The following is a 57,671-nucleotide window of genomic DNA, read 5'->3' on the forward strand; positions in this document are numbered from 1 at the left end:
TGTCATGGTTTGTGATTCACTGACCGGAAATCTGCTCATAAAGATTTTTGCAGCCTATACTACCGGAGGAAATTATGAGACTCTGGGATATGGATACGGTCCGGGAATAGGGGAAAATTATGATAAGCTGATAAATATAGTATCCAGGGCTTCTGGAGCACCTCTTATCTGTGAAGCACTTAAATACTGTGCTGTGTGTGCTGAAGGAAAAGTACTGAGGACGGCGAAGAATGAATTTCAAAAGGCAGAGGCTGCAGGGCTGGAGGAAATATTGGAAAAGGATAGGCCGTCGAAAGCTGAAGAGGTGGATGTAAAGGTGCCTCCCAGGGAAGTTGTGACCTATGCAATACCGGGGATAGATATACTGGAACTGGACAATGCCTGCAGGGTATTATGGGGAAAAGGTATATATTCTGAAAGCGGAATGGGCTGCACAGGGCCTGTGATTCTGGTAAATTCTCAAAAGGGTGAAAAGGCCGTAAAAATTTTAAAGGAAGCAGGATATAAATAAGAGGGATAAAACAACCCTCTTATTTATTTTCGAAGGTTCCGTATGCAGTTGGTTTGTAGTTTTGAACCATAATTTTTCCTCTGCTTATAACGGTGTGAATATTTAATTTATCATCTAATAAAACCAAGTCTGCATCATAGCCCTCTGCTATTTTACCTTTGCAGGGAAATTTAAGAAATCTGGCAGGTGAAAGAGTAAGAGGGATAAGGGCCAACTCCATGGAGAGACCTCTTTCAATGGATTCCCTTATGGAGTCAATGTCAGTAGAAGGCATGCCTATGGTTAATTTGGTCAGTTTTCCACTGCTGTCAAAAAAAGGCATACTTCCTCCTGCGTCAGAGCTCATGGTCACATGGTATGGAGAAATATTTTCCTTTAATATCGTTTGATACAGTTGAGATGAACTGATGGCATCATCATTTTCATTTTTAATCCCTGTTGTTATGTCAGTGAAGCCGCCCATTTTTAAATATTCCATGCACTGTCTGGATAATAGACTGTTTCTATTGAGATGTGTAGGGAGCAGATTTTCAAAAGGTATATCTGAATTTTCTATTACATCAAATATAGGAGTCAACCCTCTTTTGCCATCTCCAAGATGCATATGAAGAACTCCGCATTTACCTGAAATAAGTCCGCCTACCCGGGTTTCACAGGCCAAATGTATCAGATCTTCATCGGAAGGATGACTTCCCCTATGATCGGAAACAGCTATTTCGCCAGCCCCTATTATTTTATCCACAGTGATAATATCGCCTCGGACACTGTCTGTAAGGGTCCTAGTTGGTACATCGTAACATCCTGTCCAGCAGTATGTGCTTATTCCCTCGGACTGAAGGGCTTGTGCCTTTGCCAGCAGACCTTCCATATTTCTTGTAATTCCATCTGTACCTAAAAGACCCACGCAGGTTGTAACACCATTTAATGTGAATTTTGTAAGTCCTAATTCCGGGGTTCTGTTGTAAAAGCCCCCTTCTCCTCCACCGCCGTTTATATGTATATGAAGATCGATTAGTCCTGGAATAGCTTTTAATCCAGTTCCGTCTAGTATTTCTACCTGGGGGAAATTTTTATCCGGAATGTTTATTCTTTGAGAGATATATGCTATTTTATCAAAGCATATGAATATATTTTTTTTACCTATAGATCTGGGATCAAATATTTCTACGTTTTTTATTAAAAGCATAATTTACACATCCTTCAATGTATTTGATATTATAATTTGCTTTTCTACTATAATTTAAACGCAGAAATGAAGATCATTTATAAGTTATTTATACTTAAAGTGTTTTTGGGATCTGCTGGATAAAAATATAATAAAAAGTCCTGTTATAAAGAATATAGATAATATTAAATTTACTGTAGAAAAGCTTAAGCTGCTGTAATGTATTCCTTCTCTTATTATAGAAGCTGGCAGAATCTGAAATCTGTCTGTACCGATTATTAAAATCGTTATTAAAACACATGATATCAGATTAAATATGCTGAATTTAAAGCCAATTTTATATAATGGATGTTTTTTTGCTGACTTAATGAAATATACAATAAAACATAATGCCATTGTAATTGGAATTATTATACCCGTATTGATCCTCATCTCCAGCCATTCATTTTGGAAAGCTATAATGGAGAGCAGCATCCCCCATATAAACCCGTTGTATATTAAGCTGAAAAATTTCATTTTTAACCTCCTGAAATGTATGAAATAAATAGAGTACGATGTATAAACATCGTACCCCAAAAAACTATTTATTCTGCTAATCTGAATATAACGGTAACATCTGTGCCGTCCTTTGGAAGGACATCCTTTTTACCGTGGAATTTAACTGTATCGGATTCTCCAAATGCATAAGCAGAATTACTGGTAATACCTACTGGACAACTATCTAAGCATAATATGCAGCCCGTATTCATCTTTTTAGCATGGGCCAGGTTACCGCCGAATCTTATGTCCATTGGTCTGGGATCACTTGAATATATAATATCTGAGAAAGGTATTTCCTTTCCAAGGCCATTCCAAGTAATGTATACGTTTAATTTTGATCCCTCTACCTTTTTGCCCTTGCCTTTATCACCTGCCTCTAGATTATTTCCAGGTTTTGCACCAATGGAGATCAGAGCATTATAAAAATCCTCTGGTTTTACAAAACCTCTCAATACAGATTTTTCGCCATTCTTACCATCCTTAAAAACTACACCATGTCTGGTATTTTCAGTAAAATATTTTCCATTTACCTGTGCCGATATTTTGACCTCTTTTTTATTTTTATCCACAGTAAGAGTTTTTTGTTCCTTATTTTCAGTAGATTGTTTTTGTGTATTGGAGGATTGTTCACCTGAGGAACATCCAACAGCTAGTACACCAATAAATAATATAGAAAATATGATGGATAAAATTCTTTTCATAACATAAAACCTCCCTTAACAAATTATTTTATCCTTAGATTTAATTCATGATAATTATACATGACAGTATATTTTATAACAAATATCTATATGTTATGATTTGAGTTTTGTCTATAATAAAATTTTATAGTATACTTAAATGTAAAATATAAATCAAAATTTAAATATATTGATTTAGCCCTCTTATAGAGATTTCACCGGATACAAGTTTTTCCAGAGAGCCATCCTTGTATTGAACCACCAATCTCCCATCTCCATCCAGATCAAGTGCCTTTGCACATTTTTCATTGTTATTTCTAACTACCTTTATATTCTTACCGATAACAGCAGAATTATTTTTACATATTTTTATGGAAAGTTCGATTTGTTTCTTTTCCTGAAATTCAGCATATAAAAATTCAAATTTATTTAAAAGCATGCCTACTAGTGATTTCCTATTTATACTGGTATTTGTCTCTATTTTAAGGGAAGTGGCCCTATCCAGCAGATCTTCTGAAAAATCATCTTTATCCAGGTTGGCGTTTATACCTATGCCTACAATTATGTAGTTTACTCTATTTAATTCACCGCTCATTTCTGTCAAAATTCCACAGACTTTTTTGCCTCTAATTATTATATCATTAGGCCATTTTACTTTAGCATTTATATTAAATTCCCTTAAACTCTCTATCATGGCAGCAGCAGCTATTTGAGTTATCTTGGGAGCCTCCATAGGATTTATATTTGGCTTCAGTATTATAGACAGACTTATTCCCTTATATTTTGGGGAGCACCAGGAACGACCCAATCTGCCTTTGCCGCCTACCTGTTCTTCGGATATTACCACAGTTCCATGATCTTCGCCCTTTTCAGATAATTCCTTTGCTTTGTTGTTTGTTGAATTTATACTTTCAAAGTGCAGGATTTTTTTACCCATATGGTTTGTTTTTAAATATGGATTGACTTCTTCAAAAGTCAGTATATCCGGGGAACTTATTAATCTATAGCCTTTTTTTGAGGAAGAATCTATTATATATCCATCCTCCTTTAAAGATTTTATGTATTTCCATATAGATGTGCGGCTCACTCCTAGCTTTTCACTTATCAACTGCCCAGATAAGAATGTTGTGCTGCTTTTTTTCAGTAAATGGAGAACTTCATATTTCATGTAAAACCCACCTTTTATATTGTTTAATAACATTATAACATAAGTGCATAACTTGATAGAAATATTGTTGGCAGTTTCATTTATCATATAAACAATGTGAACCATTCATCAGATTTATTATAGAATAGAATCTTTATACAATCTTTATACATACGGATAAATCTTAATCTAAAATTTATCTAATTGATGGTATAATAACACATCATATCAGAAAACAATAAGTTGAGAGATAAATTTACTTTTAGAGGTGTTAAGGATGGGCTTTAAATTGGGAAATTTTTTAAATGGATTAACAGGAAAGAGTTTAAAAACTCAAGAATTAAAAAAGGAAAAATTCAGTGTATTCTGGGGACTCCCCATAATGTCCAGCGATGCTATTTCATCTGTGGCCTATGCAGGGGAGGAAATACTTTGGATACTGGTTCCCGCAATAGGAGTGTTGTCTTATAAATATATGATGTACGCCTCAATGCTCATTGTATTTTTAATGTTTAGTTTATGCTTACTTTTTCCTATAGACAAACTATAGATGCCTACCCTTCAGGAGGAGGCTCCTATGTTGTAGCCAAGGACAATCTTGGGACTACCGCAGGGCTTATAGCAGGTGCCTCCCTCACCATAGACTATATACTGACTGTGGCGGTAAGTGCTTCTGCCGGGACTGCAGCTATTACCTCGGCAGCACCTTTTTTACTTCCTCATAGAGTTGGAATAACATTGGGACTTATAATCTTACTTGTCATCGGAAATTTGAGAGGAGTGAGGGAATCCTCCAAATTGTTTGGAGTGCCCACATATCTTTTTATAATTTCTGTATTGTTCATGATCGTGTGGGGAGTAATTAAAATACATTTTATGGGATATACGCCTGTGCCGTTCTATAAGATACCTGAAGCCTCCGAAAATATAACTCTTTTTCTTTTTCTGAAAGCTTTTGCAGGTGGATGTACAGCTTTAACGGGCATAGAAGCAGTGAGCAATGGTGTTCCAAATTTCAAGGAACCTTCACAAAAACATGCCAAAATGGTACTGGGTCTTCTAGCTCTCATTGTGCTGCTGGTATTTGGAGGAATTTCCTATCTGGCTACACTTTATCATGCTGTTCCGAACTCGGAGGTAACTGTGGTGGCACAGATTTCCCAGCAGATATTTGATAAAAATATCATGTTCTATGTAATTCAGGCAACTACTGCCGTCATACTGGTTTTAGCCGGGAATACCGCCTTTGCAGGGCTTCCGCTGCTGCTGGCATTTATGGCTAAAGATGGTTATGCACCAAGACAGTTTGCAAAAAGGGGCAAAAGACTCAATTATTCCAATGGAATAGTTATGCTGGGACTATTGTCCTGTATACTGGTCATAATTTTTAAAGGGGATACACATTATTTACTGCCTCTTTATGCTGTAGGAGTATTTATATCATTTACGTTATCCCAAGCTGGAATGTTCAGAAGGTGGATAAAAAACAAGGGCTCTGCCTGGAGACATAAGGCATTTATAAATGGATTGGGTGCCTTTATGACTCTTATAACTGCAGTTATAATAGGGGTTACCAAGTTTATTCATGGAGCCTGGGTGGTTTTTATACTGATACCTGCTGTAGTCTATGTTATGAGAAAAATAAAACTGCATTATACTGAAGTTGCAAGACAGCTGAGGCTCCCTTTGGATCAGAAACCTAAGAAAATAGATTTTGCCTCACAGAAAAGATATGTGATAGTCCCCATAGATACTCTCAATAAATCTTTTTTAAAGGCTTTGAATTATGCCAGAACCATATCGGACAATATAATAATATTTCATGTTTCAGTGGATGACAGCGCTACAGAGAAACTTTTGAAAAAATGGCATCAGTATGATGTAGATATACCTATAATAGTCAAAAAATCACCCTACAGAAGTATAGTTGGCCCCCTGGTTAAATTCATAGAATCGGAAGAATATGCCGCAGGCTCAAAGGACACTGTAACGGTAGTCATGCCTCAGTTTGTAGTTACAAAATGGTGGGGAAACATACTTCACAACCAGACTTCGCTGTTTATCAAAACCATGCTTCTTAAAAGAAGGAATATAGCCATAGTCACTGTGCCCTATATAATAGATGAAGGATAGGTCAATTGAAAAGAAAATATTAAGAATATACCCTCGTGTCATAAAATTGACGTGAGGGTATAATTTTATAATGCTTTATAGTGATCTCAAAAGATATTTCAGATATTCATGGGCCTGGATTTTGGAGCAGCTGTTCTTTTTCAAAAAGCTCCATTCTAAAATGAGAAGGATGGTATTGCAGTAGTGTTCTGCTACAATCTCATATGGAATCTTATAACGGTCTTTGCATTGACACTGACAAAAAATTTCTCGCATTTGAATATTCATATAGATCCGAAAATGACTGAGCAGTAAATTTTCTCCGGAGTTAAATTTCAAAATATGTTGAATCATATCCTGACGAGCAGTAATCAAATCATACATTCGATCAAAGAATATATATAAACTTTCTTCCGGATCCAAGTTTTTATATTCTTCAAGATGAATCTGTTTGGCAAGGACATACAAACAATAATTTAATAAATCATATTTATCGTCAAAATAGTTGTAGAATGTAGCCCGAGGATAATTACTTTGTTGGCAGAGTTCATTAACGGTGATTTCTTCAAAAGATTTATTGGAAAGCAGTTCAAGCATACTATTAAAAAAAGCATCTAAGGTTCGCCTGGCTCCTTTGGTAATTTTTTTTGTAAGATCGTATTTCAAAGATAATTCCTCCCTTTGCAGATTTATTTTTTTGTCCAAGATTAGACAAAAGCCTTTATTTGATTCTTGATATGCTTTGCACTTAAGTTTATCATAGAATTTGCATATAGGCAAGTGTCTAAAAATTTGCAGATGAAGCAAAAAACAAATTGTGTTTAGTACTATTAATGATTTCTGCAGGATTAAATTTATGGGAAAATAGAGTTAGGAGGACAGGACAATGGCATATAAAAAATTGTTTTCGCCGACGAAAATTGGAAGTATAAAAGTAAAAAACAGAGTTGTCATGACAGCCATGGGAGTGGATGTATCCGACCATGACGGCACCGCCAACGAAAAAACAGTGGCTTATTACAGGGAGCGGGCGAAAGGCGGCGTCGGCCTGATCATAACGGAATATACACGTATCAATGAAAAAGATGGTGTGGTAGCCTCCGGGCAGCTCTCCATGTCTTCGGATAAGTATATCAAACCATTTCAGAAAGTTGCAGTTGCCGTTCACAGAGAAGGTGCGAAAATATTTGTACAACTCCATCATCCGGGTCGCCAAAATGTCGTGCTCTTCCCTACGTTTTGGAGTATTAATGAGAAGCTTGCAAAAATCTTTCCTTTTTATTGGAAAGTGTTCTCTTCTATAGCTGGAAAGGCTGATGCAGAATCTCTAAGTGATCCAAAGATGATTCAGATGATGAATAAATATATGAAGCCATTAAGGGCACCTAGTGATGTACCAGCGGGACTTGGACTTTCTGTTTTCGGGAACCAAAAAATCAAGCCTTTTACTACAGGAGAGATTCATAATTTAATAAGACAGTTTGTAAAAGCTGCTAAAAGAGTACAACAATCCGGTGCAGACGGAGTGGAGCTGCATGCAGGACATGGATATCTTTTAAATCAGTTTTTAAGCCCTTATACAAATATCCGCAGTGATGAATATGGCGGCAGCTTTGAAAATCGGCTGCGGATTATGAAGGAACTGATAGAGGGAATTCACCGGGAATGTGGTGCAGATTTTCCTATCTCAGTACGTCTTACAGTAGATGAATTCTATGAAAAAATCGGTTATCCTGAGCAGGGTCTGCATTTAAAGGATGGCGTCGAGATTGCAAAATCACTGGAAGCATATGGAGCAGATGCCATCAACGTTACAACCGGAAACAGCGATACGCAGTTTATGATCACCGAGCCCATCAGTTTTCAGCCCGGATGGCGAAAATATCTTTCCAAAGCAGTAAAGGATGCTGTGCATATCCCCGTCATTTCGGTTGGCGTAATTCGTACTCCGGAGCAGGCTGAGCAGCTTTTATTGGAAGGAGATCAGGATTTCATTGGACTGGCAAGGCCGCTTCTTGCCGATCCAGATTGGGCTGTAAAAGCCAAAAACGGAGATTCACGGAATATTCAGAGATGTATTGGCTGTCTATATTGTATGGAATCCTATGAGCGTAATATTATAAATGGATTGCCAGTTAATTGTGCTGTTAATCCACGGGCCTGCCAGGAGACAAAATACACGAAAATCGGGGAAAAAAACGGTGATGGAAGACAGATTGTGATTGTTGGTGCCGGACCGGCGGGTCTCACTGCAGCAAGAGAGCTGGCAGCCAGAAAATTCAAGGTCACCCTATTGGAGAAGGAAGCTGCACCTGGCGGGCAGCTGCAGCTTGCAAAGATGCCGCCGTATAAAGAAAAAATGAGCTGGTGTTTTGAAGATCTGGAATATCAAGCTAAGAGAAATGGAGCTGAAATCCTCTATAACAGGATTGCTACAAAGGAACTTGTAGTGTCCTATCACCCATATGCGGTAATCGTCGCCGCAGGGGCTGTGGCATTTAAGCCGGGTATACCGGGTGCCAAAGAAGATTATGTGACGACGGTAACACCGATTTTGAGAGGTGATTTGAAATTTGAAAACAAGTCAATTGCAGTTGTTGGTTCCGGTATGACAGGAATCGAAACAGCGGAGATACTGGTGGAGCAGGGCAACAAGGTAACCATTATAGAGATGGCCGACAAGATTGCTCCTGGTGCCTTTAATATCAGTGTGTGGGATGTCATGAACAGGTTAAAAAAGGCTGACGTAACCTTTATGTCGGGAAGAAAACTTGAAAGCATCGCCAGCCACAAGCTTACACTCGTTCAGAAAAACAGCGTGAGGGAAATCGTATATGCAGATGCAGTTGTTCTCTCATTGGGAGTACGCAGCAATAAGGAAGTTGCAGCAGAATTACAGGGATGCTGCGATAAAATGTATGTGATTGGAGATGCCTATAAATCAGGCAGAATTAAAGATGCAGTTCATCAGGCATATGAACTTTCGCGTGAATTGTCATAAACAAATTCGGAGGTGTGATATGATTTATTATTTTTCAGCAACCGGAAATTCTAAATGGGTCGCTCAACGGCTCGCAGAAAAAACAGATGACATTGCCATGTCTATGACAGACATGGTAAGGACGAAAGAAGCTCCTGCATCTATCGGTGAGCATGATATTCTGGGCATTGTGTTTCCCGTTTATGCATGGTCCACACCGAAGTATGTGACGGATTTTGTAAAACAGATCAGAGTTCACAGAAATGCATTTGTGTATGCAGTTGCCACCTGTGAAAGTGAGACCGGCTTTGCTTTTACATGGTTAAAACGGCACATTCATGTGGATAGCTGTTATTCTGTGAGGATGCCAAACAATTATGTTTTATCAGGTTTCGATACAGAAAATGAAATCTCACAGCACCGCAAAATCGCTGCTGCAAAGATAGAACTGGAAACAATTGGAGACAGTATCCTTAAAAGGCAGAAAGAAAACAGAATACTTCCGGGAGCGCTGCCTTTTCTCAAATCATTTGTAATTGCACCGATTTTTCGACTGTCCCGGTCTGACAAAAGGTTTCATGCCGATAGCAACTGTATTGGCTGTGGCAAATGTTCAGCTGTCTGTCCCATATCTGATATTCGGATGGAGAAGAACAGACCTGCCTGGCAGCACAGAAAATGTATGCAGTGCTGTGCATGTATCAACCGATGTCCGGCAAAAGCCATTCAATATGGCAATGCTACACAGAACAGCGGGAGATATATTTTCCCTGATTAAGTAATTTTATTATCTTTAATACTATATAAAGAGAAAATCAACCAGAGGATTAGTATGGATTAAGATAAGTTGTACGCTTTGTTTTGAATGTTTGCACTGCTAATATCCGAGCGTAAAAGTATAAGGAGGTTTAAAAACATGCGAATAGCGATTGTGACTGGAGCATCTTCCGGTCTTGGAAAAGAATTTACGGGAGAAATTATAGAAAAATATCGGGAACTTGATGAGATATGGCTGATTGCACGAAGAAAAGAAAGATTGGAAGAAATAAGACAAAAGTATTCTGATAAAGAAATAAGGTTAGTGCCTATGGATTTGGGGAAAGAAGAATCATTTGTAGAGTTTGAAAAGATTCTGGATGAAAACAAGCCAGATATCAGAATCCTTGTCAGCAATGCAGGAGTCGGCACGCGTGGAAAATTTGAAGAAAAAGATTTAAAAAGTCAACTTAATATGATTAACCTGAATGTCATGGGATGTACAGCCATAACAAGGCTGTGCCTCCCCTATATGAAAAAAGGAAGTTTTATTGTTGAAACCTGTTCCGTATCATCTTTTGTACCAAACCCGAACATGGCGGTATATAGTGGAACAAAGGCGTTTGTATTATATTTCAGCAGGGCAATCCGTGAAGAGTTGAAATCACGTGGTATTAATGTATGTGCATTATGCCCCGGCAATATGGCCTCAGAAATGGCAATTCTATCAGAAGCGCAGGGAAAGAAGTCTGTTGTAAATAAACTACCGTATCTTGATATGAAAAATGTGGCCAGGGATTCCTTAAAAGCTGCCCAGGGAGGGAAGGCCGTATATACTCCAGGAGCTTTTTATAAATTTTATCGTGTTATAAGTAAACTTTTTCCACATAATTTGGTGGTACCCTTTGCAAAGGTGTAATTGATTGCGGTATTGATACAATGTCGATGCACGAAAAAATTGGTCGTCTTTTTGAGGCGGTCTTTTTTGCTTTTTTGAACCCGCATAAAGTATTAGATTATTGTGATTTACGTTATTGACAAACCATCTATTACGTGATACTATATAGCAGTAATAAGTGTTACTACATATTAGTCATACAAAGTAGCAAAGGAGGAATTATACTGGAAAACCTAACGGAAATGCTCAAAGGTGTGCTTGAAGGCTGCGTCCTTGAAATAATTAGCCGCAAAGAAACCTACGGCTACGAAATCACGCGGCGGTTGAACGCCCTCGGATTCACAGATGTGGTGGATGGAACAGTGTACACCATTTTGATTCGGCTTGAAAGAAACAAGCTGGTAGAGGTCACCAAAAAGCCCTCTGACAAGGGACCGCCGCGAAAATTTTTCCTACTCAACGATGCAGGGCGTGATGAACTGCGGAAGTTCTGGGAAAAATGGGAGTTCGTATCATCAAAAATTAATGAGTTGAAGGAGAAAAAGTAATGAATTTTTGGGAAAAAATCACAGGCAGTGATATAACTAAAGAATTGAAAACTTTTGAAGTGCGAGCCAAAAAGCTGCCGGCAGATTATCAAACGGCATGGGAAAAAATTAAGGCCAATCTTTGGCCGCACTCGGATTTCACCGGTCGCAACCTCATGCCAATTCTTGACGGTGTGCTTGGCCTGCTTGAAGAAGCGGCGGCGGAGGGTGAGAGTGTCCAGGAGGTTTTGAGTGATGATATCAAAGGTTTCTGCTCAGCGCTGGCCGGTGAAGAAGGGGCAAAGTCTTATCGTAACAAGTGGCGCCAGCAGCTCAATAATAATATCGCTAAAAAATTAGGTAATAGGAGGATAAAATGAGAATAAAAGATATCATTGAGGGTAAAAAGGAGTGGCGGGCACACATGGCACGTGTCAGAGCACTGCCAGAAGATTATCAGATTGTTTATAAAGAGATTCAAAAATATCTCTTTAAGGTCGGACCTGTTGAACTGACTGACGGTATAGGTTTGCTCTCGGGAATTGTGGATCTTTTTGAAGAGGGTGCTGCCTTGGGAAAAGGAGTACTCGAAGTGACAGGTAGTGACGTAGCGGTTTTCTGCGACGATCTGATCAAAGATTCAAAAACTTATGCTGACATCTATCAGGAACCTGTTGACCAGAAAGTTTACAATGCCATAAAAAAACACACGGATAAAACAAAGTAAAAGGAGGATATGGGAATGGTAAAAGCAATTCAAGTAAAAGGTCTACAAAAGTCTTTCAAGAAACTTCGTGTCCTCAAAGGCGTGGATTTTGAGGTGAGAAAAGGCAGTATCTATGCTCTGCTTGGCTCTAATGGCGCTGGTAAGACCACTGTAATTAAGATTTTGGCCACTTTATTGACTCCTGACAGGGGAAATGTACAGGTATGTGGTTTTGATGTTGTCAGGCAGCCGGAGCGTGTACGTGAAAAAATCAGTCTTACCGGACAGTTTGCCGCCGTGGATGAGATACTGACCGGACGGGAAAATCTTATTATGATTGCCAAACTACGGCACCTCAAAAATCCGCACCAGGTGGCGGATGATCTGATAAGACGCTTCGGACTGACCGATGCTGTTGACCGAAGAGTTTCTACCTATTCGGGTGGTATGCGCCGCAGACTAGACATCGCCATGAGTCTGATCGGAAAACCGCAGCTTATTTTTCTCGACGAGCCCACCACAGGGCTTGATCCCGAGGCACGCATGGAGGTCTGGAAAATTGTCAAAGAACTTGCAAAGGATGGAACAACGGTGCTCCTGACCACGCAGTATCTGGAGGAAGCCGAGCAGCTTGCGGATCGGATAGCTATTCTGCATGAGGGTAGAATTATCGTGAGCGGCACGTTGGAGGAGCTGAAAAAGCTGTTTCCGCCCGCGAAGGTGGAGTATGTTGAAAAACAGCCGACCCTGGAGGAAATATTCCTCGCAGTCATCGGCAAAAAGGAGGGAAGATAAATGGAAGCGGTAAAGAAACATTTTTTCAGCGACATGGGTGTGATGCTTGGTCGTTCCATGCGCCATATTACCCGCAGCATGGACACTATTATCACGGTAACTATCATGCCCATTGCGTTTATGCTGCTGTTTGTCTATGTGTTCGGCGGTGCCATTAAAACTGGCACGGATAATTATGTGAATTACCTGCTGCCCGGTATATTGCTGATTGCAATTGCAACGGGGATCTCCTATACGGCTTACCGTCTGTTTATGGATATGCAGGGAGGTATCTTCGAGCGGTTCCACTCCATGCCAATAGCGCCTTCGGCCGCGCTGTGGGGGCATGTGCTGACCTCACTGGTATCCAATACGATTTCAGTTGCCATCATTATTCTCGTGGCGCTGATTATGGGCTTTCGCTCATCGGCGGGGGTACTCTCCTGGCTTGCTGTGGCCGGTATACTCGCTCTGTTTACGCTGGCCCTGACCTGGATTGCAGCCATTGCCGGACTGTCCGCAAAATCAGTGGACGGCGCAAGTGCTTTTTCCTATCCTCTTATTTTTCTTCCCTTTATAAGCTCGGCCTTTGTGCCCACTGAATCCATGCCGGGACCTGTTCGCGCCTTTGCCGAAAACCAGCCGGTGACCTCCATTGTGGATGCCATCCGCGCGCTGCTGTCAGGTCAGCCTGTTGAAAATGATATTCGGGTTGCACTTGCATGGTGTCTAGGTATTCTCATTGTTGCATATTTGTTCGCAATAAGGGTTTATAAACGCAAAGCAGCCTAAAGCTGCAGGTATTAAAATAATATTGGTCAATAAGAACATCAAGCAAAGGGATGGTAGAATGTAAAAAAACTGAATATGTCAATTATCGAAGAGCCAGACGCCAAGACGCAGAGTCGATAACAGGTGAGATTGTTCGCGGTTATCGACTTTTTCTTTTATAGTATGCTAGATGCTAAAATTTCACAGCGAATAAAAAATTGTAACAATGTTGAAAATAATAAAAAAAGAATAGGTTTCATTTTGTTCAATCCTTTGCAGGTTGTCTATCTAACTGATATTTGAAAGTTTTGAGCTGAAAGTATGATAAAATTATACTTGCGGGATAACCTGTTTTTTAGTCAGGGCATGATCTAGTACTATATTTTTGAAAGGTGTGGGAATATGAATAGAATTTTACTTATTGAAGACAATGAGCAGCTTCAGAAATATATATCCGAGTATTTGGAGGCCTATAACTTTATAACGAAGGTAGTTGATGACTACGATGCCGTGCTTGAAACCATATCAGCTTATAATCCAAAACTCATTTTGCTTGACATCAACCTTCCCAAATTTGATGGATTTTACTATTTGAAATTGATACGGAGACATTATAAAGTTCCAATTATCATCATTTCAGCCAGGAGCGAAGAAGGGGAGCAGATAAGGGGCATGGAAAACGGTGCAGATGACTATATCACCAAACCTTTTTCAATTGGGGTACTGCTGGCAAAAATAAATGCCATGCTGCGAAGGGAAGAGCAGCAAGAGAGTATTATAACCATACATGGAATATGTTTGAAGGAAGATACTATGAGTGTATTTTATAAAGGGATAAAGACAGAGCTTTCTAAGAATGAATACCGGGTACTCCGGCTGCTCATGAAAAATGCCGGGCAAATTGTCACCCGTGAGCAGCTTTTGGAAGAGCTTTGGGATGATGTAAGTTTTGTGGATGACAACACCTTAACTGTAAATATTACCCGGGTAAAGAAGAAGCTTATAGGACTTGGACTGCAAAACTGTATTGAAACTAAGAGAGGTGTGGGATATGTATTTGATGCGGCTGCTGTGGAAAACCGTTGATAGTGAGAGGATGGCTATTATTTTTTATATTTTAAATACTGCCCTTCTCCTTTTAATTTTTAATCTTGTTTACCCGGGAAGCATGATTGCATATCCTACTTTGATTAGCTTGACTATATTGGCAGCTTATGTAATTGTTAAATCTGTTATTATGTACAGATTTCTGAACAGCTTAGACAAGGCAAAACAGGGCAGAGGTTATAAGCCAAATCCGGACAACTGCAAGGAAGCCCTTGCTTTTGGAGCAATGGAGGATATACATGAACATTACAATAATATCATCATTTCTATAAATGACAAGCTGAGGGACCGCAACTCCATGTTCTCCAGTTTTATACATAACATGAAGACCTCTTTGACCATTATTGAACTTGCCTGTGACAATCCATCCAAAGATTCTCTGGAAGATATTTCCCTGGAAAATGATAAGCTGAAAAGAAATTTGGAGCAGGCTCTGAACATTCTGCGGCTTGACGAGTTCTCCAATGATTACATGCCGGAACGTGTTGATCTTCGCTCGCTCATCAGCAGGGTTATCAATGAAAAGAAACGTGACTTTATCTATGCAGGCGTGTATCCGAAACTTCACGGGGAGTCAGCCTATGTTTACACGGACAAAAAGTGGTGTGCTTACATCCTGGAACAAATCATCGCCAATGCTGTTAAATACACTCCTTCAGGTAAAAATGTCCATATGGAAATAAAACCTGGTGAAAAGCGCACGATACTGACGATCCGGGATGAGGGCATCGGTATCAAAGCAGAAGATGTCCCCAGAGTTTTCGATTTGTTCTTTACAGGCAAAAACGGGAGAAAACATAAAGCCGCTACAGGAATAGGTCTTTTTATGGTTAAATATATTGCAAAACAGCTTGGTATTGAGGTAGATCTGACTTCAGCCCCGGAGAAAGGGACAAGCGTTAGCTTGTCTTTTCTTTCAAGATTGTAATGTTATTGCAAGGTAAATCAATTTTTATTTTATACTCTTTTGACTATACTAATGTTAAAGCAAAGGAGATGAAATTATGAACGACATTATCAATGTAGAAAGCTTAACCAAAGTATATGGATCCTTTAAGGGGGCGAAAGAGGTCCATGCTTTACAAGGTGTGGATCTCACCGTTTCTAGGGGAGAGTTTATTGGCATTATGGGGCCCAGCGGCAGCGGAAAAACTACGCTTTTAAATATATTGTCCGGTATTGATACTGCAACATCAGGCAAAGTAATCATAGACGGAAAAGCCATTGATAGGCTTAAAAAAGACGAGCTGGCGATTTTTCGCCGTAAAAGGATTGGATATATCTTTCAGGACTTCAATCTTCTTGAAAGCCTGACCTTGAAAGAAAATATTGCTTTGCCGCTGATATTGGATAAGATGCCGCCGCAAGAAATTGAAAATCGTGTGAATGAACTGATGAATTTCTTCGGTATCAGCGACCTTGCGGAGAAATATCAATACCATGCTTCAGGAGGTCAAAAACAGCGTGTGGCAGCGGCACGGGCGCTTGTAAGCGATCCGGCGGTATGTTTTGCAGATGAACCCACAGGAAATCTTGACTCAAAGTCATCCGCCAATATTATGGAAATGATGACTCAGATGAATACCGAAAAAAACTGTACCATATTGATGGTTACTCATGATGCCTTTGCCGCATCTTACTGTCAAAAGATTATCTTTATCAAAGACGGCAAAATCAACATTCAAATTCAGAGCTCCGGCGACAGAAAGGCTTTCTTTGATAAGATATTGGAAACCTTGAGTATAGTGGGAGGCGATAAAGAATGACATTTTGGTATATTGTGGCCCAAAACCTGAAATATAATTTTGGGCGTTTTCTTTCCTATTTTTTTGTGAACAGCTTTGTGGTTGCAGTTTTATTTTTGTACGGAAGCCTCAGTCACCGGTTTTTTTCTTATAAAGTAACACTGTATATTGTTTCGCTGTTGATTTTTATTGCTATTTATTTTATGGGTATGGGAATATCCATCTATACTTACAATGATAAAACTATTAGGGAATTTGTTCCGTATGATTTCATGATTGAAACAAATGGCGAAATAAACAGAATCAGCGAAGATAAAATTAAGAAGATTGTAAAAGATGCAGGTGGCATTTTAGATACTTTTTCACCTTTGAAATTTACATATTGCCAAAATTATAGAAATACCAGGGATGGGTTCATTAATTACTATATGGAAAGGCAAAGGGATAGCCTGGTTGTTAGTGAAAGTGAGTTTAACAGGCATATGGGGCTTTCAATTAATGTTAAGCCCGATGAGTTGTTGCTTGTGTATAATTCCAGTGCAAATGCAAAAGAACCTGTTGATTTTGATACCATCATCACAATTGAACCCTGGCGGAAAGGCGTAACCCGTGCAGAAACATTTGAGAAAAATCCTGCAGATATGAATACTTTTGTAGGAAAGTTGGGAAATGTAAAGCATCTGGCATATGACAGAGAAAACACAAGAAGTATGTATGCCCCTTTCATTGATTCTTATGGAAATATTGAATATGCAGGTGTTTTGGCAGATGTAATTGATGATAAAATATATGCAGAACTGAAAGCTAAGGAAGAAAACGCCTATTTGTTTAATCTTAAATCAGGTAACGGCCAGAAAGTATTTGATGCCATACTTGATGGACTGCGCAATATAAATGGAAGTAATGAAAGCTTATGGAAAAGCTCTAGTTTAGTATTCGGCAAAAAAGATGACATAACAAATCTGCGTCCAATTTATAAACAGGAACGTTTTAACATGGCCTTTGGTATTGGTGGTTTTACATTCTTTGCATTTAGCTTCATAGGATTTTTATTCTTACTGTCATCAGGTGTTGTGTTGTATTACAAAATTGTCACTGATATTGATGAAGAAAAAGAACAGATTGTTATACTGAAAAGAATAGGGTTAAATGACAAAGAGTGCAGGAGGTATCTGACAACTCATTTAGCAATTCTCTTTTTTACTCCTTTTGTCATAGGCAGTGTTTTAGGAATGGCATATATGCATGGAGAACTAGTATTTAGCCCTTATGTAGGATATATGATGGAATTCATATGGATAATAATAGGAGTGATTGCGGTTTTGAACGTAATTCTTTACCTGTCCCTTAGAAAAAGATTTTTTAAAGGCGTTGGAGTCTGGACTTAAATGATCATTCAGGCAATTAAAAAATTTTCAAACACAATTGACCAAATCGGTTAATTGTGTTATTTTATTATTAACCGGATCGGTAAATAAAATTGAGAAGGTGAGTTTTTTGGAGAAATTTTTAAGTTTACCCATAGACAAGCAGGATATAATTGTCAATGCTGCTCTTAAATGCTTTGGCACTAACGGTTACAAAAAAACTTCCATTAGCGATATTGCCGCTGCGGCGGGGATTTCAAAAGCGTTGATATTTCATTACTTTGGCACAAAAAAAGCTTTATATTTATATCTGATTGATCTATGCACTCATACTATAATAAATGAAATCCACAGAAAGTTTGATAATGGCGTTACTGATTTTTTTGACAGAATTAAGCTTGTAACCGGCATTGAAATTTCGGTTATGAAAAAACACCCTGCCATCCTTTCTTTTTTAAACAGTGTGTATTTTGAAAATGCTGACGAAGTTAAAGAGGACATAAAGGCTATTTTGGAAAATAGTGAAAGTAAAAGCTTTAGGAGAAAAATTGTTTTTGAAGGCATTGACACCTCAAAATTCAAGGATGATGTTGATCCAAAGCTGGTCATGAAAATACTTACCTTGCTTACAGATGGATATTTAAGTAAAATGCCTAAGTCAGGGATTGATATTGATGTTTTATGTAAAGAATTCGGTGAGTATATAAATCTGTTTAAAAGGAATTTTTACAAGGAGAAATACCTATAACGTGTATTTGATCTACCTGAAACGGTTTATTGATATATGATATGCGTAAAATAGAAGGGAGAATATGTATGAATTCATATGTACTTGGCTTTCAGAAAATCGATAAAACCAGGCCTGCACTGGTAGGAGGCAAAGGTGCCAATCTGGGAGAACTGTCCAAGATTGACGGGATACGAGTGCCGGAGGGATTTTGTGTTACCACTGAAGCCTATAGAGAAATTATTGGGAATAATGTGGAGATTAATTCACTGCTGGATCAGCTGTCCATCCTGAAAGCGGACAACGTGGAAGGTATTGGTAAAATCAGTGCCAAAATCCGCAAGGTCATAGAAGCAATCGCTATTCCTGACGCCATAGATAATGAGATTACCCGACATCTTGTACGACTTGGTGAAAAAAATGCTTATGCCGTGCGATCCAGTGCTACGGCAGAGGATCTGCCTACGGCCTCCTTTGCGGGCCAGCAGGATACGTATTTGAACATTATCGGAAAGGAAGCCATACTCAGACACATCAGCAAGTGCTGGGCATCGCTGTTTACCGAGAGAGCCGTAATCTACCGCATCCAGAACGGTTTTGATCACCGCAAGGTCTACCTGTCCGTTGTTATTCAGAAGATGGTTTTTCCGGAGGCTGCAGGAATCATGTTTACTGCAGATCCTATTACGATGAACAGGAAGGTTATATCTATCGACGCGAGCTTCGGGCTTGGTGAAGCTTTGGTCTCCGGCCTGGTAAACGCAGACAACTACAAGGTGCGTGATGGTGGAATCATTAATAAGAAGATCTCCACAAAGAAGCTGGCGATCCATGGACTAAAAGAAGGCGGTACGGAGGAGAAGAAGATCGATGCTGAACGTCAGAATAAGCAGACGCTGACGGATGAGCAGATTCTGGAACTTGAAAAAACAGGAAGACGGATAGAGACATATTTTGACGGTCCCCAGGATATCGAATGGTGCCTGTATGGGCATGAAATTTTTATACTGCAGAGCCGTCCCATCACTACCCTTTATCCTGTACCGGAGGTTAAGGACGGGAAAAATCATGTGTATATGTCTATGGGTCATCAGCAGATGATGACCGATGTTATGAAACCACTGGGGTTATCATTTTTTCAGTTGGAGTTTAAAGAAAAGCCTGAGGACAATCAGAATGAAAACAACTTTATTGAAGCCGGCGGGAGACTTTTTATCGATATTTCCTATGATATAAATTCTCCTCTGAGACGAAAAATAGTGCTCACTGCCATGAAAAAAATCGATCCTCTCATACTCGATGCTATAAAAAATTTGATGAAGCGAAAGGATTTTATGAGATCATTGGCACGGGGCGGCAAGAGATACTTCAATATGGGTTCAGGGTATTTTTCCTGGGAGCTGCTCCGTTATATTATCAAGATATCCCGAAGCAATGATGCATCTGTAGTTAAAACCTTAATGCTGCAAAATGAGGCATCCATCAGAGAACTGAAGAAAAGAATTGAAAGTTTGTCCGGAGACAAACTGTTTTCCTCAATTGAAGAAGAGCAAAAGCAATTGAAAAAAGCCATGTATGACTCAAAAAGCATGGCAGCAGTCTATGCAGGGGTGCTGGCGCTGAATTGGATTAATAAGAACATGGAGAAGTGGCTGGGTGAAAAAAACGCGGCAGACTCACTTTCCAAATCGGCAGCCAACAACGTTACATCTGAAATGGGGCTGGAACTGCTGGACGTGGCAGACGTGGCCCGGCAGTATCCGGAAGTGCTGGAGTATTTGGAGCACGCCAGTGATGAAACTTTTTTTGAGGATCTATCCAAGTTGGAAGGAGGCAGTGTTGTCAGCAAATCCATAGGGGCGTATCTTGAAAAATACGGTATGCGCTGTCCGGGTGAGATCGATGTCACAAGACCCCGTTTCAGCGAAAAACCCACTGCCCTTATTCCTATGATTCTAAACAATATTAAAAACTTTGATCCGGGTGCCCATAAAGTCCTTTTTGAGCAGGGGATGCTGGAAGCAAAACGGAGGGAACAGGATCTCTTAAAACGTCTGGAACAGTTGCCCGGTGGAAAACAAAAGGCCAAAAAGACCAGGAAGAAGATCAGCCTCCTGCGCAATTTTATCGGCTATCGTGAATACCCCAAGTATCTGATGATCTGCCATTACTGGGTTATAAAACAGGCCCTGATGAAGGAGGCTGTGAGGCTTGTGCAGAAGGAGGTTATCTGGCAGAAAGAGGATATCTACTATCTGACCTTTGAGGAACTTAGGCAGGTAGTTCATACAGATCAGCTGGATTACAGCATCATAAGGTCTCGAAAAGAGGAATGCAAGACCTATGAAAAATTGACACCTTCCCGTATAATGACCTCGGAAGGAGAGGCTTTATCCGGCGAGTATGATACCGGAAGCATTCCTAAAGGTTCTCTGGCAGGTATACCTGCTTCCTCAGGGACAATTGAAGGCCGGGCTCGGGTGGTTTTAAGAATGGAGGATGCCGCCCTGGAGGAAGGCGATATTTTGATCACCGCATTTACTGACCCAAGCTGGACACCGGTTTTTGTATCCATTAATGGCTTGGTTACGGAAGTGGGCGGGATGATGACTCACGGTTCTGTAATTGCCAGAGAATACGGCCTGCCTGCAGTTGTAGGTGTGGAAAATGCCACCAGTCTGATTAAAGACGGACAAAGAATTCGAGTGAATGGAACGGAAGGATATGTTGAAATCCTATAGGGAAACCAGTTTATAATAAATATTCCCAATGTGGAGGGCGTAAATCTGGAAAGTTTAGTGGAGTATCAAAACGGACAGTTGGTTAGCCTGACGATTGTCAAACTGTCCAATGTTCCACATGCCTTGGCAGCAAAAGAACGGTTTAAGATTATGATGACCTTTATTAAGTGATGAGAAACAGTATAGCGCAAGATGGTGGACTCATAATTGTAATAAAATAAAGTTTCAGTAAAAATAAGCTTTCATCATCTAATAGAACATCTATTTCAATTGTTGGATTTTCTCCTGAATTAAAGATTCCTCTTGCAATTATATTTTTTACGATTAAACAGTTGATTAAATAAATATTTATTCTTATAATTTTAGTTGAAATTGTAATGATTTTGTGAAATGGTTTTATTAAGGGGGAGGAGTATGAAATATGCTGAGAATAACAATACCGGGACAAAATGAGCTCTCTGTTAAAAATGCTGTTTTTGATTTTAATGGGACTCTTGCCACTGATGGTAAATTAAAATCGCCTGTGAAAGAAATGTTAGTTGAAATCGAGAAATTTTTGGATATTTATATTTTATCTTCAGATACATATGGTTCGGTGCAGAATGAATGCAAAAATGTCGGTGCCAAAGTTCAAGTTTTAAAAGGCAGTAACGGCAGTGTGAAAAAAAAAGAATTTGTACAGCTGCTTGGTGCTGAGGATACAATATGCATAGGCAATGGAAAAAATGATATTGGGATGTTTGAAATTTGTGTCCTGTCTATCCTTATAGTTGGTGAGGAAGGCTGTTCTGCCAAAGCGCTATTAAAGGCTGACATTATTGTAAAAAGCAGCGAGGATGCGTTAATGCTGCTGCTAAACCCAAAAAGAATTACGGCTACTCTCAGAGAATAAGACTAACAATATAGTGATTAATATAACAGATTTTAAGAGCTTCTACTATTTTTGCTTTACATATACTTTAATTTATGATAATATAATAAAGTAATTTAAGATTTAGGTAATGAAGTTTGCCTTTAAATATCCTTTGTGATTAATGACTTCTGCTGTTGTCAGTAGAAGTTTTTTTATGCTTATTTTTAAGTGAAGACGATGGGGTTCGTCTTAAATGCATATTTATGCTAATGACTCCTGCAATTTATAAATAATAAATTTATAGGAGGATTAGAAAAATGTGGCTTCTATTTTCAAAGTGGATTGTACTCTCTATAATCGCAGGTATCATAGCATATTACTCTGGTATTTCAATATCTCTAGTTGAGATATTGGTGGGTATTGCGGCAGGTAATCTTATGAATTTAACTACGAATCAGTGGATCGATTTTCTCGCAGGCGCAGGGAGTATAATTCTTACGTTTCAAGCTGGAGCAGAAATAGATCATGATATATTGAAATCAAATTTAAAGCAAAGTTTATTCATGGGTATATTATCTTTTATGGCACCATTTGTGTTATGTTTTTTAGGGGCTTATTATATTTTGGGATGGACCCTGAATTCTTCGGAAATCTGTGGAATAGCACTTTCAACTACTTCTGTTGCTGTAGTTTATTCAGTAATGCTTGAGACAGGCCTAGATAAAAAAGAACTAGGGCAAAAAATTCTAGCTGCTTGTTTTGTTACAGATTTAGTACTGTTTTAGCACTGGGACTTATATTTGCCAACTTTAATAAATGGCTTATTCTTTTTATAATATTGATGATTGTAATTATACCTTTCTTAAATAAAGTTACCACTAAATTCAATGATAAATTTGGCGGCAAAACGTATCAACTGGAGATAAAATATATATTCCTGATTTTATTTTTATGTGGTGGTGTTGCTACAATGGCTAATGTAGAAGCGGTACTGCCCGCATATATAATAGGTTTGGCACTTTCTCCATTTTTTAAGAAGCAAAAATATCTGAATGATAAGCTCACGGCAATAATTTTTAGCTTGTTTATACCTTTTTATTTTTTGAAAGCCGGAAGCAATGTCTCTTATCATGTTGTAAATTATGCATGGATAGTACTTGCCTTTCTGGCAGTAAAAATCATTACTAAATACGTAGGTGTAAGACCACTTACTGTGTTGTATGGATATAAGAGAAAAGAGGGAATATATACTACTTTGCTTATGGCAACGGGGTTAACTTTTGGATCGATATCCGCCCTGTTTGGTCTTAATCACGGTTTTATAAATAAAATACAGTATTCCATTATAGTGACAACGGTAATTTTAAGTGCTGTTGTACCAACCTTGATAGCCCAAAAATTTTTTAATCCTTTAAGTAATAAAGATATATCAGATATAAAAAATCAAGAAACCGGCAGTGAGGAGGTTGAATAAATGTATAAAAATATAGTAATAGCTTATGCCGATAGCGTGAATTCAGATTTAATAATCATAGGGCACAGGGGTAGAAACAAAATATCAAAATTTTTACTGGGAAGTGTAGCTGTATCTGTCACAAGAAGTGCTCATTGTCAGGTATTGGTTGTAAGGCTGTGATAAACTTTGCCTAAAAAAGCTCAAGTGGTTTGCAAAAGATTATATTAAAAATGAAAGGAAATTAACAAATGAGGAAATCTATTTTTATTGGCATTGGTGGATTTTTAGGAGCATATACAATTTTTTCTACATTTATGTATGAGGGATTTAACTTATTCAAAGATAATGAAAAATTAAATGCATATATATATATATATATCTTAAGCTCCGTCATCATTGGAATAATAGGATTTTCAATTGGTATAAAAATGATTTCTTCATAGGTTATGATTTTTTGTAAATAAAGCTAATATCAATACTTTATTTATATATTAATGGCAGAAGATAAATTGAGATTTTTTGGAGCAACTTAAAATAATGCTAAAAGCTCATAAAAAAACACTTGACTTGGAGTTAACTCCAAGTATTAGACTAGATCTAAAGGAATTAAAACATGGTGATTGCATAAATTATAGATCATATTTTGCTGATCAAAAATTAAACATTTAAGCAGGTTAGGATTAAATACTTGACTTGATTTTGTATGTTTGAGTAAACTTTATTGATTATCTATATAATCGGATATCAGGAGGTGAAATTGAATGACGATTACAGAAGTAAGTAAAAAATTTGATCTTTCGCAGGATACACTTCGATACTATGAGCGTATTGGACTGATTCCTCGTGTGAATCGAAATAAAAGCGGAATCAGAGATTATACGGAAGAAGACTGTAATTGGGTAGGATTTATCAAATGTATGCGAAATGCAGGCCTTCCCATTGAAGCATTGATTAAATATGTTGACATGTTTCAGCAGGGTGACGAAACTATTGAAGCAAGAAAAAAACTTTTAATTGAACAGCGTAAGCAGCTTGTGATGAGAATAGAAGATATGCAGAAGACACTGGAGCGACTAGATTATAAGATTGCAAGGTATGAACAGGGATTAGCTAAAAAAGAAAAAGAATTGAGAGAATTCAAGAAGTAGTTTTATAAATAGTGCAGGTTGTATTTCCCTAAGAGGATTAGCAAAATTGAATCTTTATATGAAATAAATTAATGATTTTGTGTTATAAAGATAAAATTTTCCATAAATGTTTGACTGGGAGTTAACTACAAGCAGTATAATATCAATTATAAAGTAATAAATAGGTTTTATTAAATTAAAAAAAAGGTGGGGTGTCAAATGCAAAAAAGTAATAAAATATTGATTGCCTATTTTTCCTATTCTGGAAATACAGGTATAGTTGCACAGGAAATTAAAAAAGTAATTGGTGGAGATGTATTTAAGATTGAAACTGTTGAAGAATATCCACAAAATTATAATAGAGTAGTAGATATTGCGAGACAGGAGCAAAAAGCAGATGCTCGTCCAGCGTTAAAAACAAGTATTGTTGATATGGATTCTTATAATGTTATTATTTTAGGATATCCAAATTGGTGTGGAACTATACCTATGGCTGTATTTACATTTTTAGAGAGGTATAATTTCAAAGATAAGATCATTTTACCTTACTGTACGCATGGGGGCAGTCGAATGGGACGAAGTGAAACGGATATTGTAAAAGCTGCTCGTGGAGCTGATGTTAAAAGAGGACTGGATATATATGGTTCAGATGTAAAAAATTCAAAGACTGCCATATCGGGCTGGCTTAAAAGAGAAGGCATTATACAGCAAGTATAAATAATAGATGAAGAGGTGTTATTATGGCTAAAAAACTAGGATTTGGATTTATGCGTTTACCAATTATGAATAAAGGAGATCAGACAAGTATTGATTTCGAGCAATTAAATAAAATGGTGGATACTTTTTTGAAAAGAGGTTTTACTTATTTTGATACGGCTTACATGTATCATAATTTTAAGAGTGAGATTGCTTTGAGAGAGGCATTAGTAAAACGTCATCCAAGAAATTCTTTTACAGTGGCTACAAAAATGCCAACTATGTTTTTAAAAAGGACAGAAGACTTAGAGAAAATTTTCAACGAGCAGTTAGAAAAAGTTGGTGTAGATTATTTTGATTATTATTTGCTTCACAGTCTTGGTGTAAATAATTATAAGATTGCCAATAGATTAGATGCATTTTCTTTTGTCCAGAAAAAGAAGGAAGAGGGAAAAGTAAGAAATATAGGTTTCTCTTTTCATGATACAGCTGACTTATTGGATGAAATTCTAACAGCACATCCAGAGATGGATTTTGTTCAGTTGCAGATAAATTATCTGGATTGGGAGAATGAAAGCATTCAGTCTGGAAAATGTTATGAAGTGGCAGAGAAGCACAATAAACCTGTTGTTGTTATGGAGCCGGTAAAAGGTGGTACACTGGCGAAAGTACCTGGGGAAGCAGAAAAATTATTTAAAGAATACCATCTGGATATGTCTGTGCCATCCTGGGCAATACGATTTGCAGCAAGCCATGAGAATGTGATGATGGTGTTAAGTGGAATGTCTTCTTTGGAACAGTTGCTTGACAATACAGAATATATGCAGGAATTTAAACCTTTTATTCCAGAAGAATACAAAATTGTAAGCGAAGCTGTTGAGATCATTAATAAAGCCATTGCAATACCTTGTACTGCCTGTCAATACTGTGTAGATGGATGTCCCCAAAATATTGCAATACCGAAATACTTTGCACTTTACAATGCGGAGAAACAGGCATTGAAGCAGCAATTTTCAGTACACAATGTATATTATGATAATTATATTAAAACATATGGTAAAGCATCTGATTGTATTGAATGTAAAAAATGCGAAAAAATTTGTCCACAGCATATTGAGATTACGAAGTATTTAAAAGATGTAGCTCGTACATTTGAAAATCATTAATAAAAATTAGAGAGGTATGATGTTAGTATAAAAGTGTAGACACAAAGAAATAGATTTACTAAAGATCTATAATAAAATTAAGAAGGGGAAGTGTCTACAAGTGGGAAAAACATCTAAAAGATATACGGATGGATATAAAAATACTATTGTTGAATTATTTAACAGAGGAAAGACATATAGTGAACTTAACAGCGAATATGGAATACCTAAAACGACAATGAGGCAGTGGGTGCTTAAAGATAAAAACAAAAAAGATGGTACAGAAGGCAAAGAAGAAAATATCAAAGAAGTTCTCAAAAAAAACGCCATACTTCAGGAAGAAAATGAAATATTAAAAAAAGCATTATCCATATTCGCAAGGGAAAAATAAAAGATATCTATAAGTTCATTGATGAAAACAAGCATTGTTACTGTAAAAAGATCAAAAAATGTTTTGGAATAAAAACCATGTGCAGGGTATTGGGCATAAGCAGAGCCGCCTATTACAGACATTTAAACAGGAAACCATCCAAGTGGGAACGTGAAGATAAAATTTTAGATAAAATGATATATAAAGAATATAAAGATTCAAAATGCAGGTATGGTGCGGTTAAAATATTAAGACAGCTTATAAAAAAGGGATTTAAACCAAGTTTGAAACGGGTCCAGAGACGGATGAAAAAATTGAATATAAAATCAGTTATAGTAAAAAAGTGGAGACCATATTGTAGTAATAAGGTCAATGCAGCTGGTAAACAAAATCTTATTAAGGAAGATTTTGAAGCAGATACAATCAATAAAAAATGGCTTACAGACATAACATACATATATACTTTAAAAGACAGGTGGTGCTACCTGGCATCTGTTTTTGACTGTTACAGTGCAAAAATAGTTGGATGGTATATTTCAAGGGACATGAATGCTGATACAGCATTAAAGGCTATAAAGAATGCCATAGAAATTCAAAAACCTGATTTTAAGTCACTAATACTTCACAGCGATTTAGGCTCACAATATACAAGCAGTGTAGTTGAAGAATACCTTAAAAGCAGGGGTATAAAACATTCTTACAGTAAAAAAGGATACCCTTATGACAATGCACCGATGGAATCATTTCATGCTTCACTTAAGAAAGAGGAACCAAGGATGAACAAATATATTGATCTCGAAGATGCAAAAATATCAATATTTGAATATATTGAAGGCTGGTACAACAGAAAAAGAATACACAGCAGGATTGGATATATTACTCCACAGGAATGTGAAGATATTGAAAGAAAGAAATCAGCTGCCTGATAAAAGAATCAATTACAGCAATTAAATTTTCAATCAGCTTTAAAGATAAATATATTGGCTCTAAATATATGTCAAGGACAAGCCATGGGCTTGCTCTGTATATCCTTGATATATATTTGGATTGAATTAAAATAGTTAAGGGCTATTTGAAAATTAAAATATATTCAGTTCAAAAATTCAAAAAATGTGTCTACTTTATTGACATAGATCCATAATTATTTGTATCCAGGATTGTAGTCAAAGCCGCTGGCACTGACGTCAAGCTGGTAACTTCTGGTGGTAAACTGCAATTTCGTGTACTGTGACTTACTCAATAAGCTAACCGCACTGTCAGGTATAACTCCTGCTCCGCCATAAACCAATTCTTTAGTATATTTACTGGAGTCGGTATACTCTTTCTGCTTTGCCACGTCTACATTGTTTACCAGTATCAGGGGTGCATTTTTCTGTGCTGACAGTGCATAATCAGAAAGAGCATCCGCAAAACCACTGCCACTTGCAAAAGTCACCGTATCAGAATCCATGCCGAACTGTTTTGCTATATTTAGGGAAGTTTCATAATGATCCCATAATAATCCATGCTCTGATGAAATAGAAGCGTTAATTTATCAGAGCAGATGGTAAATTGAATAGGTAAAATATGTTTGCTGAAATTAAACAATATAAGTCCATAAGATTAAATAAGCTGCGGATTCAGGAAATATTAAACATAAACTATAAGACAATAAAAAGTATTGGGAGATGTAATCGGAGCAATATGTATGGTTAGCTGAGGTATCGTGAAGAATATTTAAATCAGTCGGTGCTTTGTGTACATATTTCAAGTCTTTCATAAATTCTTTTTTATCCTTGGAAGCCATATATTTAATTGAATTCTTTAATTTATTTAAGAATATTGTCCCAAATCTAACATTTTGTTATACAAAAATAATGAGTATAGATTTGGTTTTACACAAATCCATACTCATTCCCGAATCCTTTTATGATATATTGGTATTAGATTATATAGTTCTTTATATGTTTTTTTACATAGTCATTTGGTATAATACTATTTAACAAATTGCCTGTAAAATATTGGTTAAATACTTTCCTTATATCATTATCTTCTTGTAAAGATTGAGGATCAAATTCAACTGTTCCTATATATTTTTTAATTGAATTCCATTCCTCTAAGCTTAAAGTATTTCCATAAAAGTTTACAACATAATCTAAAAACAGATCATAATATTTTCGCGATGTACAGTTCCTTAATCCAGCTTTAGTTTGCACATTCTCTACACCAAAGTGTTCACACCTGCACCAATAAAATCCGTCTTTAGAATCATTAATTTGCATTTTTTTACGCATTGATGATTCCAAATTTATAATCTCTTTATTCCTTGGACGATATAGATATTTATATTGGAATTTATGATCTCCACCTTTATCCAGTCTTTTTAACACAAATGTTGTGTTAACCTTTTGGACACCAAAATCCCCATAAATTCCATAAGCTAAAAATTGTGAACTGATCTTTGTCGCATTTGCACCAACTGATGCATCCTCCATAGCTGCCATTACATCAAAACCTTTTATTGGACTGAAATATAAGTGGTTCTTTTTAAACTTATCCTCGATAGCATCTACAATTTGAGAACTTCCCACAAATTATCTCCCCTTAATTGACATAAATTTAAATTAACTTTAGTTATATTACCTACTTGAAAAATACTTAATTCCTCCATTTTGTAAAATATTTGTAATACATATTTCTTGGAAAGTACATTATTAATAATACCATAGCTTAGTTTATAAGTCAATATAAATTTATAAACTTATTTAGATTTAGATATTTGATTTAATTTTACATCTAAAAACCCAATTAACATCTCTAACTTATTTTTTAATTTATTTAATATTTCTTCATCATCATTTATTAAAATTTGATTAGTTATGTTTTTAATTAAATAATCTATATTATTATCCAATGATTCAGTATTATTACAATTATAATCTTTAGGTGCATTTAATACTCTGATTTCAAATAGTCTTGATGGTTTGCTGGTTAACTCTTTAAATCCTCTATTATGATATAATTCTTTTGAGAAGGCACTTAATTCTCTTCCAGGTGATTTTAATTCATTATTTGATACTAGAGTTATTGTTATTTTATCTGATTTTATATCTCCATCTGTAATATTTATCTGTTTTTTCCCTTTGAAACGCTGATTAAAAATTTCAATACTCTCTTTTATAGCTTTATCTCTGGAATTTTCTAAAAAGTTTATTCCATTTTTACTTGGAAATGCCAAGCTAAGTTCCATTTCATATTTAAACATAAAATCAACCTCCTAATTTGTTTGTATGATTTAATTATAATACTTTAAGTTGAATTTGTAAAGTAATAAACTTAATTTAAAGTAAATTTTATCTGTTTCTCTATAATAAGAATTGGAGTTGTTACTATCTCCCATACTTATACGGAGGATGATTATATAAAGTCTACATTTCATATAGTAATACTTATCCCCAACTTTAGGAAGTTGGGAGTATTAATAATAATAGCACCCAGGTGAGTTTATAAAAATCTTCATCTTATATCTGCTTTACATAAAAAATGTACTTTCCATAATCTAAAATAAATGGACAAACTGTTAATAAAGTATTACGATATAGAAAACGATGAAAATAAAAACTTTAAAAAGGAGCAAAGGATAAGATGAATAGAAAGAAAGTAGTTAGCTTACTGTTAACTTTAGGAATATTAGCTACACCACTTGTGGTACCACAGTATGCTACAGGAAATCTAAATAACAAGGTTTATGCATATGACGGCACTATACAAAATGGAAATAAGGTGCAAAAAGAGCCTTTGCAGACAGACACAGGACTAGTTGGAGATAGCATTGTAGCAGAAGACAAATTGTCTGAGTCCTCAACCTATGACGAGCTTATGGCTTCACCATATAAAGTAGAAATGCCTGATAGTTTTTTAACTAAGGAAAGTAATGGTCAGGTTGCTGGAATAGATATGGAAAAATTAAATGTAGATGGTAAGATATATCACTACCAATTTAGTTTTGGAACAACTTTATGTAACCGGTTTATTGAAGTAAGAAAAATGTATGTAGGCGAACAGGGTGCAATAATTAGGGTTTATTCAATGGTATCTTTCTTAGATTCAGACCATAAATTTAACCAATATTCAATCGGTTCGTCAGCAACATCAGATTATAATTTGTATCCATATTTAGTAAAGTACACTACTAACAATGTAGACCTTATGAATCCAAAGCCATTTATAGATAGAAATATTCATATAAATAATGATGGCAAGTATGTAGATGTAGACGGTAAGGTTGTTAAGCCAGATTCTAATGGATATTATGAAGCTTATTCAGATAGAATACACTCAGCAGTAAATACAGTCCATATAGGTACTACAAACGAAGATAGTGGCTTTGTGCATTACGGAACTATAACGGGTGATGAGCCAACTAATTTTAGCAATTCCACATATGACCCAAGTAAGTATGATGAATTCGGGCATTTAAAAAGTGGTTCAGGGGACACACCAACTACTCCTACCAATCCAACAAATCCTAATTTTAAAAGAATAGACGTAACCCGAATAGCTGGACAAGATAGAAAGGAAACTGCAACTAATATAGCTAGTAGCTTTATAAATGAGACTAAGCCAAAGACAATAATTGTGGCATACGGTTATAACTATGCAGATGCACTTGCAGGAGCACCACTCGCTAGACAGTTAAATGCCCCCATAGTATTGGTTGGTGCATATCAAGATAGTGGAAATGTGTTGAAGTATGTAAAGAGCGCACTTGCAAACAACGGAAATATCGTACTTCTCGGAGGTACAGGTGTAGTACCAGATAGTTTCAAAGAATGGTTTATTGCGAACGGTGTAGACGCTTCTCATATAACGAGATATGGTGGTGCAGACAGGTTTGAAACTGCAAGCAAGATAGTAAATGCTGTAACAGCTTCGTCAACTGCCCCTATATTTATAGCCAGTGGGGAGAATTTTCCAGATGCACTTTCGGCATCTTCTGTGGCAGCTGCAAGGGGATACAGGATATTCCTTACTACAGCCAATAATGAGTCTGCTTACCTTAGCAATTACCTTTCAAAGAATAAGCCATCAAAGGTTTATTTACTCGGTGGAAGCGGGGTAATCAGCACAGAGCAAGAATCGGCAATTGCTACCCAGTTAGGAAATAAAGATAGTGTAAAAAGGCTCGGTGGGGCAATCCGATATGAAACCTCACAGGCAATTGCAAATGAATTTAAAGATGGTGTGACAAACGCCATAATCGTAAATGGTGAGGATTACCCGGATGCAATATCGGGAAGTGTTCTGGCAATGAGAACTCCTTCAATCACTCTGCTTACTCCATCCGATAATCTATCTGGAATAAAGAATTTCCTTGCAGACAATGATACAATAACTAGTGGTTTATTGTTGGGAGGAACCGGGGTACTTCCAGACAGTGTGAAAACCTCCCTCTCCAAGTAATGTATGTTATCTAATATACAGCCAATAAATATACCGGATGCTTTTTATAGCTGGTATATTTATACTACAAAAGTTTTTATTCATTGTGTTTTACATTTTCCATTATAAGCTCCATGAAAGTGTCCGGTGCCACCACTTTTACAGAAGGATTTTTATTCAGCTGCCTTATGACTTCATTTACATCTTCCATACTTTTGCTCCAGGCATGCACGTATACAAAGGTGTATGCCTCGGGTCTGCTTATATCCGTGAAGCCGTTTTTTACGTACCTGTTTATATCTCTTGCCAGATCCTCGTTTTCTTCTATTTTGGACCACAGCAGATTTCTGCAGGATACTACGGGCTTGCCTCTGCTCCACACTATTTTGCCCTTGTAATCGTCCTGCCTGTTGTAATTCAAATAGAATATGCCCTGGATATTTGAGCAGGCGGTGTATTTATCCCAGAGATTCCTGTTATAGAGGGACCAGTTATCTAGAACGGACACGTATTTTTGATCCGAGTTTTTCATGTAGCTGTTTAACCTTTTCAAAAAAGGCTTCAGGGAATCTGACTTGAATTCGCTGGGATACATGTATCCGTTTCCGGAAGGGGACACGGTGAAATAATCCTTAGAGGTATTTGAAGATGCATTTTTATAATACATTTTTAGAACAGTTGGCGCCAGTTCATACAGGGACGGACTTATGCTGAAGCCCATGTTGAAGCTGCCCCTTTCAGGTGAACCGTACCATTTGGAAGAGCCGAAATTGCTTCCAAGATTCCACTGCTGATTGTCTCCGTCTGACATAATGAAGGTCACATAGTGGGTGTTTTTTGAAGCTGAATTTTTTGTGGAATCTGATCCATTTTTTTGAATTAGAGGAGAAGAGGGAAAAGCGCTCAACACCGTCAGATTATAGGACCAGTCTGCAGGAACCACGCTTACACCATTTCTGGAAGCTGTACTTATGTTACCCTTTTCGTCAGGACCCCATCCAAGACATGTGGAGTCACTTTCCATGGATTCAAATACCTTGTTTCTCAGGGAGAAATCCTTCGGGTCATCTTCATAAAATACCAGGGATCTGCTCATTATACCGTAATCTCTGAGGGCGGAATCTCTTCCGGGGGACAGCTCAATTACCGTTGAATGATTCAGCCCCCTATTCCATAGGTTATCGTAGGCCCAGTATTTATCGGTGTTTCTGCAGTCCTGCTGCATTTTTATACCCATATTTTTGACTTTGGTTTCAAGGGATTTGTCTACAGCTATGGAATCTTTTAAAGCTGCCAGGGAACAGGCGTTGTTTATGGAAGGATCTTTCTTGGAGGAGTTGTCGTAGAGTACATAGCCTTTTACAAAGCTTTTAAATTTATCCAGCAGGTACCAGGGATCCTCCACCATGCTGTAATTGACACCGTAATTTTCTTTTAGATCCTCCAGCCATATTCTATAATCCGGCTGATTTTTATTTAAAGTATATATCTGGGAATCGGATTTATTTGATATTACCCCCTGCAGTGTGGCTATCATGGTATTTTCAGCGGAACTTAAATCGTTCTGCTGTATTACGTAGAGATATTTAGGTGTTCTGGAATTTTTTACGTAATATTGATGGCCTGAAAAAGCATTTGCATCTGTACAGATTAAGGTGCTTAAAAAAATAAAAATAATTCCTAGGATCAAATTTTTTAATTTCATATGAATTCACCTCCTGATCTTAGTATGTGGTTTTTTATATAATTTATTGTACTTTCTCTGGGCATGAAATCAAAAAATAAATATAAAAACTATTGACAATAAATTTTTTATATTCTATCATATAAAATAAGTTTAAAATTAAATGGATGCTAAAATGCTAAGAAGAGGATTAGTAGGTATGATACCTTTTTAAGAGAAGAAAATGCAAGGTGGAAGTTTTCAAAAGAGCCATACTGAACCTGCCTTAGAGCTCTGTACTGAAACAGTAGTAGGATACAGCGGTAATTGCCGTTAAGATTGTAAGTAAGTGAGTATGTTTGATATTTGAATATATTAAAGCAGGGTGGTACCGCCGAATGTAACCTCGGTCCCTTTATGGGATGGGAGGTTTTTTTATATTTAAATTTAATCATATGAATTTTAAACTATAATTCTATTTTGGAGGTAATTAAATTGGAAAAGAAATTGGTGGAACAGATAACGTCCAGAAGTGAAGATTTTGCTCAATGGTATACGGATATTGTGAGAAAAGCAGAACTGGCAGATTATTCCAGTGTAAGAGGATGTATGATAATACGACCTTATGGTTATGCAATATGGGAGGGCATTCAGAAATACGTAGATACAAAAATAAAGGAAACAGGGCATGAAAATGTATATATGCCTATATTTATTCCAGAGCATTTATTGGAAAAGGAAAAAGAACATGTTGAGGGATTTGCTCCGGAGGTGGCCTGGGTAACTGAAGGTGGAAATGAGGAGCTTGCGGAGAGATTATGTGTCAGGCCGACTTCAGAAACACTGTTCTGCGATCATTTTGCTAAGATAATCCACTCTTATAAGGATCTGCCTAAGCTGTATAACCAATGGTGTTCAGTAATAAGGTGGGAGAAAACCACCAGGCCGTTCTTGAGAACAGCAGAATTTTTATGGCAGGAAGGGCATACAATACACGCTACTAAAGAAGAGGCGGAGAAAGAAACAAGATATATATTGAATCTATATTCCGATTTATGTAAGGATATTCTGGCTATGCCGGTAATTCAGGGCAAAAAAACCGAGAGCGAAAAATTTGCAGGTGCTGTGGATACCTATACCATTGAAAGCTTGATGCACGATGGAAAGGCCCTGCAGGCAGGTACATCACATTATCTTGGTGAAAATTTTGCCAGGGCATTTGGAATCCAGTATTCCGATAAGGAAGGTAAACAGCGGTATGTACATTATACTACCTGGGCTGTAACTACAAGGCTGATCGGGGCAATAATAATGATACATGGTGATGACAACGGTATGGTCATGCCGCCAAGGATAGCACCTATACAGGTGATTGTTATACCTGTAGCGCAGCACAAGGAAGGTGTGCTTAAAAAGGCAAATGAATTGAAGGATAGGCTGTCTAAAATTGCAAGGGTCAAGATTGATGATGATGCCGATAAAACACCGGGCTGGAAATTCAGCGAATACGAGATGAAAGGTGTTCCAATCAGACTTGAAATAGGACCTAAGGATATTGAAAAAAATCAGGTGGTACTGGCAAGAAGGGATACGGGAGAAAAGTTCACAGTATCAATAGATGATCTGGAAAGCCAGGTAACGGAGCTTTTGGATAAAATTCACAATTCCATGTATGAAAAAGCAAAATCCTTTAGAGATAATAATACCCGTGATGCTCTAAATATGGAACAATTTAAGAATATTGAGGAAAATAAGTCGGGTTTTGTGAGAGCTATGTGGTGTGGAGATGCCAAATGTGAGGAAAAAATCAGGGAGGTTACAGGGGCAACTTCAAGATGTATCCCCTTTGATCAGGAACACATTTCGGATACCTGCGTTTGCTGCGGCAAAAAGGCCGACAAGTTAGTATATTGGGGAAGGGCATATTAAATACCAGCTAAAATTAGAAATGATATGAAAACGAAAGTTTTCATATCATTTTTTATTTTTGCAATGGTTAAAAATAACTTTGAAAATATTTTGTAAATATTATTAGGAAAAAGAATATTTATTGTTATAATATAAATAGAATTATAAGCTGAAATAAAGTGGAGGCCATAATATGTTTAATAATAAAAAGTTTAATAGTAATAAAAAGTGGAGATATCTTATCTATTATGCATTATTGGCAGCTATGATTATATTTGTAGCAAATGAATATATGAATGGGCTGAAATCCCAACATATAAAGTACAGTGATTTTATAAATGATATAAACCAAAATAAAATCTCTGAAGTGCAGATAAGTAAGGATAAATTGATTATAATTCCAAAATCTCAAGATGAAGCAGATAGAGGCAAAGTCCTTTATACTGAGAGAATAACAGATCCAGATTTGATTAAAAAGCTTGATAACGCCAAGATCCAATATGGAGGAATACCTCAAGAGAACACTGCCATAAGGGGATTTTTCATAAACTGGGTTCTCCCATTTATAATAATTGCATTTTTACTTCAACTGTTTTTGGGAAAATTGAATAAAAAGATGGGCAGTGGAGTGATGTCTTTCGGGAAAAATACAGCTAAGATATATGCGGAAAATGAAACTGGTGTAAATTTTAAAGATGTAGCAGGTCAGGAAGAGGCAAAAGAATCACTTGTGGAAATTGTAGACTTCTTACACAATTCTCAAAGGTATGTGGAGATAGGTGCCAGACTTCCTAAGGGAGCCCTTCTTGTGGGACCTCCAGGGACAGGCAAAACTCTTCTTGCAAAAGCGGTAGCTGGTGAAGCTAAAGTGCCTTTTTTTTCAATATCAGGATCAGCCTTTGTAGAGATGTTTGTAGGTATGGGTGCTGCAAGGGTGAGAGATCTCTTTCAACAAGCTCAGGAAAAAGCTCCCTGTATAGTGTTTATAGATGAAATAGATGCCATTGGAAAAAGCAGAGAGGGAAATATATCGGGAAATGATGAAAGAGAGCAGACGCTGAATCAACTTTTAGCGGAAATGGATGGATTTGATTCTTCCAAAGGTGTAGTTATATTGGCAGCTACCAACAGACCGGAAGTTTTAGATAAAGCTCTTTTAAGACCTGGCAGATTTGACAGAAGAGTTATAGTTGACAGGCCTGATTTAAAGGGAAGGGAAGATATTTTAAAAGTGCACATAAAGGGTGTGAAAGTTTCACCGGACGTTGATTTAAATAATATAGCAAAAGCTACTCCGGGAGCTGTGGGTGCAGATTTGGCAAATATGATAAATGAAGCGGCACTAAGAGCTGTTAAAAATCATAGATCTCAAGTAAATCAGGAGGATCTAGAAGAAGCAGTGGAAGTGATTATAGCAGGTAAGGAAAAGAAGGATAGAATACTCTCGCCTGAAGAAAAACAGCAGGTAGCCTTCCACGAAGTCGGTCATGCATTGGTGGCAGCTCTTTTAAAGCATACTGATCCTGTTCATAAAATAACTATAGTCCCTAGAACTATGGGGGCATTAGGGTATACTATGCAGCTCCCTGAGGAGGAAAAATATTTAAATACAAAAGAAGAGATGATGGATCAAATATGTGTTATGCTGGGAGGAAGATCGGCAGAAGAGGTCAGATTTAACAGTATATCTACAGGAGCAGCTAATGATATTGAAAGGGCCACTCAAACTGCTAGAAGAATGGTAACCATTTATGGAATGACGGATAGATTTGATATGATGGGACTGGAGTCTATACAAAATAAATATCTTAATGGAAGGCCAGTTCAAAATTGCAGTATAGAAACAGCCTCTATTATTGATGAAGAAACTTTAAAAATAATAAAGGAATCTCATAAAAAGTCCAGGAAACTTCTTAAAGATAATATGGATCTGCTCATAGGCATATCTAAAAAACTTATAGAAAAGGAAACTTTAATGGGAGATGAGTTTATGAGCATTATAAGGGATTACAATGAAAAAAAAGGAAAAGAATCTTCCGATAACAAGGCTTTAACCTCTCATTTGGAGGATGTATAGGCTGTGGAATGGAGATATGTATATGTGGAGAGATGATTTAGAAAATGAATTGGATAAAGAAATTCAATTAAACCTTGAAAAAGAAAGATTAAAAGAAGTATTAAACCAGATAAATACAAGGATGATGGAGTGTATAAGCTTTAGAAAAAAGGTAATCAATTATATTTTAGATTTAAGGAAAAAAAATCTTGACCAATATGAAGATGATGAAGATAAAATAGTTGAATATTTTGATCATGAAGTATATACAAAAGAAGAACAATTTAGACTGGTAAATAAGAGTATAAAAGAACTTACTGTACTAAAGGATTCACCTTATTTTGGAAAAGTGATTTTTGAAGATAAATTTGGTGGAGAAAAAATATATATAGGTAGATTTGGAATGAGCAGCAGAGAAGATTATGAGCCAATTATAGTGGATTGGAGATCACCTGTATGCAGTTTATTCTACTCGGGCAGCCTGGGACAGACCAGTTATAGTTCCCCTATGGGAGAAATAAAAGCAGACATATTGAGCAAGAGACAGTTTATCATAAAGAAATCAAATCTTGTCGGGATGTTTGACTCCAATATGGATGTAAAAGATGAGATATTACAGATGGTGCTGAGTAAGAATGCTGGGAAAAAGCTAAAAGATATAGTGATGACTATACAGAAAGAACAGGATGATCTAATAAGGCAGCCCAGGGAAGGGGTTGTTGTGGTAAATGGAATAGCTGGCAGTGGCAAAACTACTATAGCTTTACACAGAGTGGCATATTTGTTGTACAATTATAGAAAATTACTTCAGAGGAAAGTGCTTATATTAGGACCTAATAGTATATTTATAGATTATATTTCTCTTGTGCTGCCCAGTTTAGGAGAAGAAGAGGTTACCCAGCTTACATTTGGTCAATTTGCTAAAAGCATTTTAAACTTGCCGGATGTGATGACTTTAAGGGAATATATGGAGAATATTTTAAACGGGGATAAAGAGTTTATTCAAGAAATAATTTATAAGAATTCTTTGAGATATGTCAGTGATGTAGACAAATTAATTGTCCGTATAGAGGAAAATTGTTTTGCGGCAGAAGATGTATTTTTTTATGATAAGGTAATAGTTGCTAAAGAAGAAGCGGAAAAAATGCTGGGATATTATTTTAAGGATATGCCTCTGTTTAAGAGAGCAATAAGGCTAAAAAAGGTCATATACTCCAGAATAAAGGATGAGAGAAACATAATAGTGAGAGCCATACGGAAAAAGTATAGAGATAAAATTGAAAATATGACAGAGGAAGAATTGAATCTACATGGGACAAATTTAGAGTATAGAGAGAGAAATGAAATAGAAGAAGTCATAAAAGAAGTAATAAGAATAAAAAAATATAAGCTTAAATGGCTGGAGAAGCCGGATGTAATATCAATGTACAATACCTTCAACAATAATAGAAAATTAATTTACGATGATCTGGCTGCTATTTTATATCTGAAAATAAAATTAGATGGTTCAAGATATAAAGACAGAGTAAAACACATAGTCGTAGATGAAGCCCAGGATTATTCTCCATTGCAGTTCAAGGTTATAAAAGAACTCACCCACTGCAGCTCTTTTACTATAGTTGGAGATGTTAATCAAAGAATTATACCTTCAGATGAAATTCCTGCTATGATGGACTTGAATAACATATTTTCGGATTTGAAAGTAAAAAATTTTTCCTTGAGCAGAAGCTATAGATCTACAAACGAAATAACCAATTATGCCAACCAGTATTTAAAAAAGGGTGAAATTATACCTTTGATAAGAGAGGGAGAAAAAGTTATAGAAGAGCAGGTATATAACTTAAAGGAACTTGTAGATAAGATATTGAAGGACATTGAGAAATTAAAAGAAAAATCTTATGAAAGTATTGCCGTGATATGTAGGGATTTGAAAGATACAGTGACATTGGGAAATCTAATTAAAAAAAGAGCATATATAAAAGTAATCAGCGGGGAAGATATGATTTATTCCAGTGGAGAAGTTATACTCCCAAGTTATTTTGCCAAAGGTCTGGAATTTGACGCCGTTATAATGATAGATACTTTTTATTGTCGTGATGAAGATGAGAACACATTAAAATATATAATGGTCACCAGGGCACTGCATGAGCTGCATGTATACAGGATTTTTTCTGTAACTGGGTGATGCATATGAAATATATTTTTGCTTCTGAAATTTAAAATAAGGGCATAATGTAGAATTCATTATGCCTTTTATTTTTCACATTTTCTTAATCTGCCTAGAAGTTTTTTACAGGCAGTATTCAGGGTATTTGAATCTATATTTTCAAAAAAATATTTTTGCAAGTCATATTGGAGAGCTTTAGTGGAAGCCATTATAGACAGACTTTTATTGAGAAAAAGATAGAAATTTTTTTTATCCTCTTTTAAATCTATCTTGTTTATCTTGCTGTAGTCAATTAAGTTGTTCATGTATATTTGCATGCCGTTAAATTGAGCTTTATTGATTTCATTGGAAGTTATAACAGCGGTATTTAATTCAGGAATTATAACGTGTTCCAATTTATCTACTATGAAGGGATGGTGGTATACTTCCACATACAGGCCTTTTTTTAAGGCTTCTTTGTAAATTTTTCTGAGAGTTGTCGTTTTCCCGGTGCCTGGATCACCATTTAACACATATACGTTTCCGGTTTCATCGTATAAGGTGTTTATAAATGATACTATGCCGTCTTGAGTAAGAGCTGTGGCAAATAGGTGTTTGGCTTTCCCTGAAGATTCAACTTTAACCCTGGATAATATTTTTGATTTTAAATTTTCAATTGTTACAGTTAATTTTGAATAATCAATGGCAGATTTATTATAGTATTCCCAATCTTCCTGCATAAGTTTCGCAGCCTTTATAAATCTGTAGGATCTATTTAATGCATTTTTAATTTTTGTGGTTATATATGATTCTTTTTTTATATATTTTTTGAAATTCACTTTATCAAGATTTTTCTCCAAATCCAGTATTTCATAGGGCAATGGGGAACTTGTTGTTTTTAATAAACTACTGTCTAACAATACTATGTTTAATTTTTTTATGATTATTCCATGTAAGAAATTTTCATCACAGGGACAGTGATAATATTCCATATCATATCCATCCTTAATAAAATATTCACTTATTTTTTTCATTAGAAATGATTTTAAAAACATAGATTTGCTTTTTAAGAGAAATATTTTTTTAGATGTTTTCTGGCTTTCTATAAAGTTTAAGAATAAGTCAGAATTTCCCCAAGTATTTCCGTTTGTAAAGAAATGCTTTATTTTATAACTCATTATATACACTCCTACTTATTACAGTCATTAATATGATATGCTAATATTTTCTATGAGTTCCATCTGGGGGCATATATTGCACTGATTGAATTTTAGTCAAAAAATAGTTGAAATGAATAGATATTTATGATAAACTTAGAACAATTTAATATTTAGATACCTAGGGTGGAGGCGCTGTAATTAATAGTATTTATTTTTAGTTGGCAGACATTTGAGAGATAAAGAAAGGAATTACAGCCGAAAAATTAGTTTGGCGGAACTGATTTTGGCTTTGTATAAAATATATATAAAGCTGTCACTAAAATATGTAATAATTGGTGTATTTTCATTGATGGAATTGGGTAAGACTATTTTAGTGGAGAGCTACAAAGGTACACAACCATGTATATCTGTACAGTATAGGTGTGTCCCTTTGCTGTACTTATTTTTTATAATAATTTTAGGGAGGAGTATTATGGCAATCATTGTTCAAAAATATGGAGGTAGTTCTGTGGGAACTCCGGAAAAAATAAAAGCTGTAGCTAGGTCGGTAGTAAATAAAGTTGAAGCAGGCAATAAATTGGTAGTTGTAGTATCAGCAATGGGAGATACTACGGATAATCTTATAGCGCTGGCTAAAAAAATTACGGAAAATCCGGATAAAAGAGAATTGGATGCGCTTTTATCTACAGGAGAAATGAGATCTTGCGCACTGCTTGCTATGGCTATCAAGGATTTGGGATATGATGCTGTAAGTTATACGGCTTATCAAATCAGTATAAAAACCAGCGGACAATATGGCAAATCTCTTATAGATGATATAGACGAGGATAAGATAAAAAGAGCTTTAGATAATGGGAAAGTTGTAATTGCAGCTGGATTTCAAGGTGTAAATACTGAAGGCGATGTCACTACTCTTGGAAGGGGAGGCTCTGACACTACAGCTGTAGCTATAGCGGTAAAATTAAATGGGACATGCGAAATTTACACTGATGTGGATGGAATATACAGTGTGGATCCGAGGGAATATAAGGATGCTAAAAAATTGGATGAAATAGATTATGAGGAAATGCTTGAGCTTTCAAGTCTGGGTGCCAGGGTCATGCATTCTAGATCCATAGAACTTGCACAAAAATATGATATACCTGTATATGTGGGATTAAGTAATAGTGATATAAGAGGAACAGTTATTAAGGGGGTAGATGATATGAATTTGGAAAGCAAGCCAGTGACGGGGCTGGCTACTAGTGATGATGATGTAGCGGTTACAGTGAGAAACATTGACAATGATATAAATATTATTGCCAACTTGTTTGAAAAGGTAGCTGACAAAAAAATAAATGTGGATATGATAAGCCAGACAGCACCTATAGATAACAAGGTGAACGTATCTTTTACTATACCTAAGGAAGATTTAAAGGAATGTTTGAGTATTTTAAAGTCTTATTCGAAGGGCAAGGTACAAGTTGATATAGATGAAGACATAACTAAATTTTCTATAGTTGGTATAGGAATGAAGACCACATCAGGAGTGGTTGCCAAAATGTTTAAACTATTTAGACAAAATAACATAGCGGTAAAGATGATAACTACTTCTGAGATAAGAATTACTTGTGCTATAAAGCAGAAGGATAAGCTCAAGACAATAAATGTTATAGCCAGGGAATTTAACTTATAATGGTTATGCGAAAACTTTTAGGAGGAAGCCAGTATGAGGTTATTTGGGAACATGAAAGTCAAGGATAATGTTTTGTATATTGGAGGAATAAGTGCAGAGGATCTGGCAGGGAGGTTTAAAACTCCTCTTTATGTAATAGATGAAGATTTAGTCAGGGATAAATGTAGAAGATATTATAGAGCTTTTGAAGGAGATAGGAATAATAAGATAACCTATGCTGGAAAGGCATTTTTAACTTTGGCCATGTGCAGGATAATAGACAGTGAAGGATTGTATTTGGATGTAGTATCAGGTGGAGAACTTTACACAGCTTTTAAAAGTGGTTTTCCAATGGAAAAGGTTTATTTTCATGGAAATAACAAAACACCAGAGGAAATTGAAATGGGAATAGATTTTAAAGTGGGAAAATTTGTGGTGGATAATCTCTGTGAAATGGAAAAAATAAATTTTATAGCACAGAAAAAAGATAGAGTACAAAAGGTACTCCTCAGAGTGACTCCGGGGATAGAAGCCCATACCCACGAATATATAAAAACTGGGCAGGTTGATTCTAAATTTGGATTTACCATGTTAAATGGTGAAACCATGGAATTTATAAAAAAAGCCATGGATATGTCCAATCTAAAATTTGTAGGCGTTCACTGTCATATTGGTTCTGAGATATTTGAAATAAAGCCCTATGAAGATGAAGTTGAAATCATGTTGAATTTAGTGAAAAGAATAAAAGACGAAACGGGTTATGAAGTAGAAGAATTAAACCTAGGGGGAGGGTTTGGAGTATACTATAATAAAGGGGACAACCCCAAATCTATAGAGGATTTTTGTAATGCCATATTGGTGAAAGCTAGGGCGGATTCCAAAAAACTTAATATAAAGCTTCCAGCACTGATAATAGAACCCGGGAGATCCATAATAGGTAATGCTGGAACTACTCTTTATACTGTAGGCGCTATAAAAAATATTCCGGGTATAAGAAAATATATATTTGTAGACGGAGGTATGGCGGATAATATAAGACCGGCTCTTTACAGGGCTCACTACGAATGTGCCATAGCAAATAGGATTCAGGATAGCTGTGAGGAAACTGTGACCGTAGGAGGAAAGTGCTGTGAGTCCGGAGACATATTAATAAAGGACGTGAAGCTTCCAAAGCCTGAAACAGGGGATATTCTGGCGGTGTTTACCACAGGGGCATATTGTTATTCCATGGCAAGTAATTACAATAAAGTTCCGATTCCGGCAGCAGTTTTAGTAAAGGATGGAGAGGCCAGGCTGATTTCCAAAAGGCAGAGCTTTGATGAAATGATAGAGAATGAAATAATGATTTAATTTAAATCTATCCCTTCTGTGAATTAATATTTTGTGTTTTATTGGAAACAATAAATATTACATAAATTCTTTTTCGCAGGAAAGGATGGATTTTTTTATGCTTTATATTATAAGTATAGCTATAATTATGGTAATTGTAATGATTTATAGAGTTTTAAATAGATGTGAAAATACAGATCACAATGCAGGGGATAACGTCCTTGCTTTTAATATGAGTAAAGAGGAATTAAAAAAATATGCCAGGGAAATAGCTGTTATTCCAGCAGCTGATAGAAAAAGAAGCTGTAAAAAAAAGCTGATGCGAAGTTTGAATAGAGAATATAAAAGTATTTTAGACGGATGTGATTTTTTTGAGAGCGAGATTAAGGGGAAAATAGAAGTGGCCTCTTGTGCTGAATGGCTCTTGGATAATTTATATCTGATAAAAAAGGAATATAAAGATATAAAGGCAAATATGACGGAAAGCTATTATAGAAATCTTCCGGTAATAAAGGAAGGCATTATGAAAGGATATCCCAGGATATATTATATTGCCAAAGAAATGTTATCTCATACTTATGGCGCTGTGGATGAAGATACCATAGAGGATTTTATAAATTCATATGAAGAAAATAAAGTATTGAAAAATTCTGAACTCTGGGCACTGCCTGTAATGATAAGAATAGCCCTGCTTCAAAATATCAGTAATATAACGGATAGTATAGTTTTCATGCAAAAAGAGAGAAATAGAGCTGAAGTTGTAGCAGAAAGAATTATGAACTCAGGGAAAAACGTCAATGAGGAGATAGAAAAGTTAAAGAGAGAAAAAATAAGATTTACCTCTCATTTTACAGAAAAATTTATAAGGGTATTGAGAGATAATTTTATAGGGTACATTGAAGTATATAATTGGATAGATGAAGAGCTGGATAAAGAAGACAGCAGCGTGAAGAGAATGGTAAATATCGATCATCAGAAACAGGGAATATATCAGGTTTTAATGGAAAATTCAATTAAGGGAATAAGAGAAGTATGTGGTCTGAACTGGAAAGAAAATTTTGAACGCTTAAGTTATGTGGAACGGATTTTAAAAAAGGATCCTGCGGGAATTTATAGTAAAATGGATTTTTGCTCGAAAGATTATTATAGACATAGAATAGAAAAATTATCCAAGGCTATAAACGTACCGGAATCTTTCATAGCAAAAAAGGCAGTGGAATGTGCTGGAGAAGCTCTTGAAACTGCAAAAAAGTATGAGAAGCATGTAGGATATTATTTAATAGATAGCGGCACATATTGTTTAAAGAAAAAAATAAAATCCAGCGGCGAGGAGTATAGAGAAGTTGATTTTAAGATCGCCAATAATATGACTCCTAACTTTTATATAGGAAGCATAGTATTGGGAACTATTTTTTTAGATGTTTTAGTTAGCGGAATAAATTTTTATTTTGAAAATCTGCCTTTGTGGAAATACATAATAGAAATGCTTGTTCTTTTAATACCAAGCAGTGAGATATTTATATCTATATTTAATTGGAGTATAAATAAGCTTTCAGAACCCAGGTTTATACCAAAAATAGAATTTAAGCAGGGCATACCGGAAGAATTCAGCACTGCTGTAGTAATACCTACCCTTACAAGCAAGGCTCATAGGATGAAGGAGCTTATTGGCAACTTGGAAGTGTACTATTTGGCAAATAAAGAAAAAAATTTGTATTTTGTACTTCTTGAAGATTTTAAGGATAGTACTGAAAAGGAAGATTATAAGGATAAAATTATAGTGGATACTGCACTGGATGAAATAAAAAAACTCAATGAAAAATATGGAGAACAGGGAAAAGATAAATTCTACTTTTTGAGCAGGTGCAGAGAATACAATGAAAGAGAAAAAAAGTGGATGGGATGGGAGAGAAAACGGGGCAAATTAATGGAGTTCAATGCTCTCATAAGGGGTGACAAAACTACTAGTTATGATATTGTAAGCGGAGATATAGGCAATTTATATAAGGTAAAATATGTAATAACCCTGGATGCAGATACTATACTTCCAAAAGATACGGCTAAATTGCTTATAGGAGCTATGGCACATCCTCTAAATGTTCCCTATCTGAATAATAAAAAAATAATAAGAGGGCATGGACTGATGCAGCCGAGGATAAGTGTAGGCGTAGTAAGTGCAAATAAAACTTTTTATTCAAGCATTTTTTCTGGGCAGACTGGCATAGATGTATATACTACAGCTATCTCTGATGTGTATGAAGATCTGTTCGATGAGGGCATATTTACGGGAAAGGGAATTTATGATGTAGATATTTTTAATACAGTTCTGAAGGATGAAATACCTGAAAATACAGTACTGAGTCATGACCTGTTAGAAGGTTCTTACGTAAGGGCGGCCCTTGTGACTGATATAGAGCTTATTGATGGATATCCTGCTTATTATAATTCAAGTTGTAAAAGGCTTCACAGGTGGGTCAGAGGGGACTGGCAATTGATACCATGGATTTTTAAAAAAAGTCCTCTGAATAAATTGTCCAGGTGGAAAATATTTGACAATTTGAGGAGAAGTACTGTGCAGCCGGGTATAATGATACTTATTGCAGCAGCTTTGACTTTATTTCAAACCCCGGACAATTTACTGGTTATGGCGTTGATTTCACTATTGTGTCCTATATTTTTTGATGTATCAGAGGCTGTGGTATCTCCTGTAAAGGGGATAAGTCTATCAGGTAATATGGTAAATTTCAGAAATGCGGTAGAACAATTCTTTCTTATATTGAGTTTTTTACCCTATCAGGCCTATTTGATGTTAGATGCCATAATAAGGACAATTTACAGAATGTCTATAAGTAAGAGAAATTTACTTCAGTGGCAAACGGCGGCAGATGCGGAAGCTGCCTCTTCAAAAACATTTAAGGGGTATTTAAGATCAATGTGGATCTGCAGTGCCATTAGCGTAATTATAGCTTTTCTAGCTTTTAGAAGAGGTGTTGATACTTTATTTTTTATGCTGCCTTTTTGTATAATCTGGTTTTTAGCACCCTGGATGGCATTTAGTGTAAGCAGAGAAGAAAAAAATGATGAAAAGATACAGATGAAGTATGAGGAAAAGAAACTGCTGGGGAGGATAAGCAGGAAGATTTGGGCTTATTTTGAAGATTTCACACTGCCTGAAAATAATTGGCTTCCTCCAGATAATTATCAAGAAGAGCCGTATAAAGGCCTGGCTTATAGAACTTCTCCCACTAATATGGCTATGGGCATTACATCAAATATAGTAGCTTACGATTTAGGATATGTGGGAATAAAAGAAGTTGAATACAGACTTGAAAATATAATTTTAAATATGGGATCTCTGGAAAAGCATCGAGGACATTTTTACAATTGGTATGATATAAAGACTAAGAAACCTCTTGGATCCAGATATATATCCACAGTAGATAGTGGGAATTTGGTAGGGTATATATGGGTTACGATAGAAGCTCTGGAGGAGTATTTGAATTGCCCACTTGTAAATAAGAATTTAAGCTTTGGGCTAAAGGATACCTTGAGGTTGGCTCAGGAGGAAATAGCTAAAGAATTTAAGGTTCCAAGAATATATGAAAATTTTATGGAGTCAGAAAATGAATTTAATATATATTCTCTTAAAGATTATTTGAGATCCATTATAAAAAAATCCTGTGAAATCAATGAAAATTATGGCGATCTGTATTGGAATGAGAAGGTTAAATATATGGCCTCACACTTTCAGAAAGAATTAGATGAATTTTTCCCCTGGATTGATCTTGTAAGCGGAGATGAAAGATTTGAAGCTTTTAAGGGAGAATTAGATAAACTAGCTAATAAAATATCATTGAAAGAATTATCCAGTACAATTGATAGATTAGCTCACCTTGGATTTGAAAATCACGATAAAAACATGAATGAGAACATAGGTGATCTGAAAAACATGCTGAATATCACCAAGCTAAAAGCAGATGATCTTCTTTTGAGACTCAAGGATGTAAAAGAAAAACTTGTAAAGATGGGTGAAGAGCATGATTTTAGTATATTATATGATAAAAAAAGGCGTCTTTTTGCCATTGGTTACGATGTGGAAAATAATATTATAGGTAATAATTATTATGATCTTCTTGCATCAGAAGCCAGGCAAGCAAGCTTTGTAGCTATAGCTAAAGGTCAGGTAGAAAAATCTCATTGGTTTAACTTAGGAAGGGCTATGACCTATGCTGGAGGAGGTAAAGCTCTGGTATCCTGGTCTGGAACTATGTTTGAGTATCTGATGCCGCTGATAATTATGAAAAATTTTCCAGGAACTTTATTGAGTGACACTTATAAATATATAGTTGAAGCACAAAAAAGGTATGCCGATAGTAAGCATGTACCTTGGGGCATTTCAGAATCTGCCTATTATGATTTTGATTTGAATTCTGTGTATCAGTATAAGGCATTTGGCGTTCCGGGCATCGGACTAAAGAGGGGTCTTGTTAATGAATTGGTGATTGCACCTTATGCTTCTATTATGGCCCTTCAGGTAGATTTTAAAAATGCCTTAAATAATGTAAAATCTATTATCAAATTGAAGGCCGAGGGGAAATATGGCTTTTATGATGCTATAGATTATACTCGAAAAAGATTTTCAAAAAACAAAAAAAATAAACTGGTGAAGTGTTTTATGGTACATCATGAAGGCATGAGTTTTATGTCATTGGACAATATTCTAAGGGAGAATATACTTCAAGAAAGATTTCATAGAGTGCCGAGGGTAAGAGCTGTGGAACTTTTACTACAGGAAAAAAGTTCTAAGAATGTTATTTATGATAGGAAGCAGGATACTGGAAAGCCTAAGACAGTTTTTCAAAATGAGAACGTAATTACAAGAAAATATAATAATGCGAAGACAGATGTACCGGAGGTAAATGTAATTTCCAGTGGAAGATATTCTTTAATGATAACGAACAGCGGCAGCGGATACAGCAAAATGGAAGATACTATGTTATATAGATATCGTGAAGATGTGGTTACGAATGATACTGGAATGTTTTTTTATATAAAAAATATAAATTCCAATGAATACTGGAGTGCTGCCTATGAACCCTGCAAAGGTATACCTGAGGAGTATGAGGTTGTGTTTTCGCCAGATAAATCAGAATTTAAAAGGAAAGATGGAAATTTAAGAACCCATATGAAGATCACCGTATCCCATGAGGACAGTGGAGAAATAAGAAAGATTTCTATCACAAATATGAGCAATTCTGTAAGGGAAGTGGAGATAACCAGTTATTTGGAAGTGACTCTATCTTCTTACAATGCGGATTTGGTTCATCCTGCTTTTGGAAAATTATTTATACAAACTGAATTCATCCAAAATCCAACCTGCATTATTGCCGGTAGAAGATCCAGAAATGCAGGAGAACAGAAAAAATGGCTTGTACAAACTATAGCAGTAGAAGGTGAACGGGCAGGTACCATTCAATATGAAACCAATAGGGATAATTTTATAGGGAGGGGTAGAAATCTCGTGAATCCAAGGGCAATGGATAATGATGTACAGCTTACAAAATCGGTAGGAGCGGTGATTGATCCTATAATAAGTTTGAGAGTTAGAATAAGGATAGAGCCTGGTAGGACTGGGAAGGTAGCTTATAGCACTATGCTGGCAGATTCTAAGGAAAATGCAGTTAAACTGGCAAATAAATATGGTGATATGTGCAATGTGAATAGAATGTTTCAACTTTCATGGACTGAAGCTCAGCTGGAGATGAAATATCTTGGAATAACATCAAACCAGATAAATGTGTACCAGAAGATAGCCTCAAAAATTTTGTTTTTAAGTGATCTATTTCAAAATAGATACAAATATATAGTCAATATGAAAAAAAGTCAGTCTGCATTGTGGCCTTACGGAATTTCAGGAGATTTACCTATAGTTCTTCTTATTATAAGAGATGAGAGCAATATAGATTTTGTAAGACAGCTTTTGCGTGCTCAGGAGTATTGGACTTTGAAAAACCTATCAGTGGATTTGGTTTTATTAAATCTGGAAGATAGCTCTTATATGCAGCCTCTCCAAAACAAATTGAGAGATATTGTAAATAATAGTTTATCTAGAATCAGAAGAAATAAGGATGGAAGGGTATTCATTTTAAATAAAAGTGAAGTAAAGGAGGAAGATGTGAATTTTCTAAAGGCTGTGTCCAGATTTGTAATAGACGGTCAAGAGGGAGAATTGTTTAAGCAGTTTATGTGTAGTATGGATTCTCTAGAAGATGAAAGGGTGAGAAATCTTGGTGATTTTGTCTATAATAAAAATGGAAAGGTAATTTCCTCCTACAGTTTTGAAATTCCTCTTCTTCGATATTTTAATGACATAGGTGGTTTTTCAAAGGATGGAAAGTCCTATATAATAGTGTTGAAAAATTATAGCAATACTCCTGCGCCGTGGATAAATGTTATTTCTAATAGGAGATTTGGATTTCATATTTCTGAAAGTGGTATATCCTATACCTGGAATAAAAACAGCAGGGAAAACAAACTTACAGAATGGTCAAATGATCCTGTGATGGATGGCGAGGCTGAAAGTTTATATGTAAAAGATGAAGAAACGGGACATATATGGAGTATATCTCCTGGACCTGTAAGGGATTCGGGACAATATGTAATAGAGCATGGTTTTGGCTATTCTATTTTTAAACATGAAGCAGACCAAATAGTGGGTCAAATGACTGTGTTTGCAGACATAGAGGACAGTGTGAAGGTGTGCAGGATAAAACTGCATAACATAGGTAAGAGGAAAAGGATACTTTCAATAATCTACTATGCAAAATTGGTATTAGGGGTCTGCCATGAGCAAACTGCGCAGTATATATATACTGGAGTTGACAAGGAGCATGAGTATATATATGCTAAGAATCCATATAGCCAGTATTTCAAAGATGGAATATGTTATTTGAAGATATTGGGGGGCAAGCAGATGTCCTATACAGGTGTTAGAACGGAATTTATAGGGCGCCAGGGGAACGTATGGAGACCTGAAGGACTCTGCCTTAAAAACCTTTCTAATACGGTGGGAGCTGGATTTGATCCCTGTATGGCTCAAAATGTAAAAGTGGAATTAGATGCCAACTCAGAAGGGGAAATTATTGTTCTTTTTGGGCAGGAGGATAATTTTGAGGAAATCAACAGAGTCATAGAGAAGTACAGTAATGCCGGAAGCATTCAGCAGGAGTTAAAAAACAGCCAGGATTATTGGAAAAGTACACTTGAAACTATACAGGTCAATACTCCTGACGATTCAATGAATATAATGTTAAATGGATGGCTTATGTATCAGGTGATATCCTGCAGGTACTGGTCCAGGACTGCGTTCTATCAATCTGGGGGTGCCTATGGCTTTAGGGATCAGCTTCAGGATGTAAGTGCTATATCCTATATACGTCCTGATATAACCAGGGAGCACATAATTTACAGTGCATCCAGACAGTATCTAGAAGGGGATGTTCAGCATTGGTGGCACCCGTATGTAGGAAGTGGCATTAGGACCAAGTTTTCCGATGATTTGCTTTGGATGCCCTATGTAGTGGAGGATTATATAAAGAATACGGGAGATTATAGCATATTGAATGAAGCGGTACCATATCTTAATGACAGTCAGTTAAAAGATGATGAATATGAAAGATACAGTATATCCCCCGTATCCGAGGAAAGTGGAACTATTTATGATCACTGTATAAGAGCTATTGAAAAATCATGTAGATTTGGAGAGCATAATATTCCACTCATGGGTTCAGGAGACTGGAATGATGGAATGAATACCGTGGGAAATAAAGGAAAGGGAGAAAGTGTGTGGCTGGGATGGTTTTTATACAGTATATTGGATAAGCTCATTCCGCTGTGCAAATTTATGAAGGATGAAGAAAAGATCATAAAATACTCTAAATTAAAGGAATTTATAAAGGAAAATCTAGAGAAAAATGCCTGGGATGGAAGCTGGTATAAAAGAGCTTATTTTGACGATGGAACTCCGCTTGGGTCTGTGAAAAATGAAGAATGTCAGATTGATTCAATTTCTCAATCCTGGGCAGTTATATCTGGAGCTGCAAAGGAATCCAGAGCTAAAGAGGCAGTTCATGCCCTGGACAGGAATCTTATAAAAAAGGATAAGGGTATCATATTGCTGCTTACACCGGCTTTTGACAAATCCTCTCTGGAACCAGGATATATTAAAGGATATATACCTGGAGTAAGAGAAAATGGAGGACAGTATACCCATGCAGCCATATGGTCCATTATGGCTTTTGCTAAAATAGGAGATAGGGAGAAAGCCTATAGAACTTTTTCTATGATAAACCCTATAAACCATGCTAAAGATTATTTGAATTGTCATGTCTATAAGGTAGAACCTTATGTGGTGGCAGCAGATGTGTATGCAGTAGAGCCCTATGTGGGGAGAGGAGGATGGAGCTGGTATACAGGGGCGGCAGGATGGCTTTATAGAGCAGGTGTAGAGACCATACTCGGAATGACATTTAAGGAAAACAGAGGCTTTGTCATAACGCCTTCCGTGCCAGAGGAATGGAAAGATTACAGCATACGATATAACAGAGATGATTGTGTCTATGATATACAGGTGATCAGGGAAAAGGAAAAGGGAACATGGGTTGATGGTGATAAAATTGAGGATGGAATAATACCATTTTTTAAGCATGGACAGCATAGTGTTAAAATAAATATATAAAATATAAAATTTTTAGAAGGGTTTTCTACTATGTATAGAGAATTTATATTATATAATAATATTAATAGGAGGAATTGATCATGATAGAAGTCAAACAAGTTTACAAATGTGAAGTATGTGGCAATATAGTGGAGGTTCTCTATAAAGGTGGTGGAACTTTAGTATGTTGTGGCAAACCCATGAAATTGATAGAGGAGAATACTGTGGATGCTGCTCTTGAAAAACATGTACCTGTAATTGAAGAAATAGATGGCGGAGTAAAAGTTAAAGTTGGATCAGTTGAACATCCTATGACACCAGAACATTATATTCAGTGGATCGAAGTCCATACTGAAAATAAAATCTATAGAAAATATTTGAAACCAGGTGAAAAACCGGAAGCTACATTTAAACTGGATGAAAAAGTTGTAATGGCAAGAGAATATTGTAATTTGCATGGACTTTGGAAAAAATAATACCGTATTTTGTTCCAGCCTCCCCATAAATTTGGGGAGGTTTTTATAATAAAATAAATTACTATGGTAATTTTAGAATATTTATAGTAAAATATATAATAATATTTAATATAAATTAAATCCTTTGAAGGGAAGCAAGTAAATTTAAAAACAGATTTATAGAGAGTTGTATATGGTGAAAGTACAATAATTATGCTTAAATTGAATGGGTTCCAGAGGAGTAAAATGAATTAAATTAATTTTTAGTAGTTTTAACCGTAATTCTTGCGTTATGAGATAGGATTTTGTGATCCATTTTGAGGAGAAGGTTCTTTGAGCTTCTTGAATTTAGGTGGTACAGCGTTAAAAGCGCCCTATGATTTAAATCATAGGGCGCTTTTTATCAATCAAAAATATTGTAATATTTGGAGGTAAAATTATGGAAAATAAGAAAAAAGTAATATTTAGTGGAATTCAACCTTCGGGAAATTTAACCATAGGAAATTATTTTGGAGCCTTGAAGAACTGGGTAAAGCTTCAGGATAAATACGACTGTTATTTTTGTGTGGTGGATCTACATGCCATAACTGTAAGGCAGGAACCAAAGGATTTGAGAAGAAGGACACTTGAAGTACTGGCCATATATCTGGCTGCAGGCATAGACCCTGAGAAAAATACCATATTTATTCAATCTCATGTTCCTACTCATAGTGAAGCAGCATGGCTTTTAAACTGTTTTACTTATGTGGGAGAGCTTGAGAGAATGACTCAGTATAAAAGCAAGGCCAAAAAGTATGGGGATACGGCAGAGGGTGTAAGTGCAGGACTCCTCAATTACCCTGTACTGATGGCCGCAGATATATTGCTTTACAATGCAGATCTTGTACCTGTAGGAAAAGATCAGACTCAACACATTGAAATTACTAGGGATATAGCTGAAAGATTTAATAATGCCTATAGTCCTACGTTTACTTTACCGGAGGGGTATATACCAGAAGGAGGATCCAAGATAATGGATCTGCAGGATCCTACAAAAAAAATGTCTAAGTCATCCAGCAATCCTAACAGTTACATACTGATTATGGATCCTCCTGAAGTGATAAGAAGAAAGATAAGTAGGTGTATTACGGACAGTGTAGGTGTGGTGAAATACACAGATGATCAGCCGGGTGTGAAAAATCTCATAAATATATTGGTTGCAGCTGCTGGAATGAGTCATGGTGAAATAGAAGCTAAATATAAGGGAAAAGGTTATGCCGAATTTAAAAATGATGTAGCAGAAGCCTTGATAAGAGAACTTTCTCCCATACAGAACAAAGTAAATGAATTTCTTGAGAATAAAAAATATCTGGAGGAAATATATAAGAAGGGTGCAGAAAAAGCATACTATGTGTCCAGTAAAGTCTTGAGGAAAATGCAGAAAAAAATAGGATTCATACCTGTGTCAAAATAAAAGATCTGGTATATGAATTTTAGGTACAATAAATTAAGGGCAAATTACCGCTGTAAAACAGCATCTAATTTGCCCTTGATAAAAGTTATTTATTCTACTTTTCCTATATCTGACAGTTCAAGGCCCTTGTTGTGTTCCAGTGCCCAGCTGATATTCCATTCACTTTGAAATATCAATATATCTCTTCCCTTTAAGTCCTTTACTTTTTTTGTATCACTTGTTAAAATTAAATTTTCTAATGCTGTTTTAGAGTTCTCTATCCACCTTATAGCTCTGTAAGGTAAGACATCTATTTTTATATCCACATTGTATTCACTTTTCATCCTATATTCTAATACTTCAAACTGGAGTAATCCCACTACACCTATGATGATTTCCTCAATGCCTATATTTAATTCCTTAAATACTTGAATTGCACCTTCCTGTGAGATCTCTGTTATTCCCTTTATAAACTGTTTTCTTTTCATGGTATCTATGGTTTTAACTCTGGCGAAATGTTCGGGTGCGAAAACGGGAATACTTTCAAATTTAAATTTTTTATCAGGAGAACAGAGGGTATCTCCTATACTGTAAATCCCTGGATCAAATACACCTATTATGTCCCCGGCATATGCTTCTTCTACTATTTCTCTGTCCTGAGCTAAAAATTGCTGTGGTTGGGAGAGTTTGACTTTACTTTTTCCCTGTATGTGAAATACTTCCATTCCTTTTTTGAATTTCCCAGAGCATATTCTCATAAATGCAATTCTATCTCTATGAGAGGGATTCATATTGGCCTGTATTTTAAATACAAAGGCTGAGAACCTGGGATCAAAAGCGTCTATTTCCCCAATGTCAGATTTTCTGGGCAATGGCGGTGAGGTTAAATTTAAAAATTCTTTTAAGAAGGGCTCTACCCCGAAATTTGTAAGGGCACTGCCGAAAAACACGGGAGTAAGCATACCCTTTCTAACTTCTTTCATATTAAATTTATCTCCAGCTATATCCAAAAGTTCTATATCTTCCTGAAGCTTTTTGTGGAGAGGTTCTCCCAGAAGATCCTTAAATACGGCATCTTCCACCGTACCTTCTACAGATGTTACTGCAGTTTGACCATGATTGCCTCCATTGAAAACTTCTATTAAATTTTTTTTTCTGTCATATATACCTTTAAAATCTTTACCGGATCCTATGGGCCAGTTCATTGGGTAAGATTTTATACCAAGTACATTTTCTATGTCCTCCATTAGTTCAAAAGGATCTTTGCTTTCTCTATCCATCTTATTTATGAATGTAAATATGGGAATTCCTCTCAAACTGCATACATTAAAAAGTTTTTTAGTCTGGGCTTCAACTCCCTTTGCAGCATCAATAACCATTACAGCACTGTCTGCAGCCATTAAAGTTCTATATGTATCCTCACTAAAATCCTGATGTCCTGGTGTATCCAGTATATTTATACAGTAATTATCGTAATTGAATTGCATTACTGATGAAGTTACAGAAATTCCTCTCTTTTTCTCAATGTCCATCCAGTCTGATACTGCATGTTTTGTAGCTTTTCTAGCCTTAACTGAACCTGCAAGTCTTATGGCACCACCGTATAATAGCAGCTTTTCAGTAAGGGTTGTTTTACCAGCGTCCGGGTGAGATATTATTGCGAAAGTTCTTCTTTTTTCTATCTCTTTTCTTAAGTCTGCCACTACATTTTCTCTCCTATTCTCTCTATTAGTTAGTTCCATTACTGATTTTAACTTTATTATATATTAATGTCAACTTCAGATAAATATAGTGTTGACAAGTGTATTTTAAAAACAAATTAGTTTTTCATGGTGTACAAATAATAATTATTAACATAAATAGGTTTTCTATTTTTGTAGTAGAATATATTTAAAGGTTTTTCAAATAATATTTTAGTCTTGTCCAATATAAAATCTGACAATTTTACAGTTACATATGCCAAAATCATACCGGCAATTATGTCTATTACCCAGTGAATTTCAAGATACAGGGTTGAATATATTACGCTCAGGCAAAAAAATCCAAAGATAAATTTGAATATTTTATTTCTTTCCCTAAGTGCCAATAAGAACATGGCAAAGCATATAGATGTATGCATAGAAGGAAAACAATTGAGTGTAATTCCAGCAGCAGCTTTAGAACTTAAGTGTCTGGCCAGTCCATCAGGTTGTCCAAGTACATACCATACCTCTTGCAGGTGAAAGGTAAGGTAAAATGGAGTTATCAAGAATATTTGCAGAACATGGGCGGATAATGTATAACGAAGCATCTTTTTTAAATCCATAATTAATGCAGATCTGTATAATGCCAATAGAACGGGAAGTACAAAACCATTGTTGTATACCATTCTGAAAAACCAGGTTAGAGTTTCTGATTTATATACTCTTGCAAAACTTCCATCATTAAAAGGTATACTGCTGAAAATGGGATTTAGATTTACTATTATATCTTTTTTAATCTGCCATCGTAACATTTTACCCCAGAATCCATATCCATGTTTATTTATATAAAATATAAACAGGAAAAAAACAGTACATATTAATAGAAATGGAATTAATTTAACATCGTGTCTAATGTCTTTATAAACAGTAAAACATATTAAAGCAAGCATAAATAAATATATTTTGCTGGTTAGACTGATGGATGAATAAGGTGCTATGTGCAGGGCTCTGTGTAAAAAAAATAAACCTATAAGCACAAAATAGTACCTTTTTAATAGTTCCAGAAGTTCTAGGCATATATATTTTGCTCTTCTCCATATTTTTTTTTCTACTAATTTTTGCATAAAATTATAACCTCCCTATGTACA

Annotated in this window: 43 protein-coding genes, 4 pseudogenes, 3 riboswitches and 2 other annotated features; of the genes and pseudogenes, 35 read left to right on the forward strand and 12 right to left on the reverse strand. The window is 36.1% G+C overall.

All coding sequences use genetic code 11. The annotated features are described in order from the left end of the window. Positions 1-511 (forward strand): annotated as a pseudogene (locus LN736_RS07480) (glycine/sarcosine/betaine reductase complex component C subunit alpha); the annotation flags it as partial. Positions 512-530: 19 nt separating this feature from the next. Here the strand turns inward: LN736_RS07480 and iadA are convergent. From iadA to LN736_RS07500, 4 genes are all read right to left on the reverse strand, one after another. Beyond that, the gene (gene iadA / locus LN736_RS07485) at positions 531-1,697 is read right to left on the reverse strand and encodes a beta-aspartyl-peptidase (protein ID WP_229981271.1); all 1,167 of its coding nucleotides are present in this window, start codon (positions 1,695-1,697) and stop codon (positions 531-533) included. Positions 1,698-1,781: 84 nt separating this feature from the next. Continuing rightward, a complete protein-coding gene (locus LN736_RS07490; RefSeq protein WP_229981272.1) occupies positions 1,782-2,192 on the reverse strand; it encodes a hypothetical protein in 411 nt (136 codons plus the stop codon). Positions 2,193-2,260: 68 nt separating this feature from the next. After that, positions 2,261-2,917: a YdjY domain-containing protein gene (locus LN736_RS07495; protein ID WP_229981273.1), complete on the reverse strand. Its 657-nt coding sequence runs from the start codon at positions 2,915-2,917 to the stop codon at positions 2,261-2,263. A gap of 160 nt (positions 2,918-3,077) precedes the next feature. Further along, positions 3,078-4,064 (reverse strand): biotin--[acetyl-CoA-carboxylase] ligase, encoded by a 987-nt coding sequence (locus LN736_RS07500; protein WP_229981274.1) that lies wholly within the window; start codon positions 4,062-4,064, stop codon positions 3,078-3,080. Between the two features lie 256 nt (positions 4,065-4,320). Here LN736_RS07500 and LN736_RS07505 point away from each other — a divergent pair. Then, positions 4,321-6,176, forward strand: a pseudogene (locus LN736_RS07505) (APC family permease). Between the two features lie 75 nt (positions 6,177-6,251). Here the strand turns inward: LN736_RS07505 and LN736_RS07510 are convergent. After that, positions 6,252-6,821, reverse strand: coding sequence for a TetR/AcrR family transcriptional regulator (locus LN736_RS07510; RefSeq protein ID WP_229981275.1), 570 nt, complete (start codon positions 6,819-6,821; stop codon positions 6,252-6,254). A 220-nt stretch (positions 6,822-7,041) separates the two neighbouring features. Between LN736_RS07510 and LN736_RS07515 the strand changes: the two genes are divergently transcribed. The 24 genes and pseudogenes from LN736_RS07515 (at position 7,042) to LN736_RS07625 (ending at position 27,827) form a co-directional block, all read left to right on the forward strand. Next, a complete protein-coding gene (locus LN736_RS07515; protein WP_229981276.1) occupies positions 7,042-9,156 on the forward strand; it encodes an NAD(P)/FAD-dependent oxidoreductase in 2,115 nt (704 codons plus the stop codon). 19 nt (positions 9,157-9,175) lie between these two features. After that, entirely contained in the window at positions 9,176-9,913 is a 738-nt protein-coding gene (locus tag LN736_RS07520) for an EFR1 family ferrodoxin (RefSeq protein ID WP_229981277.1), read from the forward strand. Positions 9,914-10,051: 138 nt separating this feature from the next. Continuing rightward, positions 10,052-10,810, forward strand: coding sequence for an SDR family NAD(P)-dependent oxidoreductase (locus LN736_RS07525; RefSeq protein ID WP_229981278.1), 759 nt, complete (start codon positions 10,052-10,054; stop codon positions 10,808-10,810). 221 nt (positions 10,811-11,031) lie between these two features. Next, a complete protein-coding gene (locus tag LN736_RS07530) occupies positions 11,032-11,337 on the forward strand; it encodes a PadR family transcriptional regulator (protein ID WP_326839073.1) in 306 nt (101 codons plus the stop codon). Beyond that, entirely contained in the window at positions 11,337-11,696 is a 360-nt protein-coding gene (locus LN736_RS07535) for a DUF1048 domain-containing protein (protein ID WP_229981279.1), read from the forward strand. The genes LN736_RS07530 and LN736_RS07535 overlap by 1 nt, the downstream gene beginning before the upstream one ends. After that, positions 11,693-12,040 (forward strand): annotated as a pseudogene (locus LN736_RS07540) (DUF1048 domain-containing protein); the annotation flags it as partial. The gene LN736_RS07535 and the pseudogene LN736_RS07540, both read left to right, overlap by 4 nt. A gap of 18 nt (positions 12,041-12,058) precedes the next feature. Further along, positions 12,059-12,817 (forward strand): ABC transporter ATP-binding protein, encoded by a 759-nt coding sequence (locus LN736_RS07545; RefSeq protein WP_229981281.1) that lies wholly within the window; start codon positions 12,059-12,061, stop codon positions 12,815-12,817. Beyond that, entirely contained in the window at positions 12,818-13,588 is a 771-nt protein-coding gene (locus LN736_RS07550) for an ABC transporter permease (protein WP_229981282.1), read from the forward strand. It begins immediately after the preceding gene. Positions 13,589-13,969: 381 nt separating this feature from the next. Further along, complete coding sequence (locus tag LN736_RS07555) at positions 13,970-14,653, forward strand: response regulator transcription factor (RefSeq protein ID WP_229981283.1); 684 nt, start codon at positions 13,970-13,972, stop codon at positions 14,651-14,653. Further along, positions 14,619-15,602 (forward strand): sensor histidine kinase, encoded by a 984-nt coding sequence (locus LN736_RS07560; protein ID WP_229981284.1) that lies wholly within the window; start codon positions 14,619-14,621, stop codon positions 15,600-15,602. Before LN736_RS07555 ends, LN736_RS07560 begins: the two co-directional genes overlap by 35 nt. 76 nt (positions 15,603-15,678) lie before the next feature. Next, a complete protein-coding gene (locus tag LN736_RS07565; RefSeq protein ID WP_106010791.1) occupies positions 15,679-16,440 on the forward strand; it encodes an ABC transporter ATP-binding protein in 762 nt (253 codons plus the stop codon). Continuing rightward, positions 16,437-17,807, forward strand: coding sequence for an ABC transporter permease (locus LN736_RS07570; RefSeq protein ID WP_229981285.1), 1,371 nt, complete (start codon positions 16,437-16,439; stop codon positions 17,805-17,807). The genes LN736_RS07565 and LN736_RS07570 overlap by 4 nt, the downstream gene beginning before the upstream one ends. Before the next feature lie 109 nt (positions 17,808-17,916). Beyond that, positions 17,917-18,534 carry a TetR/AcrR family transcriptional regulator gene (locus LN736_RS07575; RefSeq protein ID WP_229981286.1) on the forward strand — a complete coding sequence of 206 codons (618 nt, stop codon included), beginning with the start codon at positions 17,917-17,919 and terminating at the stop codon, positions 18,532-18,534. A 68-nt stretch (positions 18,535-18,602) separates the two neighbouring features. After that, entirely contained in the window at positions 18,603-21,254 is a 2,652-nt protein-coding gene (gene ppsA, locus LN736_RS07580; protein WP_229981287.1) for a phosphoenolpyruvate synthase, read from the forward strand. 421 nt (positions 21,255-21,675) lie between these two features. Beyond that, the gene (locus LN736_RS07585; protein WP_229981288.1) at positions 21,676-22,146 is read left to right on the forward strand and encodes an HAD family hydrolase; all 471 of its coding nucleotides are present in this window, start codon (positions 21,676-21,678) and stop codon (positions 22,144-22,146) included. Positions 22,147-22,242: 96 nt separating this feature from the next. Further along, a riboswitch (Fluoride riboswitch) is annotated at positions 22,243-22,305 on the forward strand. 26 nt (positions 22,306-22,331) lie between these two features. Further along, a riboswitch (Fluoride riboswitch) is annotated at positions 22,332-22,393 on the forward strand. A gap of 31 nt (positions 22,394-22,424) precedes the next feature. After that, entirely contained in the window at positions 22,425-22,892 is a 468-nt protein-coding gene (locus LN736_RS18945) for a cation:proton antiporter (RefSeq protein ID WP_268253802.1), read from the forward strand. A 56-nt stretch (positions 22,893-22,948) separates the two neighbouring features. Continuing rightward, the gene (locus LN736_RS18950) at positions 22,949-23,581 is read left to right on the forward strand and encodes a cation:proton antiporter (protein WP_268253809.1); all 633 of its coding nucleotides are present in this window, start codon (positions 22,949-22,951) and stop codon (positions 23,579-23,581) included. Beyond that, positions 23,582-23,743 (forward strand): universal stress protein, encoded by a 162-nt coding sequence (locus tag LN736_RS07595; protein ID WP_229981289.1) that lies wholly within the window; start codon positions 23,582-23,584, stop codon positions 23,741-23,743. A 98-nt stretch (positions 23,744-23,841) separates the two neighbouring features. Beyond that, a pseudogene (locus tag LN736_RS07600) lies at positions 23,842-24,006 on the forward strand (CrcB family protein); the annotation flags it as partial. 318 nt (positions 24,007-24,324) lie between these two features. Continuing rightward, a complete protein-coding gene (locus LN736_RS07605; protein ID WP_229981290.1) occupies positions 24,325-24,711 on the forward strand; it encodes a MerR family transcriptional regulator in 387 nt (128 codons plus the stop codon). A gap of 198 nt (positions 24,712-24,909) precedes the next feature. Then, positions 24,910-25,407 carry a flavodoxin gene (locus LN736_RS07610; RefSeq protein WP_229981291.1) on the forward strand — a complete coding sequence of 166 codons (498 nt, stop codon included), beginning with the start codon at positions 24,910-24,912 and terminating at the stop codon, positions 25,405-25,407. Between the two features lie 20 nt (positions 25,408-25,427). Next, on the forward strand, positions 25,428-26,552 hold the full coding sequence (locus LN736_RS07615) for an aldo/keto reductase (RefSeq protein WP_229981314.1): 1,125 nt from the start codon (positions 25,428-25,430) through the stop codon (positions 26,550-26,552). A 100-nt stretch (positions 26,553-26,652) separates the two neighbouring features. Then, positions 26,653-26,922 (forward strand): transposase, encoded by a 270-nt coding sequence (locus LN736_RS07620; RefSeq protein ID WP_229981292.1) that lies wholly within the window; start codon positions 26,653-26,655, stop codon positions 26,920-26,922. Positions 26,923-26,939: 17 nt separating this feature from the next. Beyond that, positions 26,940-27,827: an IS3 family transposase gene (locus LN736_RS07625; protein ID WP_326839074.1), complete on the forward strand. Its 888-nt coding sequence runs from the start codon at positions 26,940-26,942 to the stop codon at positions 27,825-27,827. A 215-nt stretch (positions 27,828-28,042) separates the two neighbouring features. On the opposite strand, the gene LN736_RS07630 is transcribed toward LN736_RS07625, so the two are convergent. From LN736_RS07630 to LN736_RS07640, 3 genes are all read right to left on the reverse strand, one after another. Next, the gene (locus LN736_RS07630) at positions 28,043-28,432 is read right to left on the reverse strand and encodes a cell wall-binding repeat-containing protein (protein WP_326839075.1); all 390 of its coding nucleotides are present in this window, start codon (positions 28,430-28,432) and stop codon (positions 28,043-28,045) included. Positions 28,433-28,823: 391 nt separating this feature from the next. Next, positions 28,824-29,471, reverse strand: a complete 648-nt coding sequence (locus LN736_RS07635; protein WP_150358432.1) for a hypothetical protein — start codon at positions 29,469-29,471, stop codon at positions 28,824-28,826. 170 nt (positions 29,472-29,641) lie between these two features. Beyond that, entirely contained in the window at positions 29,642-30,145 is a 504-nt protein-coding gene (locus LN736_RS07640; RefSeq protein ID WP_179978412.1) for a hypothetical protein, read from the reverse strand. A 380-nt stretch (positions 30,146-30,525) separates the two neighbouring features. Between LN736_RS07640 and LN736_RS07645 the strand changes: the two genes are divergently transcribed. Beyond that, complete coding sequence (locus LN736_RS07645) at positions 30,526-32,343, forward strand: cell wall-binding repeat-containing protein (RefSeq protein WP_150358818.1); 1,818 nt, start codon at positions 30,526-30,528, stop codon at positions 32,341-32,343. Positions 32,344-32,419: 76 nt separating this feature from the next. Here LN736_RS07645 and LN736_RS07650 read toward each other — a convergent pair whose 3' ends face one another. Further along, the gene (locus LN736_RS07650) at positions 32,420-34,027 is read right to left on the reverse strand and encodes a GxGYxYP domain-containing protein (protein WP_229981294.1); all 1,608 of its coding nucleotides are present in this window, start codon (positions 34,025-34,027) and stop codon (positions 32,420-32,422) included. Positions 34,028-34,177: 150 nt separating this feature from the next. Then, positions 34,178-34,403: a binding site (T-box leader), on the forward strand. 71 nt (positions 34,404-34,474) lie between these two features. Here LN736_RS07650 and proS point away from each other — a divergent pair. The 3 genes from proS to LN736_RS07665 all read left to right on the forward strand — a co-directional run bounded on the left by proS (position 34,475) and on the right by LN736_RS07665 (position 40,134). Then, a complete protein-coding gene (gene proS / locus LN736_RS07655; protein WP_229981315.1) occupies positions 34,475-35,914 on the forward strand; it encodes a proline--tRNA ligase in 1,440 nt (479 codons plus the stop codon). A gap of 172 nt (positions 35,915-36,086) precedes the next feature. After that, complete coding sequence (gene ftsH / locus LN736_RS07660; RefSeq protein WP_179978414.1) at positions 36,087-37,970, forward strand: ATP-dependent zinc metalloprotease FtsH; 1,884 nt, start codon at positions 36,087-36,089, stop codon at positions 37,968-37,970. 22 nt (positions 37,971-37,992) lie between these two features. After that, complete coding sequence (locus LN736_RS07665) at positions 37,993-40,134, forward strand: HelD family protein (protein ID WP_179978549.1); 2,142 nt, start codon at positions 37,993-37,995, stop codon at positions 40,132-40,134. Between the two features lie 68 nt (positions 40,135-40,202). Here the strand turns inward: LN736_RS07665 and LN736_RS07670 are convergent, their stop codons facing one another. Continuing rightward, positions 40,203-41,273, reverse strand: a complete 1,071-nt coding sequence (locus LN736_RS07670; protein WP_179978415.1) for an ATPase — start codon at positions 41,271-41,273, stop codon at positions 40,203-40,205. A gap of 158 nt (positions 41,274-41,431) precedes the next feature. Then, positions 41,432-41,647: riboswitch (Lysine riboswitch) on the forward strand. Between the two features lie 80 nt (positions 41,648-41,727). Between LN736_RS07670 and LN736_RS07675 the strand changes: the two genes are divergently transcribed. The 5 genes from LN736_RS07675 to trpS all read left to right on the forward strand — a co-directional run bounded on the left by LN736_RS07675 (position 41,728) and on the right by trpS (position 54,862). Next, the gene (locus tag LN736_RS07675) at positions 41,728-42,930 is read left to right on the forward strand and encodes an aspartate kinase (protein ID WP_150358137.1); all 1,203 of its coding nucleotides are present in this window, start codon (positions 41,728-41,730) and stop codon (positions 42,928-42,930) included. A 33-nt stretch (positions 42,931-42,963) separates the two neighbouring features. After that, a complete protein-coding gene (lysA, locus tag LN736_RS07680; protein ID WP_179978416.1) occupies positions 42,964-44,259 on the forward strand; it encodes a diaminopimelate decarboxylase in 1,296 nt (431 codons plus the stop codon). A 97-nt stretch (positions 44,260-44,356) separates the two neighbouring features. Next, entirely contained in the window at positions 44,357-52,975 is an 8,619-nt protein-coding gene (locus tag LN736_RS07685; protein ID WP_150358135.1) for a GH36-type glycosyl hydrolase domain-containing protein, read from the forward strand. Between the two features lie 80 nt (positions 52,976-53,055). Beyond that, entirely contained in the window at positions 53,056-53,430 is a 375-nt protein-coding gene (locus tag LN736_RS07690; protein WP_150358134.1) for a desulfoferrodoxin, read from the forward strand. Positions 53,431-53,545: 115 nt separating this feature from the next. Next, positions 53,546-53,789: a binding site (T-box leader), on the forward strand. Between the two features lie 59 nt (positions 53,790-53,848). Further along, entirely contained in the window at positions 53,849-54,862 is a 1,014-nt protein-coding gene (gene trpS, locus LN736_RS07695; protein ID WP_150356825.1) for a tryptophan--tRNA ligase, read from the forward strand. An 89-nt stretch (positions 54,863-54,951) separates the two neighbouring features. On the opposite strand, the gene LN736_RS07700 is transcribed toward trpS, so the two are convergent. Beyond that, the gene (locus LN736_RS07700) at positions 54,952-56,544 is read right to left on the reverse strand and encodes a peptide chain release factor 3 (protein ID WP_150356824.1); all 1,593 of its coding nucleotides are present in this window, start codon (positions 56,542-56,544) and stop codon (positions 54,952-54,954) included. Between the two features lie 116 nt (positions 56,545-56,660). Further along, positions 56,661-57,647: a phosphatase PAP2 family protein gene (locus LN736_RS07705; protein ID WP_229981295.1), complete on the reverse strand. Its 987-nt coding sequence runs from the start codon at positions 57,645-57,647 to the stop codon at positions 56,661-56,663. Between the last annotated feature and the right edge of the window lie 24 nt (positions 57,648-57,671).

The sequence above is a fragment of the Clostridium aromativorans genome (genome assembly GCF_020908015.1).
In the GTDB taxonomy this organism is placed as follows: Bacteria; Bacillota; Clostridia; order Clostridiales; family Clostridiaceae; genus Clostridium_B; species Clostridium_B aromativorans.

What these genes read in the sequence shown, in the direction of transcription:
- iadA (WP_229981271.1), bottom strand. Translation starts at nt 1,697, where the DNA reads ATGCTTTTAATAAAAAACGTAGAAATATTTGATCCCAGATCTATAGGT.
- LN736_RS07490 (WP_229981272.1), bottom strand. Translation starts at nt 2,192, where the DNA reads ATGAAATTTTTCAGCTTAATATACAACGGGTTTATATGGGGGATGCTG.
- LN736_RS07495 (WP_229981273.1), bottom strand. Translation starts at nt 2,917, where the DNA reads ATGAAAAGAATTTTATCCATCATATTTTCTATATTATTTATTGGTGTA.
- LN736_RS07500 (WP_229981274.1), bottom strand. Translation starts at nt 4,064, where the DNA reads ATGAAATATGAAGTTCTCCATTTACTGAAAAAAAGCAGCACAACATTC.
- LN736_RS07515 (WP_229981276.1), top strand. Translation starts at nt 7,042, where the DNA reads ATGGCATATAAAAAATTGTTTTCGCCGACGAAAATTGGAAGTATAAAA.
- LN736_RS07520 (WP_229981277.1), top strand. Translation starts at nt 9,176, where the DNA reads ATGATTTATTATTTTTCAGCAACCGGAAATTCTAAATGGGTCGCTCAA.
- LN736_RS07525 (WP_229981278.1), top strand. Translation starts at nt 10,052, where the DNA reads ATGCGAATAGCGATTGTGACTGGAGCATCTTCCGGTCTTGGAAAAGAA.
- LN736_RS07530 (WP_326839073.1), top strand. Translation starts at nt 11,032, where the DNA reads ATGCTCAAAGGTGTGCTTGAAGGCTGCGTCCTTGAAATAATTAGCCGC.
- LN736_RS07535 (WP_229981279.1), top strand. Translation starts at nt 11,337, where the DNA reads ATGAATTTTTGGGAAAAAATCACAGGCAGTGATATAACTAAAGAATTG.
- LN736_RS07545 (WP_229981281.1), top strand. Translation starts at nt 12,059, where the DNA reads ATGGTAAAAGCAATTCAAGTAAAAGGTCTACAAAAGTCTTTCAAGAAA.
- LN736_RS07550 (WP_229981282.1), top strand. Translation starts at nt 12,818, where the DNA reads ATGGAAGCGGTAAAGAAACATTTTTTCAGCGACATGGGTGTGATGCTT.
- LN736_RS07555 (WP_229981283.1), top strand. Translation starts at nt 13,970, where the DNA reads ATGAATAGAATTTTACTTATTGAAGACAATGAGCAGCTTCAGAAATAT.
- LN736_RS07560 (WP_229981284.1), top strand. Translation starts at nt 14,619, where the DNA reads ATGTATTTGATGCGGCTGCTGTGGAAAACCGTTGATAGTGAGAGGATG.
- LN736_RS07565 (WP_106010791.1), top strand. Translation starts at nt 15,679, where the DNA reads ATGAACGACATTATCAATGTAGAAAGCTTAACCAAAGTATATGGATCC.
- LN736_RS07570 (WP_229981285.1), top strand. Translation starts at nt 16,437, where the DNA reads ATGACATTTTGGTATATTGTGGCCCAAAACCTGAAATATAATTTTGGG.
- ppsA (WP_229981287.1), top strand. Translation starts at nt 18,603, where the DNA reads ATGAATTCATATGTACTTGGCTTTCAGAAAATCGATAAAACCAGGCCT.
- LN736_RS07585 (WP_229981288.1), top strand. Translation starts at nt 21,676, where the DNA reads ATGCTGAGAATAACAATACCGGGACAAAATGAGCTCTCTGTTAAAAAT.
- LN736_RS18945 (WP_268253802.1), top strand. Translation starts at nt 22,425, where the DNA reads ATGTGGCTTCTATTTTCAAAGTGGATTGTACTCTCTATAATCGCAGGT.
- LN736_RS18950 (WP_268253809.1), top strand. Translation starts at nt 22,949, where the DNA reads ATGATTGTAATTATACCTTTCTTAAATAAAGTTACCACTAAATTCAAT.
- LN736_RS07595 (WP_229981289.1), top strand. Translation starts at nt 23,582, where the DNA reads ATGTATAAAAATATAGTAATAGCTTATGCCGATAGCGTGAATTCAGAT.
- LN736_RS07605 (WP_229981290.1), top strand. Translation starts at nt 24,325, where the DNA reads ATGACGATTACAGAAGTAAGTAAAAAATTTGATCTTTCGCAGGATACA.
- LN736_RS07610 (WP_229981291.1), top strand. Translation starts at nt 24,910, where the DNA reads ATGCAAAAAAGTAATAAAATATTGATTGCCTATTTTTCCTATTCTGGA.
- LN736_RS07640 (WP_179978412.1), bottom strand. Translation starts at nt 30,145, where the DNA reads ATGTTTAAATATGAAATGGAACTTAGCTTGGCATTTCCAAGTAAAAAT.
- LN736_RS07645 (WP_150358818.1), top strand. Translation starts at nt 30,526, where the DNA reads ATGAATAGAAAGAAAGTAGTTAGCTTACTGTTAACTTTAGGAATATTA.
- LN736_RS07650 (WP_229981294.1), bottom strand. Translation starts at nt 34,027, where the DNA reads ATGAAATTAAAAAATTTGATCCTAGGAATTATTTTTATTTTTTTAAGC.
- ftsH (WP_179978414.1), top strand. Translation starts at nt 36,087, where the DNA reads ATGTTTAATAATAAAAAGTTTAATAGTAATAAAAAGTGGAGATATCTT.
- LN736_RS07665 (WP_179978549.1), top strand. Translation starts at nt 37,993, where the DNA reads ATGTGGAGAGATGATTTAGAAAATGAATTGGATAAAGAAATTCAATTA.
- LN736_RS07670 (WP_179978415.1), bottom strand. Translation starts at nt 41,273, where the DNA reads ATGAGTTATAAAATAAAGCATTTCTTTACAAACGGAAATACTTGGGGA.
- LN736_RS07675 (WP_150358137.1), top strand. Translation starts at nt 41,728, where the DNA reads ATGGCAATCATTGTTCAAAAATATGGAGGTAGTTCTGTGGGAACTCCG.
- lysA (WP_179978416.1), top strand. Translation starts at nt 42,964, where the DNA reads ATGAGGTTATTTGGGAACATGAAAGTCAAGGATAATGTTTTGTATATT.
- LN736_RS07685 (WP_150358135.1), top strand. Translation starts at nt 44,357, where the DNA reads ATGCTTTATATTATAAGTATAGCTATAATTATGGTAATTGTAATGATT.
- LN736_RS07690 (WP_150358134.1), top strand. Translation starts at nt 53,056, where the DNA reads ATGATAGAAGTCAAACAAGTTTACAAATGTGAAGTATGTGGCAATATA.
- trpS (WP_150356825.1), top strand. Translation starts at nt 53,849, where the DNA reads ATGGAAAATAAGAAAAAAGTAATATTTAGTGGAATTCAACCTTCGGGA.
- LN736_RS07705 (WP_229981295.1), bottom strand. Translation starts at nt 57,647, where the DNA reads ATGCAAAAATTAGTAGAAAAAAAAATATGGAGAAGAGCAAAATATATA.